Annotated in this window: 58 protein-coding genes and 1 pseudogene (1 of these 59 cut by a window edge); 32 read left to right on the top strand and 27 right to left on the bottom strand. The window is 60.3% G+C overall.

All coding sequences use genetic code 11. The annotated features are described in order from the left end of the window. Together AC1D35_RS16630 and AC1D35_RS16635 are read right to left on the bottom strand one after the other, a co-directional pair. Positions 1 to 315, bottom strand: a pseudogene (locus AC1D35_RS16630) (DNA alkylation repair protein); the annotation flags it as partial. 73 nt (positions 316 to 388) lie between these two features. Then, positions 389 to 706 (bottom strand): hypothetical protein, encoded by a 318-nt coding sequence (locus tag AC1D35_RS16635; protein ID WP_477939121.1) that lies wholly within the window; start codon positions 704 to 706, stop codon positions 389 to 391. Positions 707 to 1028: 322 nt separating this feature from the next. Between AC1D35_RS16635 and AC1D35_RS16640 the strand changes: the two genes are divergently transcribed. Continuing rightward, complete coding sequence (locus tag AC1D35_RS16640; protein WP_113308735.1) at positions 1029 to 4412, top strand: response regulator; 3384 nt, start codon at positions 1029 to 1031, stop codon at positions 4410 to 4412. On the opposite strand, the gene mnmC2 is transcribed toward AC1D35_RS16640, so the two are convergent. Further along, complete coding sequence (gene mnmC2 / locus AC1D35_RS16645) at positions 4409 to 5128, bottom strand: tRNA (5-methylaminomethyl-2-thiouridine)(34)-methyltransferase MnmC2 (protein WP_113308736.1); 720 nt, start codon at positions 5126 to 5128, stop codon at positions 4409 to 4411. The genes AC1D35_RS16640 and mnmC2 overlap by 4 nt on opposite strands. Between mnmC2 and AC1D35_RS16650 the strand changes: the two genes are divergently transcribed. The 10 genes from AC1D35_RS16650 (at position 5127) to AC1D35_RS16695 (ending at position 11985) form a co-directional block, all read left to right on the top strand. Next, a complete protein-coding gene (locus tag AC1D35_RS16650) occupies positions 5127 to 6305 on the top strand; it encodes an NAD(P)/FAD-dependent oxidoreductase (RefSeq protein WP_113308737.1) in 1179 nt (392 codons plus the stop codon). The genes mnmC2 and AC1D35_RS16650 overlap by 2 nt on opposite strands. A 116-nt stretch (positions 6306 to 6421) precedes the next feature. Continuing rightward, complete coding sequence (locus tag AC1D35_RS16655; protein ID WP_113308738.1) at positions 6422 to 7129, top strand: DUF1045 domain-containing protein; 708 nt, start codon at positions 6422 to 6424, stop codon at positions 7127 to 7129. Between the two features lie 100 nt (positions 7130 to 7229). Then, positions 7230 to 8153, top strand: coding sequence for an allantoinase PuuE (gene puuE, locus AC1D35_RS16660; protein ID WP_113308739.1), 924 nt, complete (start codon positions 7230 to 7232; stop codon positions 8151 to 8153). Continuing rightward, positions 8153 to 8650 (top strand): 2-oxo-4-hydroxy-4-carboxy-5-ureidoimidazoline decarboxylase, encoded by a 498-nt coding sequence (gene uraD / locus AC1D35_RS16665; RefSeq protein WP_113297460.1) that lies wholly within the window; start codon positions 8153 to 8155, stop codon positions 8648 to 8650. Before puuE ends, uraD begins: the two co-directional genes overlap by 1 nt. Then, on the top strand, positions 8651 to 9673 hold the full coding sequence (gene alc / locus AC1D35_RS16670; protein ID WP_477939126.1) for an allantoicase: 1023 nt from the start codon (positions 8651 to 8653) through the stop codon (positions 9671 to 9673). Positions 9674 to 9730: 57 nt separating this feature from the next. Then, positions 9731 to 10024 carry a nucleotidyltransferase family protein gene (locus AC1D35_RS16675; protein WP_113308740.1) on the top strand — a complete coding sequence of 98 codons (294 nt, stop codon included), beginning with the start codon at positions 9731 to 9733 and terminating at the stop codon, positions 10022 to 10024. A 32-nt stretch (positions 10025 to 10056) separates the two neighbouring features. Further along, positions 10057 to 10383 (top strand): HepT-like ribonuclease domain-containing protein, encoded by a 327-nt coding sequence (locus AC1D35_RS16680; protein ID WP_477852553.1) that lies wholly within the window; start codon positions 10057 to 10059, stop codon positions 10381 to 10383. Positions 10384 to 10389: 6 nt separating this feature from the next. Then, a complete protein-coding gene (locus AC1D35_RS16685) occupies positions 10390 to 10890 on the top strand; it encodes an ureidoglycolate lyase (RefSeq protein ID WP_113308741.1) in 501 nt (166 codons plus the stop codon). Next, positions 10887 to 11243: a hydroxyisourate hydrolase gene (uraH, locus tag AC1D35_RS16690; RefSeq protein WP_113297465.1), complete on the top strand. Its 357-nt coding sequence runs from the start codon at positions 10887 to 10889 to the stop codon at positions 11241 to 11243. Before AC1D35_RS16685 ends, uraH begins: the two co-directional genes overlap by 4 nt. A 1-nt stretch (position 11244) precedes the next feature. Next, positions 11245 to 11985 (top strand): metallophosphoesterase family protein, encoded by a 741-nt coding sequence (locus tag AC1D35_RS16695; RefSeq protein ID WP_113308742.1) that lies wholly within the window; start codon positions 11245 to 11247, stop codon positions 11983 to 11985. A gap of 104 nt (positions 11986 to 12089) precedes the next feature. Here the strand turns inward: AC1D35_RS16695 and AC1D35_RS16700 are convergent, their stop codons facing one another. From AC1D35_RS16700 to puuD, 3 genes are all read right to left on the bottom strand, one after another. Then, positions 12090 to 13232 carry an alpha-hydroxy acid oxidase gene (locus tag AC1D35_RS16700; protein WP_113308848.1) on the bottom strand — a complete coding sequence of 381 codons (1143 nt, stop codon included), beginning with the start codon at positions 13230 to 13232 and terminating at the stop codon, positions 12090 to 12092. A gap of 84 nt (positions 13233 to 13316) precedes the next feature. Further along, a complete protein-coding gene (gene guaD, locus AC1D35_RS16705; protein ID WP_477939129.1) occupies positions 13317 to 14639 on the bottom strand; it encodes a guanine deaminase in 1323 nt (440 codons plus the stop codon). After that, complete coding sequence (gene puuD / locus AC1D35_RS16710; protein ID WP_113308744.1) at positions 14636 to 15874, bottom strand: urate hydroxylase PuuD; 1239 nt, start codon at positions 15872 to 15874, stop codon at positions 14636 to 14638. The genes guaD and puuD overlap by 4 nt, the downstream gene beginning before the upstream one ends. 168 nt (positions 15875 to 16042) lie before the next feature. On the opposite strand from puuD, the gene AC1D35_RS16715 reads away from it, so the two are divergent. Beyond that, positions 16043 to 16237 (top strand): hypothetical protein, encoded by a 195-nt coding sequence (locus AC1D35_RS16715; protein WP_113297469.1) that lies wholly within the window; start codon positions 16043 to 16045, stop codon positions 16235 to 16237. Between the two features lie 8 nt (positions 16238 to 16245). Here AC1D35_RS16715 and AC1D35_RS16720 read toward each other — a convergent pair whose 3' ends face one another. After that, complete coding sequence (locus AC1D35_RS16720) at positions 16246 to 16434, bottom strand: hypothetical protein (RefSeq protein WP_477852493.1); 189 nt, start codon at positions 16432 to 16434, stop codon at positions 16246 to 16248. A 432-nt stretch (positions 16435 to 16866) separates the two neighbouring features. On the opposite strand from AC1D35_RS16720, the gene AC1D35_RS16725 reads away from it, so the two are divergent. Next, complete coding sequence (locus AC1D35_RS16725; RefSeq protein WP_113297641.1) at positions 16867 to 17199, top strand: hypothetical protein; 333 nt, start codon at positions 16867 to 16869, stop codon at positions 17197 to 17199. A 34-nt stretch (positions 17200 to 17233) separates the two neighbouring features. Here the strand turns inward: AC1D35_RS16725 and AC1D35_RS16730 are convergent, their stop codons facing one another. After that, positions 17234 to 18130, bottom strand: coding sequence for a LysR substrate-binding domain-containing protein (locus AC1D35_RS16730; protein ID WP_113308745.1), 897 nt, complete (start codon positions 18128 to 18130; stop codon positions 17234 to 17236). Positions 18131 to 18230: 100 nt separating this feature from the next. Between AC1D35_RS16730 and AC1D35_RS16735 the strand changes: the two genes are divergently transcribed. Further along, the gene (locus AC1D35_RS16735) at positions 18231 to 18425 is read left to right on the top strand and encodes a hypothetical protein (protein WP_113297642.1); all 195 of its coding nucleotides are present in this window, start codon (positions 18231 to 18233) and stop codon (positions 18423 to 18425) included. Here the strand turns inward: AC1D35_RS16735 and xdhC are convergent. The 4 genes from xdhC to AC1D35_RS16755 all read right to left on the bottom strand — a co-directional run bounded on the left by xdhC (position 18401) and on the right by AC1D35_RS16755 (position 24045). Then, positions 18401 to 19252 (bottom strand): xanthine dehydrogenase accessory protein XdhC, encoded by an 852-nt coding sequence (xdhC, locus tag AC1D35_RS16740; RefSeq protein WP_113308746.1) that lies wholly within the window; start codon positions 19250 to 19252, stop codon positions 18401 to 18403. The two genes, AC1D35_RS16735 and xdhC, sit on opposite strands and share 25 nt — an antisense overlap. Before the next feature lie 2 nt (positions 19253 to 19254). Continuing rightward, positions 19255 to 21591: a xanthine dehydrogenase molybdopterin binding subunit gene (gene xdhB, locus AC1D35_RS16745; protein WP_113308747.1), complete on the bottom strand. Its 2337-nt coding sequence runs from the start codon at positions 21589 to 21591 to the stop codon at positions 19255 to 19257. 178 nt (positions 21592 to 21769) lie between these two features. After that, a complete protein-coding gene (xdhA, locus tag AC1D35_RS16750; protein ID WP_113308748.1) occupies positions 21770 to 23239 on the bottom strand; it encodes a xanthine dehydrogenase small subunit in 1470 nt (489 codons plus the stop codon). A gap of 29 nt (positions 23240 to 23268) precedes the next feature. Further along, positions 23269 to 24045 (bottom strand): 3-hydroxybutyrate dehydrogenase, encoded by a 777-nt coding sequence (locus AC1D35_RS16755; RefSeq protein ID WP_113297474.1) that lies wholly within the window; start codon positions 24043 to 24045, stop codon positions 23269 to 23271. On the opposite strand from AC1D35_RS16755, the gene AC1D35_RS16760 reads away from it, so the two are divergent. Together AC1D35_RS16760 and glpK are read left to right on the top strand one after the other, a co-directional pair. Continuing rightward, positions 24044 to 24190, top strand: a complete 147-nt coding sequence (locus tag AC1D35_RS16760) for a hypothetical protein (RefSeq protein ID WP_162747107.1) — start codon at positions 24044 to 24046, stop codon at positions 24188 to 24190. The genes AC1D35_RS16755 and AC1D35_RS16760 overlap by 2 nt on opposite strands. Before the next feature lie 36 nt (positions 24191 to 24226). Then, the gene (glpK, locus tag AC1D35_RS16765; RefSeq protein WP_477939134.1) at positions 24227 to 25720 is read left to right on the top strand and encodes a glycerol kinase GlpK; all 1494 of its coding nucleotides are present in this window, start codon (positions 24227 to 24229) and stop codon (positions 25718 to 25720) included. Between the two features lie 59 nt (positions 25721 to 25779). Here the strand turns inward: glpK and AC1D35_RS16770 are convergent, their stop codons facing one another. Further along, complete coding sequence (locus AC1D35_RS16770) at positions 25780 to 26751, bottom strand: helix-turn-helix domain-containing protein (protein WP_113308750.1); 972 nt, start codon at positions 26749 to 26751, stop codon at positions 25780 to 25782. 117 nt (positions 26752 to 26868) lie between these two features. On the opposite strand from AC1D35_RS16770, the gene AC1D35_RS16775 reads away from it, so the two are divergent. Further along, positions 26869 to 27510: an HD domain-containing protein gene (locus tag AC1D35_RS16775; RefSeq protein WP_113308751.1), complete on the top strand. Its 642-nt coding sequence runs from the start codon at positions 26869 to 26871 to the stop codon at positions 27508 to 27510. A 51-nt stretch (positions 27511 to 27561) separates the two neighbouring features. Here the strand turns inward: AC1D35_RS16775 and AC1D35_RS16780 are convergent, their stop codons facing one another. Further along, on the bottom strand, positions 27562 to 28524 hold the full coding sequence (locus AC1D35_RS16780; protein ID WP_477939137.1) for a hypothetical protein: 963 nt from the start codon (positions 28522 to 28524) through the stop codon (positions 27562 to 27564). A 205-nt stretch (positions 28525 to 28729) separates the two neighbouring features. Between AC1D35_RS16780 and AC1D35_RS16785 the strand changes: the two genes are divergently transcribed. The 6 genes from AC1D35_RS16785 (at position 28730) to greA (ending at position 33468) form a co-directional block, all read left to right on the top strand. Then, positions 28730 to 29104 carry a YciI family protein gene (locus AC1D35_RS16785; protein ID WP_113308753.1) on the top strand — a complete coding sequence of 125 codons (375 nt, stop codon included), beginning with the start codon at positions 28730 to 28732 and terminating at the stop codon, positions 29102 to 29104. Next, positions 29101 to 30363: an RNA polymerase sigma factor gene (locus tag AC1D35_RS16790; protein WP_113308754.1), complete on the top strand. Its 1263-nt coding sequence runs from the start codon at positions 29101 to 29103 to the stop codon at positions 30361 to 30363. The genes AC1D35_RS16785 and AC1D35_RS16790 overlap by 4 nt, the downstream gene beginning before the upstream one ends. 124 nt (positions 30364 to 30487) lie before the next feature. Next, positions 30488 to 30994 (top strand): GNAT family N-acetyltransferase, encoded by a 507-nt coding sequence (locus AC1D35_RS16795; protein WP_113509419.1) that lies wholly within the window; start codon positions 30488 to 30490, stop codon positions 30992 to 30994. 108 nt (positions 30995 to 31102) lie between these two features. Beyond that, a complete protein-coding gene (locus AC1D35_RS16800) occupies positions 31103 to 32164 on the top strand; it encodes an LLM class flavin-dependent oxidoreductase (protein ID WP_113308849.1) in 1062 nt (353 codons plus the stop codon). Between the two features lie 40 nt (positions 32165 to 32204). Then, complete coding sequence (map, locus tag AC1D35_RS16805) at positions 32205 to 32954, top strand: type I methionyl aminopeptidase (RefSeq protein WP_113297483.1); 750 nt, start codon at positions 32205 to 32207, stop codon at positions 32952 to 32954. 31 nt (positions 32955 to 32985) lie between these two features. Continuing rightward, a complete protein-coding gene (gene greA, locus AC1D35_RS16810; protein WP_113308756.1) occupies positions 32986 to 33468 on the top strand; it encodes a transcription elongation factor GreA in 483 nt (160 codons plus the stop codon). A 48-nt stretch (positions 33469 to 33516) separates the two neighbouring features. Here the strand turns inward: greA and AC1D35_RS16815 are convergent, their stop codons facing one another. Beyond that, positions 33517 to 33918 carry a RidA family protein gene (locus AC1D35_RS16815; RefSeq protein ID WP_113308757.1) on the bottom strand — a complete coding sequence of 134 codons (402 nt, stop codon included), beginning with the start codon at positions 33916 to 33918 and terminating at the stop codon, positions 33517 to 33519. A 189-nt stretch (positions 33919 to 34107) separates the two neighbouring features. On the opposite strand from AC1D35_RS16815, the gene AC1D35_RS16820 reads away from it, so the two are divergent. After that, complete coding sequence (locus AC1D35_RS16820) at positions 34108 to 34698, top strand: TetR/AcrR family transcriptional regulator (protein ID WP_113308758.1); 591 nt, start codon at positions 34108 to 34110, stop codon at positions 34696 to 34698. A 44-nt stretch (positions 34699 to 34742) separates the two neighbouring features. Here the strand turns inward: AC1D35_RS16820 and AC1D35_RS16825 are convergent, their stop codons facing one another. After that, complete coding sequence (locus tag AC1D35_RS16825; protein ID WP_113297487.1) at positions 34743 to 35348, bottom strand: PadR family transcriptional regulator; 606 nt, start codon at positions 35346 to 35348, stop codon at positions 34743 to 34745. A 160-nt stretch (positions 35349 to 35508) separates the two neighbouring features. On the opposite strand from AC1D35_RS16825, the gene AC1D35_RS16830 reads away from it, so the two are divergent. After that, the gene (locus AC1D35_RS16830) at positions 35509 to 36690 is read left to right on the top strand and encodes a YbfB/YjiJ family MFS transporter (RefSeq protein WP_113308850.1); all 1182 of its coding nucleotides are present in this window, start codon (positions 35509 to 35511) and stop codon (positions 36688 to 36690) included. Between the two features lie 123 nt (positions 36691 to 36813). Then, positions 36814 to 38079, top strand: a complete 1266-nt coding sequence (gene sbmA / locus AC1D35_RS16835; RefSeq protein WP_113297488.1) for a peptide antibiotic transporter SbmA — start codon at positions 36814 to 36816, stop codon at positions 38077 to 38079. 58 nt (positions 38080 to 38137) lie between these two features. Here the strand turns inward: sbmA and AC1D35_RS16840 are convergent, their stop codons facing one another. Then, positions 38138 to 38668: a PAS domain-containing protein gene (locus AC1D35_RS16840; RefSeq protein ID WP_162748479.1), complete on the bottom strand. Its 531-nt coding sequence runs from the start codon at positions 38666 to 38668 to the stop codon at positions 38138 to 38140. 120 nt (positions 38669 to 38788) lie between these two features. After that, positions 38789 to 39778, bottom strand: a complete 990-nt coding sequence (locus AC1D35_RS16845) for a polysaccharide deacetylase family protein (protein ID WP_113308851.1) — start codon at positions 39776 to 39778, stop codon at positions 38789 to 38791. 128 nt (positions 39779 to 39906) lie between these two features. On the opposite strand from AC1D35_RS16845, the gene AC1D35_RS16850 reads away from it, so the two are divergent. The 3 genes from AC1D35_RS16850 to der all read left to right on the top strand — a co-directional run bounded on the left by AC1D35_RS16850 (position 39907) and on the right by der (position 42729). Next, complete coding sequence (locus tag AC1D35_RS16850; protein WP_113308760.1) at positions 39907 to 40503, top strand: NnrU family protein; 597 nt, start codon at positions 39907 to 39909, stop codon at positions 40501 to 40503. A 101-nt stretch (positions 40504 to 40604) separates the two neighbouring features. Next, on the top strand, positions 40605 to 41288 hold the full coding sequence (locus AC1D35_RS16855; protein ID WP_113297492.1) for a tetratricopeptide repeat protein: 684 nt from the start codon (positions 40605 to 40607) through the stop codon (positions 41286 to 41288). Positions 41289 to 41304: 16 nt separating this feature from the next. Then, positions 41305 to 42729, top strand: a complete 1425-nt coding sequence (gene der, locus AC1D35_RS16860; protein ID WP_113308761.1) for a ribosome biogenesis GTPase Der — start codon at positions 41305 to 41307, stop codon at positions 42727 to 42729. 75 nt (positions 42730 to 42804) lie between these two features. Here der and AC1D35_RS16865 read toward each other — a convergent pair whose 3' ends face one another. After that, a complete protein-coding gene (locus AC1D35_RS16865; protein WP_113297494.1) occupies positions 42805 to 43242 on the bottom strand; it encodes a MarR family transcriptional regulator in 438 nt (145 codons plus the stop codon). Positions 43243 to 43406: 164 nt separating this feature from the next. On the opposite strand from AC1D35_RS16865, the gene AC1D35_RS16870 reads away from it, so the two are divergent. Further along, the gene (locus tag AC1D35_RS16870; RefSeq protein WP_113308762.1) at positions 43407 to 44420 is read left to right on the top strand and encodes an alpha/beta hydrolase; all 1014 of its coding nucleotides are present in this window, start codon (positions 43407 to 43409) and stop codon (positions 44418 to 44420) included. Positions 44421 to 44423: 3 nt separating this feature from the next. Here AC1D35_RS16870 and AC1D35_RS16875 read toward each other — a convergent pair whose 3' ends face one another. Continuing rightward, complete coding sequence (locus AC1D35_RS16875; protein ID WP_113297496.1) at positions 44424 to 45599, bottom strand: glycosyltransferase family 4 protein; 1176 nt, start codon at positions 45597 to 45599, stop codon at positions 44424 to 44426. Between the two features lie 244 nt (positions 45600 to 45843). After that, the gene (locus AC1D35_RS16880) at positions 45844 to 46884 is read right to left on the bottom strand and encodes a glutamine synthetase beta-grasp domain-containing protein (RefSeq protein WP_113308763.1); all 1041 of its coding nucleotides are present in this window, start codon (positions 46882 to 46884) and stop codon (positions 45844 to 45846) included. A gap of 423 nt (positions 46885 to 47307) precedes the next feature. On the opposite strand from AC1D35_RS16880, the gene AC1D35_RS16885 reads away from it, so the two are divergent. Further along, entirely contained in the window at positions 47308 to 47496 is a 189-nt protein-coding gene (locus AC1D35_RS16885) for a DUF2735 domain-containing protein (protein WP_113297498.1), read from the top strand. 90 nt (positions 47497 to 47586) lie between these two features. On the opposite strand, the gene AC1D35_RS16890 is transcribed toward AC1D35_RS16885, so the two are convergent. The 6 genes from AC1D35_RS16890 to AC1D35_RS16915 all read right to left on the bottom strand — a co-directional run bounded on the left by AC1D35_RS16890 (position 47587) and on the right by AC1D35_RS16915 (position 54067). Then, positions 47587 to 48498, bottom strand: a complete 912-nt coding sequence (locus AC1D35_RS16890) for a sugar kinase (protein ID WP_113308764.1) — start codon at positions 48496 to 48498, stop codon at positions 47587 to 47589. Between the two features lie 114 nt (positions 48499 to 48612). Further along, the gene (locus AC1D35_RS16895) at positions 48613 to 49599 is read right to left on the bottom strand and encodes an oligopeptide/dipeptide ABC transporter ATP-binding protein (RefSeq protein WP_113308765.1); all 987 of its coding nucleotides are present in this window, start codon (positions 49597 to 49599) and stop codon (positions 48613 to 48615) included. Then, a complete protein-coding gene (locus AC1D35_RS16900; RefSeq protein WP_113297501.1) occupies positions 49592 to 50599 on the bottom strand; it encodes an ABC transporter ATP-binding protein in 1008 nt (335 codons plus the stop codon). The genes AC1D35_RS16895 and AC1D35_RS16900 overlap by 8 nt, the downstream gene beginning before the upstream one ends. Before the next feature lies 1 nt (position 50600). Continuing rightward, positions 50601 to 51518, bottom strand: a complete 918-nt coding sequence (locus AC1D35_RS16905) for an ABC transporter permease subunit (protein ID WP_113297502.1) — start codon at positions 51516 to 51518, stop codon at positions 50601 to 50603. Continuing rightward, a complete protein-coding gene (locus tag AC1D35_RS16910) occupies positions 51515 to 52438 on the bottom strand; it encodes an ABC transporter permease subunit (RefSeq protein WP_113308766.1) in 924 nt (307 codons plus the stop codon). The genes AC1D35_RS16905 and AC1D35_RS16910 overlap by 4 nt, the downstream gene beginning before the upstream one ends. A 48-nt stretch (positions 52439 to 52486) precedes the next feature. Beyond that, on the bottom strand, positions 52487 to 54067 hold the full coding sequence (locus AC1D35_RS16915) for a peptide ABC transporter substrate-binding protein (protein WP_113297504.1): 1581 nt from the start codon (positions 54065 to 54067) through the stop codon (positions 52487 to 52489). A gap of 274 nt (positions 54068 to 54341) precedes the next feature. Here AC1D35_RS16915 and bglA point away from each other — a divergent pair, with 274 nt between their 5' ends. Continuing rightward, positions 54342 to 55570: the 5' portion of a beta-galactosidase BglA gene (gene bglA / locus AC1D35_RS16920; RefSeq protein ID WP_113308767.1), read on the top strand. It continues 421 nt past the right edge of the window; 1229 of the gene's 1650 nt are visible here — the first part of the coding sequence; its start codon is at positions 54342 to 54344; its stop codon lies beyond the right edge, outside the window.

Raw genomic sequence — 55570 nt, forward strand, 5'->3', positions numbered from 1 at the left:
ATCGAAATGCTGCAGACCCCGCACAGCGATGAACTGGCTGACGGGCAGCAGCATCCAGCCCGTCAGCCCCGCCTTGCCGGGGGACGGCAGGCTTGGGTCAAGGATTGCGGCAGCCTCGGGAAAGCTTTCGGGAAGGGTCGCAAAGAGCGCGTCACGGATCAGTGCTGCGCGCTCCATGAGTTCCAGCGATTCGATGCCATCGGTTGCGAGCGCCGYGAACCGGCCGCTCTCGAAAGACGGCGCGTTGGCGGCGATGATATCTGCCATCCCACGCACGAGCGCCGGATGCAGAAGGTTCTTGAGTGGTTCCGGCATCGCATAATCTCCCTCTGACCATGCGATGCATGGCCCGGCGTCGGCTGGAGGTCAAGCGTCGCCGGAAAGACCCTCAGCGCCTGCAGACTTCGATGCGATAGGGTTGACCCCAACGGTCGTAGCGCCATTCCGGATGGCAGAAGCGCGGGCCATAATATTCAGGGTATGCAGGATAGTAAGCGTAGGAGCGCGGATAGTAGGCATAGGGTGCCGGATAAGCGGGACCCGAAGCGATCRCTCCGCCCACGAGGCCGCCGACGACGCCACCGGCTACACCGCCCCAGAAGGCATCGCGCGGCCTAGCGTTTGCGGTATCGGCTGATGCCAGCGAGGCGCCGGCAAATGTCAGTGCAATCAGGCCCGCCGCCATTGTCTTATGAAGAACGGACATGTCGATTCCTTTCATTGTAGGCTCGTCATTCAAGCCACGATCAGACTCTGCTCCGATCTCGGCGCGTTGATGGTCCCGCAAGCCGTGCGGGAATTAAATTTTCTCCATACTTGCCGCACCTGAATTGGGCTGTCGGCGTTTTCCCCGTGATCTTCTGACCATTTCAGCTTCGTGCAAGCCTTTGTTGTCACTCTGATTCATCAACTTCATGAGCCGGCTTGGAATTATTGCCTGTGGAATTTTATGGTTAACAGCTTGTTAAAGGCCTTGGCCTTATAGTTGTTCTAAGGGATATTTCATTCATTGCGGGAGTGAAGACTTTTTGATTTCTACCGGGGAACTCTTGGAGCTGGCCTGCCGCCGGATCGCTGATCTGGATACCCCGGCCTATGTCAAAAACAGCGAACTCCGCTATGTCGCCGTCAACGAGGCCTATGCCCGCTTCTTCGGCCGCGAAATCTCCGATTTCATCGGGCAGCGCAGCCGCGAGCTCTTCGAGCGCCCCGAAGAAGAGGAGCGCGAGGACCGCGAGCGTCGTGCGCTGGTTTTCGGCACGGAAGAGAGTGCCATCTCCTTCGACGCTGCCGGTCTTAGCCATGAACGGGTACTGATCGAGAGCTTTTCGCCCTCGCAGGACCGGGCCTATGTGCTCGGTATCTTCGAACCGCGCGAACCCCACCGCGCCATTCCTGAAGTTGCCGATACGATCGCTACCGATCTCGGCCGCATCCGCGAGACGCTCGAAAATCTCGATCATCCGATCGGCATCTTTGCGGAGGATGGCCGCCCGCTGATCGTCAATGCCGCCTATCGCAATGGCAGCAAACCTGCGCCAGCCGGCAGCACGCCTGCGCCGGCCAGCGAGACTGCCTGGCATGAAAGCGTGCGGGAGCGCGACCTGCTGCGTACCATCATGGAGGATCTTCCGGTCGCCGCTTTCGTGCGCGACGAGGATCACCGGCTGGTCTACGCCAACCAATATTACGAGACCTTTACCGGCCACGCCCGCTCCAGAGCGCTCGGCATGACCGAACACGACATGTTCGGGCAGGAGGCAGGCGAGGCGATTTACCGGGAGAACCTGCGGGCGCTGAGAAACGGCGTGCTGACCGAGGTCGAGAGCAATCTGCCGAATACCGACGGGGAAATCTTCCAGGTCATCTCCCGCGTCAACCGGGTCGTCACACCTGATGGCAAGCGCTATGTCGTCGGTTCCTTCTCCGACATCACGCCGCTGAAAGCGCGCGAGAAGGAATTGATCGAGGCGCGCGAACAGGAAGAAGTCCTGCATCAGGAAATCGAGAGCATCCTGCGCTCGCTGCCGGTCGGCGTGCTGATCCTCGATAACGATCACACGATTCTCTACGTCAATGACGAGTTCTACAGTATCTGGGAACTGCCGCTCGACGACCGTTTCGATGGGCGGCCGTTCATCGATGTCATCAAGCGCAATCACGAGCTCGGCCGCTACGGCGACACGCAGGCGCCGGAAGATATCTATACGTTTCGCAAGGGGCTTTTCGAGGCTACAAACCCGGAGCCGATCCAGCTCGACTGGGCTGCCGGCAAGTCGGTCATCTTCGACTCCAGGCGCATTTCCAGCAATCGCATCCTGCTGACCTATTCCGATATTTCCGCCGTGCGGGTGCGCGAACAGGAAATCCATGAGGCGCGCGAGGCACTCGAAAACCTCGGCGAGATGATGCGCGATGCGACGCATGCGATGCCGCAGGGGCTGGCGATCGTCCAGGACGGCGTGATCAAGCTTTCCAATGACGGGCTGGCCGACGTGCTGCACATTCCGGCCGAACTGACGGACGTTGGCCGGGAATGGATCGATCTCTTCCAGTTCTGCGCCAATCGCGGCGATTTCCACGACAAGGCGGTCGAAACGCTGGAGGAGTGGCGCGCCAATATCGCAGCGCGCCAGCCGATCTCCACCGTTTTCCATGTCGGCGGCGAGCGCTGGGTGAACATGGACGCCACCATCAGCGAACGGCAGCACTGGGTGGCGCTCTTCACCGACGTCACCGAGATGAAGCAGCGCGAGGAGGAGCTGACGGAGCTTCTGTCGCGCGCCGAGGCCGCCGATCGCGCCAAATCGGAATTCCTCGCCAATATGAGCCACGAGATCCGCACGCCGATGAACGGTGTGCTCGGCATGGCGGAACTGCTGGCCAAAACCAATCTCGATACGCGCCAGAAGACCTTCGTCGACATCATCGTCAAGTCGGGCAATGCGCTGCTGACGATCATCAACGACATCCTCGATTTCTCGAAGATCGATGCCGGGCAGATGAAGCTGCGCAAGGCGGCCTTCGATGTGATCGAGGCTGTCGAGGATGTGGCGACGCTGCTTTCCTCGCCCGCTGCCGAGAAGGATATCGAGCTTCTGGTGCGCGCGGCGCCCGATCTGCCTGCAGCCGTCATCGGCGATGCCGGGCGCTTCCGCCAGATCGTTACGAACCTCGTCGGCAATGCGGTGAAATTCACCGAGCGCGGCCATGTCTTCGTCGATATCGGCTCCGAGCCATCCGCCGGCGGCGAGATCATGGTCAGCATCCGCATCGAGGATACCGGCATCGGCATTCCGCCCGAGAAGGTGGACTCGGTCTTCGACAAATTCTCGCAGGTCGACGCCTCGTCGACCCGTCGGCATGAAGGCACGGGCCTGGGCTTGGCAATYACTGCCGGTCTCGTCGATCTCTTCGGCGGTTACATCGATGTCGAAAGCGAATGGGGCAAGGGCTCGATCTTCACCGTCAAGCTGCCTTTCGCCATTGCCGCCGCTCGCGTCGAGCCGAAGCCGCTGCCGATCAACGTGCAGGGTGCGCGCGTTCTTGTCGTCGACGATAACGAGGTCAATCGCCGTATCCTGACCGAACAGCTGAGTCTCTGGGGCTTCGACGGCGTTGCCGCAGAAGGTGGCGCGACCGCTTTTGCCATCCTTGAGGCCGCCGCCGACCTCGGCATCAAGGTAGATGCCGTCGTGCTCGACTACCATATGCCCGACATGAACGGCGCCGAAGTCGCCCGTCGCCTGCGGGCCGACAGCCGCTTCGGGGAATTGCCGATCATCTTCCTGACGTCGATGGATATTTCAGGGACGGAGAAAGAATTTGCGGCGCTGAACGGCCATGCGCATCTGATGAAGCCGGCGCGCGCCAATCTGCTCCGCAACACGGTTGTCGAAGTCGTGCGTGCAAACCGTGTCAAGCAGGCCTCCGAGGCCGAGATCACGCGGCTGCAGAAGGAAGTGGAGGTGGCGCCGCCGCCTGCGCCCGCTCCGAAGCGCGCTGCCGATTTCGTCGATGTCCTCGTGGCCGAAGACAACGAAGTCAACCAGATCGTCTTCACACAGATCCTGCAGGGAACCGGGCTTTCCTTCCTCGTGGTCAATAACGGGCAGGAAGCTGTCGAAGCCTGGGAGCAGCATACGCCGCGCCTGATCATGATGGATGTCTCGATGCCCGTCATGAACGGTCACCAGGCAACCAGAATGATCCGCCAGAAGGAGCAGGGGCAGGGGCACCGCGTGCCCGTGATCGGTGTGACGGCGCATGCGCTGGAAAGCGACCGGGAACTGTGCCTCGATGCGGGTATGGACGACTATATGTCCAAGCCGATCAGCCCGGAGCTGCTGGAAGACAAGATCCGTCAGTGGCTGGGCGGTGGCGAATTGCAGCCGGGCCGTTCGGGCTACTAAGGCTTGATCCCACAGAGCATTTCCCGCTTGCCGGCAAAGCCCTTGCGTCGCTCGACAGTAAAGCCTGCGGCGGCGAGATTGCGGCGCACGAAGCCTGCGGCTGCATAGGTGGCGAAGCTTCCGCCGGGAAATGTCTTTTCGCAGACGAGGCGCATCAGCTCTTCCGACCACATGTCGCCGTTGCGCGACGGGGCGAAGCCGTCGAGATACCAGGCATCGAAGACGGGAACAGCTTCGGCGACACCGTCGAGGGCGCGGCCACAGACGACGCTGAGTCTCGTCTGGTCGTCGAGATCAATCGAGACGATGCCTTCGGGCATATCCGGCCAGAGGGCCGCCAGCGCCTGCCGTTCGGTATCGATTTCGGGCCAGTGAGCCAGCGCCCGGTCGATTTCCTCCCGGCGCATCGGATAGAGCTCGAAGGACATGAAGTGCAGGTGCTGGCCGGGCTGGCGGTAAAGCTTCCATTGCCGCCATGTCTCGGAAAAATTCAGCCCGGTGCCGAAGCCGAGTTCGCCGATAAGAAAGGTCGGGCGATCGTTCCATCGTTCAGGCAGACCGTTTCCAGAGAGGAAGACGTGGCCGCATTCCAGCCGACCGTCGGTCTGGCAATAAAAATGGTCGCCAAAGGCGGTCGAATAGGGCATATCGCCGTCGCGCCATTCGAGGGGCTGCGGCTTGCCCGCGTCGATCTGATCGGGATTAATGTCTGTCATGGAAAAAGCCGATAGTCCGGCCCTGGCCTCGGGTCAATCATCCATCGATCTCCTGATCATCGGCGGCGGCATCATGGGGCTGTGGGCGGCCGTCCATGCGGAGCGGCGTGGCATTGAAACGCTGCTCGTCGATGCGGGCCAGCTCGGAGGCGGCGCAAGCGGCGGACTGCTTGGCGCCCTGATGCCGCATATGCCGGACCGCTGGTCGGAAAAAAAGCAGTTCCAGTTCGATGCGCTTGTTTCTCTCGAAGCAGAGATTGCCGCCATCGAAGAGGCGACCGGTCTTTCTGCCGGTTATCGGCGCTCCGGCCGGCTCATTCCGCTGCCGAAGCCACATCTGCGCAAGATTGCGTCAGGCCATTCCGCAGATGCCGAGGCCCATTGGAAGGCGGGGGAACGGCGGTTCCATTGGCATGTGCTGGACCGACCGCCGGGTGACGGCTGGATCGATGCGGCGGCCGGCGAGAGCGGTTTCGTGCATGATACGCTTGCCGCCCGCGTTGCGCCTCGTTCGCTTGTCGCTGCCCTGGCAGCCTTTCTGCGCAAGGCGAGGCATGTCCGTGTGCTGCAAAATATGGACATCCTGGACCTTGATCCGGTACGGGGAACGGCGTCGACCGGAGCCGGGACGATCGCCTTCGGGCGCTGCATCCTTGCCGCGGGATATCGCTCATTTCCCCTTCTGGAGAAGCTGACGCCGGGCCTGCAAAAACCTCTCGGACAAGCCGTGAAAGGGCAGGCTGCGCTGTTTGCCGCCGATATCGATCCCGGCTTGCCGACGATCTTCCGGGATGGGCTTTATGTCGTCGCGCATGAGGGCAGTCATGTGGCTGTCGGCAGCACCAGCGAAAACAGCTTCGCCGACCCCTTTTCCACGGACGAGCAGCTCGACGTGCTGATCGAGGCGGCCCGAGACATGGTGCCGGCGCTGCGCGATGCGCCTGTCATCGAGCGCTGGGCCGGATTGCGCCCCAAGGCGGTCGACCGCGACCCGATGGTCGGAGCGCATCCGGCGAATCGCAACCTCATTGCCTTGACGGGTGGCTTTAAGGTCAGCTTCGGCCTGGCGCACCGGCTGGCGGAGGCGGCAATATGCATCGCAAGCGATGTACCTACGGAATTTTTATTGCCGGAAAGCTTTGGAATTTCAAACCACATCGCGGTCTCTTCACGTTAGACGTGAATTAGAAACCGCTCCGCTTCGTTATTCTGTCATGCAAATCACCTATCTGCTTGCGCATCAAGGGCGCGGGACGCGATCCCGCGCTCATTTCATCCGATGGAGGAAATCGCATGCGCTATGCCATTTGCTTCACGCCATCAGCGAGCGATCCGCTCTCGCATGTGGCGGCCAGTTGGCTTGGCCGCAACGTATTTTCAGGCGATATGGTCGAGCCCCCGGCAATCCGCGGGCTCGGTATCCATGAGATCGCCTTTCATACGGCAGTGCCGCGTCGCTACGGATTCCATGGCGTGTTGAAGGCTCCTTTCCACCTCTCTTCCGAGGTGTCCGAATCGCAACTCCTGCGCGACATGATGCGGTTTTGCGGGACGCTTTCGCCTTTCCAGATTCCGCGTCTGGAAGTTGCGCGTCTCGGCACATTCTACAGCCTGTCACCGATCCGGCCCTGCGATCAGGTTCACTACGTCGCTTCGGCGATCGTTCAGGAATTCGATCGTTTCCGGGCGCCGCTGACCGAGGCGGATATCGAGCGCAGCGATCCTGATGGTCTTTCGGCGGCGCAATTTGCGAACCTGCATCGCTGGGGCAATCCTTACGTGATGGATGAGTTCCGCTTCCATATGCCGGTCACAGGTCCGGTCAACGCGGTCGACATGCCACGCATCGAGCAGGCGCTGCGATCGCTCTTCGATCCGGTGCTTGTCGAGCCGGTGACGGTCTCGAATGTCGCGCTGATGATCGAAGAAGGTGCCGGCGGGCCGTTCCGGGTCCACTCGCTGCATCCGATGGGCAAGGTGAGCGCGCGCAAGATCGCCTGAGGCGCCGAGCCTCGGGCCAAAGGTCATCTACGCACTTTTACGCCTCGACATTCCGCCAGTGGATGTTACCGTTTCACCTGTCTTTTCAGAAGGTGATTTGATGGTATCCGAGACCTATCCGCGCAATCTCGTCGGTTACGGGCGCAAGACCCCCGATCCGAAGTGGCCCGGCGAGGCGCGCGTCGCAGTGCAGTTCGTCATCAACTACGAAGAGGGCGGCGAGAGCTCTATTCTCGACGGCGATCCGGCTTCGGAAAACCTGCTGTCGGAAATCGTCGGCGCGCAGCCCTGGCCGAACCAGCGCAATCTCAACATGGAGTCGATTTATGAATATGGCTCCCGTGCCGGTTTCTGGCGGCTCTGGCGTCTTTTCACCGATCTCAAGGTGCAGGCAACCGTCTATGGCGTGACGCTTGCCATGGCCCGCAATCCGGAAGCGGTCGCCGCCATGAAGGAAGCCGGCTGGGAGATTGCCAGCCACGGCTATCGCTGGCTGGAATACAAGGATTTCCCGGAAGATCTGGAGCGTAAGCACATCCTTGAGGCTGTGCGGCTGCACACCGAGCTGGCTGGGGAGCGGCCCTATGGCATGTACCAGGGCAAGCCCTCCGACAACACGCTGCGGCTGGTGCAGGAGGAGGGCGGTTTCCTGTATTCTTCGGACTCTTATGCCGACGATCTGCCCTATTGGGTGAAGGGCATCGACGACAATCCTTTCCTCATCATCCCCTATACGCTCGATACCAACGACATGCGGTTTGCCACGCCGCAGGGCTTCAATTCCGGCGACCAGTTCTTTGCCTATCTCAAGGATGCGTTCGATACGCTCTACGAGGAGGGCAAGGAGGGCAGCCCGAAGATGATGTCCGTCGGCCTGCATTGCCGTCTCGTCGGCCGGCCGGGGCGCATAGCCTCGCTGCGACGTTTCATCGAATATGTGCTGAAGCACGACAAGGTCTGGATTCCGCGCCGCGTCGAGATTGCGCAGCACTGGCATGCGAACCATAAGCCGGAAACGATCTGATGATCTCGCGCAACGAGTTTGTGTCCCGCTTCGGCGGCGTATTCGAGCATTCGCCGTTCATTGCCGAACGGGCCTATGACGACGGTTTTGTCAGCGAAAAGCTGACAGTGGACCGCGTGCATACGGAGCTTGTGGCCATATTCCGCGCCGCGAGCCGAGAGGAGCGTCTCGGTGTCTTGCGCGCTCATCCCGATCTTGCCGGGCGGCTGGCGATATCGGGCGAGCTGACTGAAGATAGCAAAAAGGAGCAGGCGGGCGCCGGGCTTGACCGCTTGAGCCCCGCCGAACATGCGCGCTTCACCGAACTCAATTCCGCCTATACGCAGAAATTCGGCTTTCCCTTCATCATCGCCGTGAAGGGGCTGAACAAGGATGACATCCTTGCCGCTTTCCAAAAGCGGATCGACAACAGCAGCGACGAGGAATTCGTGACTGCGGCAGCACAAGTCGAGAAGATCGCGCTGCTTCGCCTGACATCCATGCTTCCGGAGACTTGAATGACCGATACCCCAGATACCAGCCTGCCAGCCTTCGCCACCGGCGCCATCAATCTCGCCTCGGCCCGTCTCGGCGCCAAGGGACTTTCTGCCACCGACGAATTCTTCGCGCCGCTGGAGCGCATGCTGCAGGATGTGCCGGCAAGCTTCGATCCGGATCTCTACGACGATAACGGCAAGTACATGGACGGCTGGGAAAGCCGCCGCAAGCGCGTTCCCGGCCATGACTGGGCGATCGTCAAGCTTGCCATGCCGGGCCGCATCTTCGGCTTCGATGTCGATACCAGCTATTTCACCGGCAATTACCCGCCGCATTGCTCGATCGAGGCTGCCTTCGTGGAGAGCGGCGACCCGACCGATGCGACGCAGTGGAGCGAAATCCTGACGAAGTCGCCGCTCGGCTCCAGCGCGCACCACTTCTTCGAAAATGCCGACAAGCAAAAGATCTGGACGCATCTGCGCCTGCATATCTATCCGGATGGTGGCGTGGCGCGCCTGCGGGTCTATGGTTCGGCCTATTTCGACTGGTCGAAGGTCGGCGCCGGCGAGGAAGTCGATCTCGCCTATATCTTCAACGGCGCGAAGGCGCTTGCCTGGTCGGATGCGCATTACGGCCATCCCGACAAGCTGCTCGGCCCCGGACGTGGCCTCAATATGGGCGATGGATGGGAAACCAAGCGTCGCCGCGGCCCGGGCCATGACTGGGCAATCATCCGCCTCGGTCATCCCGGCACGATCAAGCGCGTCATCGTCGACACCGCCTTCTACAAGGGCAACTTCCCCGACACCTGCGAACTGTTTGGCGCCTACCTGCCTGATCTCGGCGACACGCTTTCGGAGGCCGATATCGCTGCCTCCGAAAGCTGGAAGCCGATCCTGCCTCGCAGCAAGCTGCAGATGGACCATATCCATGAATATGGCAGCRACGTCGTTGCCGATATCGGCCCGGTCACACATGTGCGCTATGCCATGCATCCGGATGGCGGAACGATGCGCCTTCGGCTTCATGGGGTGAAGGCTTGAGTTCTTTCCTCTTTCCAACGCGTCCCTTATATTCGCGGCATCAGGAGTGATGCCGCGATGAGACCGTCGGAAGTGCTGGAGAAGAACAGGCAGGCGATCCGCGAAGCGACCAAGCGCTTCAACGCGACAAACCCGCGAGTCTTCGGCTCCGTCGCCCGCGGCGAGGATCGGCCGGATAGCGATCTGGATATTCTGGTGGATGCTTTGCCGGGCGGCACATTGCTGACACTTGGCGGTTTGCAGGACGCGTTGGAGCAAATGATGCTTGGCACGCCGATCCACTTGCTGACCCCCGGCGACTTTCCCGAACCGATCCGCATCCGGGTTCTTTCCGAGGCGAAGTCCATATGAACGAAAGTCGTATCCCGTATCTTCTCGAGCGGATGCGATCCGCGGCGGCCGAGGCCAACGCAATGATCGCGGATGTCAGCAAGCAGCGGTTTCTTGAGGATATTATCCTGCAGCGCGCTGTCGGGATGAGTCTCTTGATGGCGTCGGAAACAGCTGCTCAGCTGATGAAGATTCATCCCGAATTTCCTGTCGAGCACCCGGAATTTCCATGGGGGGCGATGCGCGGTATGCGCAACCGCATCGCCGATGGTTATTTCGACATTGATCTTGAGACAGTCTGGGCCACAGCCAAGGACGATGTGCCTGATCTGCTCGACAGGCTCGATCTTGTCCGCAACTGGCGTGCGCAGGGCGAATAGTAGGCAATGTCCCGATATCTCGACATACAACCTCTCACAAAGTCCGCCTTCGCGCCGTTCGGCGAGGTGATCGAAGCCGATCCGGCAAACATGCGCTCTATCAACGGCGGCAATACCGAGCGCTTCCATGCGCTTGCGGCACCCGAAGCCGTGGGCGAGGGCGCGCGGATCATCATCAATCTCTTTCGCGGCCAGCCACGCGGCTTTCCCTATGACGTCGGCATGATGGAGCGGCATCCATTCGGCAGCCAGAGCTTCTCGCCGATATCGGGCCGTCCTTTCCTCGTCGTCGTCTCCGAAGATGAGGACGGGCGCCCGGGGCGACCTCGGGTCTTTCTCGCCCGCGGCGATCAGGGCGTGAACTATCGGCGCAATGTCTGGCACCATCCGCTGATGGCGCTCGGCGAGCCCTCCGATTTTCTGGTTGTCGATCGTGACGGGCCTGGCAACAATCTGGAAGAATTCTTCTTCGACATCCCCTTCATCATCAAAGAGCCAGAGCTATGACCGGACTGACCACCCATGTTCTCGATACTGCTCTCGGCAAGCCGGCGCAGGGGCTGAGGATCGATCTCTTCCATATCGAGGGTGAGGTTCGCCACCATCTCAAGTCCGTCGAAACCAATGCGGATGGGCGGGTCGATGGCGGGCCGATCCTGATCGGCGAGAGCTTTCGAACCGGCACTTACGAACTGCTCTTCCATGCCGGCGATTATCTCAGGGCAAACGGCACGCCGCTGCCGCATCCGGCCTTCCTCGATCTCGTGCCGATCCGCTTCGGCATCGCGGATACCTCGGCGCATTACCATGTGCCGCTGCTGATCTCGCCCTATGGCTATTCCACCTATCGGGGCAGCTGACATGCGCTTTGCCGCGATCGCAGATATTCATGGAAACCATGCGGCTCTGGAAGCGGTGCTTGCCGACATGGCAGCACTGGGCATTACCGATATCGTCAATCTCGGCGACTGCTTCAGCGGTCCGCTGGAGGCTGGCAAGGTGGCGGACCGGCTGCTGTCACTCGCCATTCCGACCGTGCGCGGCAATCACGACAGATATCTGATCGAGCAGCGGCCGGAGGATATGCACATCTCCGACTCCGCCGCCTATGCGCAGCTCGACGCCGCGCATCTCGATTGGCTGCGGTCGCTGCCGGTCGACCTGATCTACCGGGATGAAGTCTATCTCTGCCACGCAACGCCTGAGGATGATAATCTCTACTGGCTGGATATGGCCGCTGCCGATGGCAGCGTGGTGTTCAGGCCGCAGGCAGAGATCGAAGCGCTGGCGGAAGGTATCGAAAGCCCATTGATCCTATGTGGCCACACACATATTCCGCGCATGGCGGCGCTGTCCGGCGGCCGCCTGATCGTCAATCCCGGCAGCGTCGGTTGCCCGGCCTATGATGACGACAAGCCCTATCCGCACAAGGTCGAAACCGGCCACGCGATGGCGAGTTATGCGGTGCTGGAAAAATCGGCCAGTGGATGGACGGCACAATTCCGCAATATCCGATACGACAACATGGCTATGTCGGCGTTGGCAAAGGCCAACGGTCGCCCAGAATGGGCGTCTGCGCTCGCGAGCGGTCGCGTGCGCTGAGCCTCGAGAATCTTCGTTTTTCCTCGAAGCACGAAGATGCTCTGTCTCTCTGTTTTTGCGCAATTCCCGGCGGAAAACCGCTGTGCACTTTTGCTGGAATTGCTCTATTGCCGCCCTGCGATGATCGAGGAATCGACATCCTTGATGTCGCGCTTGCCGCAGAGCGCCATGGTGATGTCCATCTCCTTGCGAATGATCTCGAGCGCCAGCGTGACGCCCTCCTTGCCCATGGCGCCGAGGCCATAGAGGAAGGGGCGGCCGATATAAGTGCCGCGTGCGCCGAGCGCGACTGCCTTCAGAACATCCTGGCCGGAGCGGATACCACCATCGATATGCACTTCGAGACGGTCGCCGACGGCATCGACGATCCGCGGCAGCATGCTGATCGTAGAAGGGGCGCCATCGAGCTGGCGACCGCCATGATTGGAGACGATGATGGCGTCGGCGCCGGTGTCGGCTGCCTGCTTCGCATCCTCGATATCGAGAATGCCCTTGATGATCAGCGGACCACCCCATTGTTCCCTAATCCAGGCGACATCTTTCCACGATAGCTGCGGGTCGAATTGTTCGTTCGCGAAGGTGGTGATCGAGGGAAGGTCGTCGAGGCCCTTGGCGTGGCCGAGGATGTTGCCGAAGTTGCGACGCTTCGTCTTCATCATCTCCATGCACCAGAAAGGGCGCGTCGCCATCTGCCAGATATGTTTCGGCGTGAATTTCGGCGGGGCGGACAGGCCGTTGCGCAGATCCTTGTGGCGCTGGCCGATGATCTGCAGGTCGGCGGTCAGTACCAGCGCTGAGCATTTGGCGGCTTTGGCGCGGTTGATGAGATCGACCACGAAACCCCTGTCGCGCATGACGTAGAGCTGGAACCAGAATGGTTTCGTCGTGGCGGAGGCGACATCCTCGATCGAGCAGATGCTCATGGTCGAGAGCGTGAAGGGTACGCCGAATTCCTCGGCGGCGCGGGCCGCCAGCATTTCACCGTCGGCATGCTGCATGCCGGTCATGCCGGTCGGAGCAAGTGCCACCGGCATCGACACGTTCTGGCCGACCATCGTCGTCTTGAGCGTGCGGTTGGTCATGTCGACCAGCACGCGCTGGCGCAGCCTGATATCCCTGAAATCGGCTTCGTTCGCGGCGTAGGTCGATTCCGTCCAGGCGCCGGAATCCGCATAGTCGAAGAACATCTTCGGCACGCGGCGCTGAGCCATTTTCTTGAGATCGGCGATGGTAAGCGGCGTGGCCATGAAGCAAACCTTCACATCTGAACGATGCTCTCGCATACCATGCTTTTTCCGCCTTTGGTATTTGATTCCAGGTCGGTTTTCGTCTCAGCCGGCAGCTTGGGAAAGCCCGCTTTTCATCGCCACGCCGGCCACATATGTTTCCGCCACGGAGCGGTCGTCGCCCATCGTCTGCAGCAGGAACAACTCCTCGGGAAGCGTCTTCACCACTTCCATCTTCAGGGCCATGGCAGGTGTCGCGGCGGCATCGAGAACGACGAGGTCGGCATCCGTGCCGGGCTCCAGCGTGCCGATCCTGTCGGCCAGCGAGAGTGCCTCGGCATTGCCGAGCGTCATGTAATAATAGCTGTCGAGCGGGTTCAGCCGTTCGCCCAGAAGCTGCTGGATCTTGTAGGCCTCGTCCATGGTCCGCAGCATGGAATAGCTGGAACCGCCGCCGATATCGGTGGCGACGCCGATACGAACAGGCTTCTCGCGGCGCGAGAGCGCCTTCAGCGGAAAGAGGCCGGAGCCTAGAAACAAGTTCGAAGTCGGGCAATGGACGGCGACCGCGCCGGTCTCGCTCATGGCGTCGGCTTCGCGCTCCGAAAGATGGATGGCGTGGCCGAAGAGGCTCTTCGGTCCGAGCAGGCCATAGCGGGCGTAGATATCGGTGTAGTCGATCGCCTCCGGATAGAGCTCGCAGGTGAATTTGATCTCGTCGTGATTTTCCGACAGATGCGTCTGGATGTGCAGGTCGGGGAATTCGCGGGCGAGTGCTGCCGTTGCCTCCATTTGGGCGGGCGTCGAGGTGATCGCAAAGCGCGGCGTGATGGCGACGTGGTTGCGGCCCTTGCCATGCCAGTCGGCAATCACCTGCCGGGTCTCGTCGTAGCCCATCTCAGGCGTGTCGAGCAGCCCCTGCGGTGCGTTGCGGTCCATCATCACCTTGCCGCCGACCATGCGCATGTTGCGGCGCAGAGCTTCTGCGAAATAGGCATCGGCAGATGTCTTATGAACGGAGCAATAGGCAACCGCCGTCGTCGTGCCATGGCGGATCAGCTCGTCGTAGAAATGCGTGGCTATCCTCTGCGCATGGGCGCTTTCGACGAAGCGGCACTCCTCCGGGAAGGTGTAAGTGTTCAGCCATTCCAGAAGGTTTGYGGCATAGGAGGCAATGACCTGCATCTGCGGGAAATGCAGATGCGTGTCGATCAGGCCCGGCATGATGAGATGCGGGCGATGATCGATTTCGCTGACGTCTTCGGGCGCCTTCGCCTTGATGTCGTCATAGGCGCCGACAGCTGCGATGATGCCATCCTCGATCAGCAGACCGCCATCCGTCTCATAAATATAGCTCTCGCTATCGGCGAGGCTGAGCGGGGCGCGGCGGAAGGAGAGCAGACGCCCGCGCAGGAGTGTTGTGGTCATTCTCGTTTGCCTTCGACTGCGCTTTCGAACCAGGCGACGAGCAGCTTGCGCTCGTCGGGGGTGATGTCGGTCACGTTGCCCGGCGGCATGGCATGGCTGCGGCCGGCCTGTATATAGATTTCCCGCGCATGCGCGGCAATTTCCGCGTCATTTTCCAGAGCGACGCCTTTCGGTGGCCGGGCGATGCCTTCATAGACCGGCTCTGCGGCATGGCACATGGAACAGCGTGTGGAGACGAGCTGCTTCACGGCGGGAAAATGCGGATCGCCGGCAAACTGCTGGAAGGCGGGAGCGACCGACGCGTTTTCATCTTCGCCCGTCAGCAACTTGGGCACGGTCGATAGCCACATGATGAGGATGAAGAGCACGACGGTGACGATCCAGGTCCAGGTCGGTCGTCCCTTGCGGGCATGAGTGGTGTTGAACCAGTGGCGGATCGTGACGCCCATCAGGAAGACCAATGCGGCGATCACCCAGTTGAAGGCGGTGCCGAAAGCCAGCGGATAGTGGTTCGACAGCATGAAGAAGATGACGGGCAGCGTCAGGTAGTTGTTATGGAGAGAGCGCTGCTTGGCCATGTAGCCATATTTGGCGTCCGGCGTTCGGCCGGCGATCAGGTCGGCGACGACGATCTTCTGGTTGGGAATGATGATCATGAAGACGTTGGCCGACATGATGGTGGCGGTGAAGGCGCCGAGATGCAGGAAGGCGGCGCGGCCGGTGAAGACTTGCGTGTAACCCCAGCCCATGAAAACCAGCACGACATAGAGGACTGCCATCAGGCCCCAGGTGTTCCTGCCGAGCGGCGATTTGCAGAGCAGGTCGTAGATGATCCAGCCGCCGGCCAGTGATGCAAGCGAGATCAGGATCGCCACCGGTCTGCTGATATCGAGCACATGGCGGTCGATCAGGAAGAGGTCGGCGCCGCCATAATAGACGATGCAGAGCATCAGGAAGCCGGAGAGCCAGGTGAAATAGCTCTCGTACTTGAACCAGGTCAGATGTTCCGGCATCTGCGCCGGCGCCACCAGATATTTCTGGATATGGTAGAAGCCGCCGCCATGGACCTGCCATTCCTCGCCGTGAACACCGGCGGGCAGATGCGGCCGCTTCACCAGCCCCAGGTCGAGCGCGATGAAATAGAAGGACGATCCGATCCAGGCGATCGCGGTGATGACATGGAACCAGCGCGCCGCAAAGGCCAGCCACTCCCAGGCTATTGCATATTCATACATTCAGTTCCCCTGTTCTTCTTCCCGACTCGTGAGATTGCGAGAAATTCAAGCGCGAGGAAAGGGGGCACGTGGGGTTTCTTGCCGCAGTGGAGATCGCAGGAAGAGCTTGCCGGGTGCGGCATTTGTGCTAAGGCATCGCCGACGACGCTAATAAGGAGCCGCTGAAACATGCAGATCGAAGTCCCTTGCCCGAAGTGCCGCAACACGCGCATGAAATTTCCGCGCCCGCAGCCGATCGACAGCGACATCATCACCTGCTTCAACTGCAATTTCGAACTCGGCACCTATGGCTCGATCAAGACCAAGATGGTGGCGATGCTGAACCGCGTTGCGGCTGCCGAGGAGCAGCAGAAGAAGCACTAATTCACGGTTTAAGCCGGTGCAGTCGTGCCGGCCGCGGCAAGGGGCCGTGCACCGATGTCGGTAAGCCGAGCCCGGTTCCTGAGAAGGCGGTAGCCGAGGCGCGGCAGCGTCATGATCCATTCCTGGCCATCCGGCTGTTGTCCGAGTGCCTCGCGCAGATGGGTGATCTGTACAGAAAGATTACCCTCCTCGACCATCAGCCCGGGCCAGCCCGCCTCAATTAAGGTGTCTTTTCCAACCTGGCGACCGTCGGGTATCAAGCAGCGCCTTGAGCAGTGAAATCGCGCGCTGGCCGAGCGCAACTGGCTGGCCATCCCGCAGCAAGCCGCTGCCGGGGTCGAGCATGAAACCGCCGAAAGCATATCACTGCTCTTCCGTCGCAGTGCTTATATCCGCGCAATTTGAGGTGGCAATCTGGTTGTACGCTGTGCTGTGGAGCGGACGTCTCATTTGCACGCCTTAAAAAATGGCGGATTTCTGCGACATTTTATCCACCGCTAATGCTCCAAAGTGGAGCAAACGATTCCTTGAAATGTGAAGATCGGGTTACAGTTTTGAAATACAGGCCGCCGGGATGAGGTGGAAACCGCATGACACTGGCGGCGCATTCATCGACGGAGAAGATGCCCATGCGCAGCATTCTGACATGCGTGATGATTGCCTATGCGTCGTTCGCGACAGCCCACGACGCCGCTACGGGTTGGAGTTACGACCCCTACTGTTGCAATGGAAATGCCGAAAACGGCGATTGCCAGATGATCCCGTCCAAGACCGTGGCCATCACGCCGGATGGCTATCGCGTGACGCTGAGACCCGGCGATCACCGGCTGGTAACGCGAAGCCATGTCTTCCTGCTGCCGATGACCAGGGCGATGCATTCAGGCGATAGCGACTACCATATCTGCCTGTTCCCGAACGAAGATACGCCGCGATGTTTCTATGCGCCCGATATGGGCTACTGAGAGGATTTAAGCCCCGCCATTTTGCGTGACATGTTCAGTCCTGCTCCACATCGAATTTCTGCAGCAGCCATTTCCGGAAATTTTTGATTTTCGGCACGTTCCGCCTGTTTTCAGGATAGCCGAGCCAATAGTCGCGCCCGTCATTGCCGGTCAGTTCAAAGGGCTGATAAAGCCTGCCGGCGGCGACATCGTCCTGGAAATGGCCGGGATTGAGCATGGCGACCCCGCCGCCGGCAATGGCGATGCTGGCATCGAGGATCTGGGTGCCGAATTCGCTTTTCGGATAGCGGGAGAGATCGGCGTCCTTGACTCCGGCCGCCGTGAACCATTCTGCCCACCAGGAATCGCCGGCGCTGATCAGGAAAAGCTTCAGCAGGTCTGCCGGCTCGTGGATGCCACCGATTTCGGCCGCGAGCTTGGGGCTCAGCATGGGGGAGTAATCAAGTCTCATCAGCCGATGACTGATCAGGCCCGGCCAATCGCCGCGACCCCAACGGATCGCCACGTCGGCGGCCTCTTTCTGGAAATCGACGATTGTGCCCGATGTGATCAGCCTCACCGCAATATCAGGATATTGCAGCTGGAACGCGCCGATGTAGCGCGAGAGCCATTGCTGGGCAAAGGTCGCCGTCGAATGGATCGTCAGCGTTTCCCCGGTCGCCTTGCGCATCGAGGCCATGGCTTCGATCAGAATGTTGAATGCTTCGGAGACCCTGGGCGCGAGATGTTTGCCTGCTTCCGTCAACTCGATCTGGCGGGGCAAGCGCAGGAAGAGCGGCTCGCCGATATTCTCCTCCAGAAGCTTGATCTGATAGCTGACCGCCGTCTGCGTCATGCCGAGCTCGTCGCCGGCTTTGGTGAAACTGCTGAGCCGAGCCACGGCTTCGAAGACGCGCAGCGCATTCAGCGGGAACTGCTTCGACAGCTTCATGGATAAGTTCTCTTTATGGATGCAGACGGTTGTTCGATTGGAATTGCAGCATTTTTCCCGGCAAACTGCAATCATCTCATCAAACCATCAAGGTGATGTCATGGATTGCCAAACTATCGAAGAGCGTTCTCCCACAAGAGAAGGATTGCTCACCATCACGATCCGCCGGCTGGCCCGGGGGATCGGCAGCCGGATGCCGCAGCTGGATATGGATGTCACACCCGATCGCATCAAGCGTGATCTCGGCTTCCTGGACGGACGCGATCCGCGTTACGAGGATGACCGGTTGCGATAGGCGGCAAGTGCGGTCAAGATTTCGGCTGCAGTCATGGCAGCGATCACCTCGGGGCGTTTGTCCTTCACCGCCGATCCGCCGATCGGCAAAGTAAGGCGATCGAGCCAGGAGCGTTCGCCGCCTGCCTCACGGGAAAGCCAGCTTGCAAAGGTTGCGCGTTTGGTCGCCGAGCCGATCATGCCGATGTAGGCCAGATCGGTGCGGGCGAGCGCTTCATGAGCGATCAGGAAATCCAGCGCATGGTCGTGGGTGAGGATGACGAGTGCCGCACCAGCAGGAATATCTTTCACCAATGCCTCGGGCATCGGCACCAACAGGCATTTTGTCCGAGCTGGAAGATTGGCAAGCTCATCCTGCCGGGTCTCGATGACGGTGACCGAAAGCGGCAGCGGGGCGAGTGCGGTGGCAAGGGCGCGGCCGACATGCCCGGCGCCGAAGACGTAGACCTCGGGCAGGCGTTCTGCCTCGTCTTCCTGCTTCTTCTCCAATTCGCCTCTGACCGCATCTGTCACATGCCGAAAGCGCAGTTGCGTGCGGCCGCCGCAGCATTGGCCGATTTCCGGTCCGAGCGGAATATCCATCATGTCAGTGCCGCCGGTGCCCGCCAGCAATTCGCGGGCATTGCCGATGGCGATGAATTCAAAGTGACCGCCGCCGATCGTGCCCCACATGCTGCCAGCCGCGACCAGCATGAAGGTGCCGGCCTCGCGCGGCGTCGAGCCCTGTGTATCGGTGATTTCGACGAGGATCGCTTCGGGCTGCAGGACCAGAAAGGCGCGGAAGTCGCTGCCGGGCACAAAACCGGAAAGGATCTCGCGCCGCGTCATGGCTACACCCTCTTCATCCTCTCGACAGCCATCAGCACACGTTCGGGCGTTGCGGGCGCATCGAGATGGGGACAGACGCGGTAGTTCGCGACACTGGCAACGGCCATGGAGAGCGCTTCGAGGACCGATATTGCCAGCATGAAGGGCGGTTCGCCGACGGCCTTGGAACGGCCGATCGTGGCTTCCGCATTCTCGGACCATTCGGCGAGTTGCACATTGAAAATCTTCGGGCGGTCGGAAGCGAGCGGGATCTTGTAGGTGGAGGGCGCGTGCGTGCGCAGGCGGCCCTTGTCGTCCCACCACAGTTCTTCGGTCGTCAGCCAGCCCATGCCCTGAACGAAGGCGCCCTCGACCTGGCCTATGTCGATTGCCGGGTTCAGCGAACGGCCGACATCATGGAGGATATCGGTGCGGTCGATCAGATACTCGCCGGTCAGTGTGTCGATCGAGACTTCGGTGCAGGCGGCGCCATAGGCAAAATAGTAGAAGGGCGTGCCGCGGCCGGCCTTGCGGTCCCAGTGGATCTTCGGCGTCTTGTAGAAGCCGGCAGCGGAAAGCTGCACGCGGGCGAAATAGGCCTGCTTGATGAAATCGGGGAAGGGGATTTCGATCTCGCCGACCCGCACGCGGTTCGGCAGGAAGGTGATCTCCGAGACCGGAACCTCCCATTTCTCGGCCGCGAAGGCGACCAGTCGTTCCTTGAGCTGGCGCGCCGCGTCATAGGCGGCCATGCCGTTCAGGTCCGAGCCGGAAGACGCGGCCGTGGCCGACGTGTTCGGCACTTTGGCTGTCGTGGTCGCCGTGATCTTCACCCTGTCGATATCGACCTGGAAGCTGTCGGCCAGGACCTGCGCCACCTTGGTATAGAGGCCCTGGCCCATCTCGGTGCCGCCATGGTTCAGGTGGATCGAGCCGTCCTGATAGATATGGACGAGCGCGCCGGCCTGGTTGAAGGCGGTCATGGTGAAGGAAATGCCGAACTTGACCGGCGTCAGCGCGATGCCCTTGCGGATGTAGCGGCTGTCTCGATTGAAGGCGACGATGGCATTGCGCCGGACGCGGTAGTCGGCGCTGTCCTCCAGCTCCTCGACCACACGGGCGATGATGTTATCCTCGACTTCCTGATGATAAGGCGTCGTCGTGCGTCCCGAGCCCGGCTGACCGTAGAAATTCAGCTTGCGGATATCGAGCGGATCCTTGCCAACGGCATAGGCGATCTCCTCGATGAAGCGTTCGGCGCCGAGCATGCCCTGCGGGCCGCCGAAACCGCGGAAGGCGGTGTTGGAGACCGTATGCGTCTTCAGCGGCTGAGAGACCAGGTGCACATGCGGATAGAAATAGCTGGAATCGGCATGGAAGAGCGCGCGGTCGGTGACCGGGCCCGACAGATCCGAGGAGAAACCGCAGCGGGCCGAATAGGTGGCGTCGACCGCATGAATGCGGCCCTCGTCATCGAAGCCGAGTTCATAGTCGACACGAAAATCGTGGCGCTTGCCGGTGGCGCTCATATCCTCGTCGCGGTCGGGGCGGAACTTGATGGCGCGTTTCAGCTTCTTGGCGGCGACTGCGGCAAGGGCTGCGAACTGGTTGCCCTGTGTTTCCTTGCCGCCGAAGCCGCCGCCCATGCGGCGCACGTTCACAGTCACGGCATTCGATGGAATGTTCAGAACATGGCCGACGATATGCTGGATTTCGCTTGGATGCTGGGTCGAAGACCAGACGGTGACCTCATCGTCCTCGCCTGGGATCGCCATGGCGATATGGCTTTCGAGGTAGAAATGTTCCTGGCCGCCGATGCGCATGCGGCCTTTCAGCCGGCGCGGGGCGTTTGCCATTTCTGTTTCGGGCTCACCCCGCTTCAGCGTCATTGGCGTGATGACGAGCGGGCTGCCGTTCTCGATGGCGCCGTCGATATCGCTCCAGTGCGGCAGATCGCGATATTCGATCGTCGCCTTGCGGGCGGCGCGGCGGGCGATCTCGCGGGTTTCGGCAATCACCGCAAAGATCGGCTGGCCGTGGAATTGCACCAGGGTTTCGGCAAGCAGTGGTTCGTCATGGCTACCGTTCGAGCTGACGTCGTTGACACCCGGAATGTCCTTGCCGGTGAAGACCCAGACGACGCCGGGATAGGCCGCGACCTCCGACAGGTCCATCGAGACGATCTCGGCATGGGCGCGGTCGGACATGCCGAGCGCGCCGTGCAAGAGATCCGAGGGTTCGGGAATATCGTCGATATAATCGGCACTTCCGGTGACATGCTTATGCGCTGAATCATGACGCAGCGAGACATGCATCTGGCCGTTGATGAGCTTGCGATCCTCGAAGGTAGACTTGTCCATTAGATGCCTCCTTCAGGAGGAAATGTGGTGCCGCGTGGCCCCCTCATCCGCCCTTCGGGCACCTTCTCCCCGCTGGGGAGAAGGGGATGCCGGGTCGTGTCGTTTCCCCCTTCTCCCCTCGGGGAGAAGGTGCCCGAAGGGCGGATGAGGGGGCGGCTTGCGCCGATATGCGTCATCCTCATGATGCCACCTCCTCGAACCGCTTCAGTTCAGCGGGCGCACCGACCGTTTCGAGGTAAAACCGCGTCAGCAGGTTCTTAGCCGTCAACTGGCGATATTCAGCGGTCGCGCGCCAGTCCGTCAGCGGCTGGAAGTCGGTGTCGAAGGCCGGGCGTGCAGCCTCTATGGTTGCTTCCGTCCAGGGCTCGCCGATCAACTCGGCCTCGACGCTGCGGGCGCGCTTGGGCGTTGCCGCCATGCCACCGAGTGCAATGCGGATGTCAGTCACGCGGTCTGTCTCATCCAGCACCAGATAGAAGGCGCCGAGTACGGCGGTGATATCCTCGTCCCGGCGCTTGCTGATCTTGTAGACTGCGAATTTGGCGTCTGCGACCGGGTAGGGCACGAAGACGCTTTCGACGAATTCGCCTGGCTGGCGGTCCTGCTTGCCGTAGGCGATGAAGTAATCCTCCAGCGGGATCGTGCGGGCGCCTTCGGCCGAGCGCAGCGTCAATTGCGCGCCGAGTGCGATCAGGGGCGGCGGGCTGTCGCCGATCGGCGAGCCGTTGGCGATATTGCCGCCGATCGTGCCCATGTTGCGCACCTGATCGCCGCCGATACGGGTGATGAGGCGGGCAAAGGCGGGGATCTTCCGGGCGATGGTGTCGAGCGCGCGGGTGTAGGTGACGCCGGCGCCGATCGCGATGCCATATTCGCCCGCGGTAATCGTCTGAAGCTCCGTCAGGTGATTGATGAAGACGACGGGGTTCAGCTGACGCATCTGCTTCGTCACCCAGAGGCCGACATCGGTGGAGCCGGCAACGATGGTCGCCGTCGGCTCGGCCGCAAGCACCCGCGCAAGCGCGTCAACGGAGCGCGGCACAATGAGGCGGCCTTCTTCTGACACAATCGAGATCGTATCGGATGCCTGCATGGCCCAGAGGCGAGAGATGATTTCGGCACGGGTCTTTTCGAGTGGATCGAAGAGGGCGCTCGGTCGCTGCAGGCTCACCTGCTCGGCGGCCTTGACGATCGGCTCATAGCCTGTACAGCGACAGAGATTGCCTTGCAGCGCCTTTTCGATCTCGGCGCGGTCAGGTTTCTCGTTGGACAGCCAGAGGCCGTAAAGGGACATGATAAAGCCGGGCGTGCAGAAGCCGCATTGTGAACCGTGGCAATCGACCATGGCCTGCTGCACCGGATGCAGCGTGCCATCTCTGGCAGCCAGATGCTCGATCGTCACGACATGGGTCGCTTGCAGCGAGCCGGTGAAGCGGATGCAGGCATTGACGGATTCGTAGAAGAGCTTGCCGTCGATCAGCCGGCCGACCAGCACGGTGCAGGCGCCGCAATCGCCTTCGGCACAGCCTTCCTTGGTGCCCGTCAGCCGCCGCTTCAGCCGGAGAAAATCGAGAAGAGTCTCCGTCGGGCGGACGTTGCTCAAGGAAACGTCCTCGCCATTGAGGATGAAGCGGATGCTGTCGTTCATGATATTCCCGGTTGTTTTTCTTAAAATGGTTATGCCGCTGTCCAGCCCCCGTCAATCGAGATATGCGTGCCGGTCACCTGCCGGGCTTCCTCGCTTGCAAGGTAGAGGGCGAGCGCTCCGATCTCCTCGGCCTTGACGAATTCGTGGGTCGGCTGTGCCTTGAGGATAACCTCGGTCTTGACCTGCTCTTCGGTCATGCCGCGCGCTTTGGCGGTATCGGGGATCTGCTTTTCGACGAGCGGGGTCAGCACATAGCCGGGGCAGATGGCGTTTACCGTCACACCGAATTCGGCAAGCTCGAGTGCTGCCGTCTTCGTCAGGCCCAATATACCATGTTTTGCCGCCACATAGGCAGATTTGAAGGGCGAGGCGACCAGACCATGCGCCGAAGCGATGTTGATGATGCGGCCGGACTTTCTGGCCTTCATCAGCGGGATCGCGGCACGCATCGTATGAAAAGAGCTGGACAGATTGATCGCGATGATCTGATCCCATTTCTCGATCGGGAAATCCTCGATCTTTTCGACATGCTGGATGCCGGCATTGTTGACGAGCACATCGACCGTTCCGAAGGTCTTGCCGGCAGTCTCGATCAGATCGGCAATCTCTGATGGCTTCGTCATGTCGGCCGGGTGATAGAGTGCCTTCGCTTTCGACGATGATTCAAGGCGTTCGATTATCGCCTTGATTTCGTCGTCCTTTCCGAAACCGTTGATGACGACGTTGTCGCCCCTGGCGGCAAAGGCGGTGGCGATCGCAAGCCCGATACCGCTGGTGGAGCCGGTGACGACGACGGATCTGCTCATGCTTCTTCCTCCCTGGATGCGAGATGCTGCATTGCAGCGTCAGCGCGAGGTTATGCCCAAAGGCGGCGTGCTGGCAATCGGGAAGTGGCTGAGAGGCCAGACCGCCACTTACGCCCTTCCAAGCCAGGCGGACCTGCCCTATTGATTTGCCACGACAACAGCATGCAGCGGGAGGAATCGCATGGGTGGATATGTTCTGGCGGTCGATCAGGGAACGACCTCGACACGGGCGATCGTCTTCGACGGCGACATGAAGATCGCCGGCATGGGCCAGAAGGAATTCACGCAGATCTATCCGCGCTCCGGCTGGGTGGAGCATGATCCCGAGGAAATCTGGGATTCGGTCGTTTCCACAGTCCATATGGCGCTGCGCGAAGCCAAGGTAACGGCTGGGGATATTGCGGCACTTGGCATCACCAACCAGCGCGAGACCGTCGTCGTCTGGGAGCGCGAGACCGGCAAGCCGATCCAGAACGCCATCGTCTGGCAGGACCGGCGCACGGCAAGCTATTGCGACAATCTCAAGCGGCAGGATCTGGAGCGCACTTTCACGAAAAAGACCGGCCTTATCCTCGATCCCTATTTCTCGGGAACGAAGCTTTCCTGGATGCTTGCCAATGTGAAGGGCGCGCGGGCGAGGGCGGCGCGCGGCGATCTTTGTTTCGGCACGATCGACACGTTCCTTATCTGGCGGCTGACGGGCGGCAAGAGTTTTGTCACCRATGCGACCAATGCGTCGCGCACGCTGATGTTCAATATCTCGACCAACGAGTGGGACGAAGACCTGCTCGATATCCTGCGCGTGCCGGCCGCCATGCTGCCGGAAGTGAAGGATTGCGCCGATGATTTCGGCACGGTCGATCCCGAGCTTTTCGGCGCGGCCATCCCGATCCTCGGCGTTGCCGGCGACCAGCAGGCGGCGACGATCGGCCAGGCCTGCTTCGAGCCGGGGATGCTGAAATCGACCTATGGCACCGGCTGCTTTGCGCTTCTCAACACCGGCAGCGACATGGTGCGATCGAAGAACCGGCTGCTGACGACCATCGCCTATCGCCTTGATGGTCAGACGACCTATGCGCTTGAAGGCTCGATCTTCATTGCAGGGGCGGCTGTCCAGTGGCTGCGTGACGGGCTCGGTGTTATCGACAGGGCATCCGATACGAATGATCTGGCGGAGAAGGCCGATCCGACGCAGGAGGTCTATCTCGTGCCGGCCTTCACCGGCCTCGGCGCGCCGCATTGGGATGCCAAGGCGCGCGGCGCGATCTACGGCCTGACGCGCAATAGTGGGCCGGCGGAGCTTTCCCGTGCCGCACTTGAGGCCGTCTGCTACCAGACGCGCGACCTCCTGGAGGCGATGCAGAAGGACTGGAAGAACGGCACCGACGATACGGTGCTGCGCGTCGACGGGGGCATGGTTGCCTCTGACTGGACGATGCAACGGCTTGCGGATCTTCTGGAAGCACCTGTCGATCGCCCCGTGATCCTGGAGACGACGGCGCTTGGTGCTGCCTGGCTTGCCGGCAGCAGGGCCGGTGTCTGGCCGGATCGGCAGAAGTTTTCCGCGACCTGGAAGCGTGACCGACGCTTCGAGCCCTCGATGGACGAGAAGACCCGTGCCGCCAAGCTTAAGGGTTGGAAGAATGCGGTGAAGCGGACGCTGAGCGAGCTCTGACTCTTTGTATTTACGCAATTCCGGACGCAAAACCGCTGCAGACTTTTGCTGGAATTGCGCTAGGTCACCGGGTTCATATGAGCATATTGCTTGCGGTATTCCGCAGGTGTGACGCCCAGATGGCGCGTGAAGGCGCGGCGCAGGGTGTCGTCGTCGGCAAAGCCGCATTCGCTGGCCACCTGTTTCGGCGCATGGCCGCTTTCGAGCAACCGGCGGGCAGCCGTGATGCGACTGGATTCGACCCAGCTTGCCGGTGTCATCCCGACCTCTTCGCGGAAGAGGCGGGCGAAATGACGGGGGCTGAGTTCCATCCGGCGGGCGAGTTCCGCCACGCTATGGTCGACGGCCGGATTGGCGGCGATCCAACGCTGCACCTCCTGCAATGCCGAACGGCCCGCAGGGGCTGCTTCGCCCTTGCGGCTGAACTGCATCTGGCCGCCCGGACGCTTGAAGAACATGACGAGTTGGGCTGCCGTGCGCATCGCCACGTCACGGCCGAGATCTTCTTCGACGAGGGAGAGGGCGAGGTCCAAGCCGGCCGTAACTCCGGCCGCGGTCCTCAGTTCACCATCCGCTACGTGGATCGCATCTTCCTCCACGGCGACGGAAGGATAGGCTTCACGCAGCCTTTCCGCGACGGCCCAATGGGTCGTTACTCGTCGGCCGTCGAGCAGCCCGGCGGCCGCGAGCAGAAACGCGCCGCTGCAGACTGAGCCGTAACGCCGGGCCCTCGGTGCGGTCTTGCCGAGCCATGTCAGCAGTTTTGCATCGGGTTCGATCTCGGCCGCATTCGGGCAGCCGGCGACGAGCAGCGTATCCAGCGGACCGATCTCATCCTCGATCGTGTAGTCGGCGACCAGCCTCACGCCGGAGGAACTGCGGATATGGCCATGGGTGGTGGCGATAACGACGGGGCAATAGGCCTCCGTGCCGCTTTGAACATTAGCCTCGGCGAAGACGTCGAGCGGGCCGGAGACATCCAGAAGCTGGACGCCGGGAACGGCAAGGATGGCGATGTTCCTGGGTTTCATCTGACGGCCTCATGTCCGCGGCGGAATGGTTTTGGCAGAAAATGACGGATAGCGTCGATTGCCGCCATTGTGGGCCGCTTTTACTCTCCCTGACATCCACCATCAAGGAGAAAGACGATGACATTGACGATTGGCGATATCAGCATTCCAGACAGCAAGCTGGCACGCGACATCACCGCGCTGGTTCGGGACACGGAGTCGCCGCTGCTCTTTCACCATTCCAGCCGGGTCTACTATTTCGGCGCACTCTCGGGAAAGCGCCGTGGGCTGAAGTTCGACCCTGAACTGCTCTATGCCGGTGCCATGTTCCACGACATGGGACTGACGCATCAGCACAGTTCGGAGCATGAGCGTTTCGAGGTCGATGGCGCCAATGCCGCTCGTGATTTCCTCAGGAGTTACGGCATCTCGCAGGGTGATATCGACACGGTCTGGACGGCAATTGCGCTGCATACGACACCCGGCATTCCGCAGCACATGCATCCGGTCGTGGCGCTGGTGACGGCGGGCGTGGAGATGGACGTGCTCGGCATCGATTATCACGGTTTCCATGACACCGATCGCGAAGCTGTGGTGCATACGCATCCGCGCACGCCGCATTTTAAAGAGGATATCCTCCAGACCTTCTACGAAGGCATCAAGCACAAGCCGGAAACGACCTTCGGCAATGTGAAGGCGGATGTGCTGGCCGACAAGGATCCACATTTCCACAGAGGCAATTTCTGCAGTGTGATCCGCAACTCTGCCTGGGTCGGCTAGAGTATTCGAAAACTCCAGGCAGGCGGCTTCGATGCCGCCTGCCTGTTCTCGTTACTTCTTCAGCCAGGGTGTCGCCGTGCTCCAGAAGATCACGTTTGCGCCGAGGTAGTCCTGCGCGAAGGTGGTGAACTCCTCTTTGGTGAAGGGCTTCCTGGTCAGCGGGTTCTTGTAGGTCAGCGTCGGCTCCTGGACGGCGAGGCCGACATAGGAAAGCCTGCCCTTGTATTTGTTGAAGAAGGGATAGGAGTTCTTCATCTGCGCCTTGCGGTTCGGCACGATATCGGGACCGCCGAGGCCGACATTGTTCTTCTCCGCAAAATCGAAGAGCCGACCCATATAGTTGTGGTCGTTCTCCCATTCGCAGGGCCAGAAATTCACGTATTGCACGACCAGCGATTTTTCGAACGCCTTGCGGGCGAAGGCGAGGTTTTCCATCTCGGCCGAGAAATAGGCGTCACAGGAGAAACCTTTCGGCTCGTGCTTCGGATCGAGATCGATCGACGTTTCCGGCAAGTTGATGCCGTAGATCTGACCGTCGAACTTTTCGGCAAGTGCCTTCAGGAGCGCCTGATATCGCTCGCGAACGGCCGGGTTCCACTGCTGCGCGACCCAGCCGGAACCGACCGRCTTGTTTTCGCCGGGATTGTCGAATTGCGGGGTCAGGCCGCCGTCATATTCCGGCTCGGTCAGCATGTAGTCCGGAATGTTGCGCGCCTTCGGATTGAAGAAGCGGTCCTGCACCTGGATGAACATCTTTTTGTTCAGCCCCTTGGCAATGGCGAGATCCTGCTCGATTGCCGAAAAATCATACTGACCCTTCGCCGTCTCCAACCCCTTCCAATTATAGACGACCTGCACGCCACCGATATCGGGCCGAGCGAGCTTCGCCTTTGCGGCGGCGAGATCGCCGGAGCCCATATAGAGGAAGTTTTCGGGAGCGGAGGCGGCATGGGCAGCCTGCATCGGCAGGGCGAGGGTGGCGAGCGCGACGAGAAGTCTCTGAGATTTGTTCATGGGGTTCTCGAATAGAAAGGTGATGGAAAGCGCGCAAAGCTCTCGGGACCAAATCGGGCAACTCAATGGCGGCGATTGCCGAGCCCGTGCGCACAGTTAATCGGGCCGCTTCCATCAGAATTACTCGTTTTACCATCCGCAATTTTTTGATGCGCCCTGTCGGCCAAGCGGTTACTCATTCGTCATTCGGAAAGAGGAGCTACCGATGCTTTACGCAATCCTTTGCTACGCCAATGAAGAAACCGTCTTCGCCTGGACCGAGGAGGAAGAGGCTGCCGTTATGGGAAATCTCCATGCCGTGATCGAGCCGCTCGCCGCTGCCGGCAAGCTCGGCCCGACAGGCCGGCTGATGCCGACGACGACGGCAACGACCGTGCGCAAGGGCAAGGACGAGGCCTTTGTGGTCGATGGCCCGTTTGCGGAAACCAAGGAGGCGCTTCTCGGCTTCTACACGGTTGATTTCGAGACGCTTGATGACGCGATTGCCTTTTCCAAAGAGCTTTCGGCGGTCAATCCGGGTTCCACCTCTTACGAAATTCGGCCGTTCTACACCTTCAGGCCGGGAGAGACCGCATCATGACAGACATTGCCTGGATCGACCTCGCGCTTGCCTCGGCCCGGCCGAAGGCGCTCGGCGCGCTGCTACGCTATTTCCGCAATCTCGATACGGCGGAGGAGGCGTTTCAGGAGGCATGCCTGAGGGCGATCCGGACATGGCCGGAAAAGGGGCCGCCGCGTGACCCGACGGCCTGGCTGATCTTCGTCGGCCGCAACAGCGGCATCGATGCGGTGCGCAAGAGGGCGAAGATCCAGGCCCTGCCCGACGAGGACCAGATTTCCGATACGGAGGACGCCGAAAGCGATATCGCCGATCGGTTGGACGATTCCCATTATCGCGACGATATCCTCCGGCTGCTCTTCATCTGCTGCCATCCGGACCTGCCGGCCACCCAGCAGATCGCACTGGCGCTGCGCATCGTCTCGGGCCTGTCGGTCACGCAGATCGCGCGTGCCTTCCTCGTCTCCGAAAGCGCCATGGAGCAGCGTATCACTCGCGCCAAGGCGCGGGTGGCGAAAGCCGGGGTGCCTTTCGAAACGCCGAGCCCGCAGGAGAGGGCCGAGCGGCTGGTGATCGTCAGCACGATGATCTATCTGATCTTCAACGAAGGCTACAGCCAGGCCGATCCCAAGCAGGAGGCGGCCGCCTTCAGCGACGAGGCGATCCGGCTGGCACGGCTGATGCTGCACATCTTCCCCGCCGAGCCGGAACTGATGGGGCTGCTTTCTCTGATGCTGCTGCAGATTTCCCGCCGGCAGGCGCGCTTCAACACCGAGGACGAGATCGTGCTTCTGGAAGATCAGGACCGCTCGCTCTGGAACCGGCCGTTCATCAACGAGGCGCTGGCGCTGCTCGACAAGGCGCTGCGTCACCGCAAGCCCGGTCCCTATCAGCTGCAGGCGGCAATTGCTGCCGTCCATTCCCGCGCAAAACGCGCCGAGGATACCGACTGGGTGGAAATCGATCTGCTCTATCGTGCGCTCGAACGTGTCCAGCCTTCACCCGTGGTAACGCTCAACCGCGCGGTCGTGGTCTCAAAGCTGAATGGACCCCAGGAAGCGCTCGATCTCATCGAGCCACTCGGCGAGAAACTCGACGGCTATTTCTATTATCATGGCCTGCGCGGCAATTTGCTGAAGCAGCTCGGCCGCATTGCACCGGCGCGCATAGCCTTCGATCGCGCCATCGCGCTTGCGCACTCGGCGGCGGAAGCTGCGCATATCCGCCGGCAGATCGACAAGATGCAGGAAGAGGCGGCGCAGCCTGTCGCGAGAACGTAGTCTCGTTTCCTGTTCGATCGAAACGACAATTCATCACATTCGCTGCTGGTATCCGCAACCAGGTTGAATTGGTGCAGCCGCTCTTTTGCCCATAGGGTGGCGTCATTTCAGCAGGGAATTTCGGATGACCATCTCCATCGCGCCAATCACCGTCGATACTATCGACGAGTATCACCACGTTCTCGGTGCTGTTGCGCGGGAACGGAAATATCTGGCGCGCGAAGACGCGCCGCCGATCGAACGGAGCAGGGCCTTCGTGCTTGAGAATATGGAGCGGGGCAATCCGCACTTCGTTGCGCTCGATGGCGTTAGCGTCGTCGGCTGGTGTGATGTCAGGCGTAATACCGAGTTCAATGCGCTGCATGCCGGAATGCTCGGAATGGGAATGCTTGCCGATTACCGCGGGAAGGGCATCGGCAGCCGCCTGATGGAGGCGGCGCTTGCCGCGGCATGGTCCATCGGGCTGACCCGGATCGAGCTCAGCGTGAATGCCTCCAATCAGCGGGCCATTCGTCTCTACGAGAAATCCGGTTTCGAGTATGAGGGTGTATTGCGCAATGCAATCATGCTTGATGGCGACTATCAGGACGTGGTGATCATGGGTATTCTGGCCGAACCGCGGCTATGCTGACGAGGTGTTCCGGCTATCGATTTTCTCGAAGCTATCGTTCCAGAATTTCTGTTTGCTCTTCACTCGCGGCGTCCTTATCTCGAGGCTGAATTCAACAGGATGCCGACCATGGAACTGGGTCTTTATACATTCGCAGACGTCAACCCCAATCCGTCCCGCAGCAAGGGAGTGGAAGGGGCCGAGCGGATCAAGCATCTGATCGAGGAGATCGAGCTTGCCGATCAGGTCGGGCTCGATGTCTTCGGGCTCGGCGAACATCATCGGCCAGATTATGTGGCCTCGGCACCTGTGGTTGCGCTGGCTGCTGCTGCGGCGAAGACGAAGAATATTCGGCTCACCAGCGCCGTCACGGTTCTCTCCTCCGACGATCCTGTGCGGGTGTTCCAGCAGTTTGCGACGCTCGATCTGATCTCCAACGGCCGTGCGGAAATCATGGCGGGACGCGGCTCCTTTATCGAATCCTTCCCGCTCTTCGGCTACAATCTCGAAGATTACGACCAGCTTTTCGAGGAGAAGCTCGATCTTCTCCTCGCGCTSCGCGATGGCGAGATAGTCGACTGGAAGGGCGAGCTCCGCGCGCCGATCCAGGGACGCGGCGTCTATCCGCGGCCGCTGCAGGATCCGTTGCCACTGTGGATCGCGGTAGGCGGTACGCCGCAATCCGTTGCCCGCGCGGGTGCGCTCGGCTTGCCTGTGGCGATCGCCATCATCGGCGGCGAATATCCGCGCTTTGCGCCGCTGCTGGATCTCTATCGGGAGGCTGCTCGCCGGGCAGGGCAGGATGCGGCGAAGCTGAAGACCAGCATCAACGTGCACGGTTTCATAGCCGATACGACAGAGGCCGCTGCCGACCAGTTCTACGGCCCGCAGGCCGAAGTGATGAACCGCATCGGCCGCGAGCGCGGCTGGGGCCCGACGAGCCGGGCGCATTTCGACATGTCGCGCGGCCCGACCGGCAATCTCTTCCTCGGCGATCCGGAAGTGGTGGCCGAGAAGATCATTGCCGCCCACAAGGTTTTCCGCAACGACCGCTTCCTGCTGCAGATGGCGATCGGCCTGATGCCGCACGACCAGATCATGCGCGGCATCGAGCTCTACGGTACAAAAGTGGCGCCGATCGTCAGAAAGGCATTGACTGAGGCTGCCGAAGGCGCGAAAGCCACCGCTTGACGCAGAGCCTGTCGCTCTCGGGTAAAATCCGGAACGGTCTATGGTTATCGAGAACGACGAAGAACTTACCAAGCTCAAGGATATCGGCCGTATCTGTGCCAATGCCATACAGGTGATGGCGGCGGCGATGGAGCCGGGCATGACGACGCTGGAGCTCGACCAGATCGGCCGCAAGGTGCTGGAAGATGCCGGTGCGCGCTCGGCGCCTGAATTCTGCTATCAGTTTCCGGGCGCGACCTGCATCAGCGTCAATGAGGAAATCGCTCACGGCATTCCCGGCCCGCGGATCATTCGCCCGGGCGATCTAGTCAATATCGACGTGTCGGCGGAAAAGGACGGGTTCTTTGCCGATACCGGCGCTTCTTTCGCGGTGCCACCGTCTAAATCGAAGATCGAGAAGCTTTGCCGCGACGGAAAGCGGGCGCTCTGGATTGGCCTCAACCAGATCAAGGCCGGCGAGCCGCTGGCGAAGATCGGCAATGCCGTCGGCGCCTTCGCGCAGAAGAACCGCTATACACTTGTCGCCAATCTTGCCAGCCACGGCGTCGGCCGTTCGCTGCATGAGGAGCCGGCCGAGCTTTCCACCTGGCCCGATCCGTCGGAACGGCGCATGATGACGGAAGGTCTCGTCTTTACCGTCGAGCCTTTCCTGTCGCTCGGCGCAACATGGGCGGAAGGCGGGGATGACGCCTGGACGCTCTATGCCGATCCCAAGGCCCCGACGGTGCAGTATGAACATACCGTCGTTGCAACACGCAACGGGCCGATTATTCTGACATTGGCGGCTTAAGGGGGATCACCCCTCGCTTTTGGAGGTCGAGATGGCTGTTGCCTTTACCAAGGAAGAGAGTGCCGAAACCGCATCGGAAACGCTGCTGCCCGATCGCGCGATTTCGCCTCATCCCAATCTCGTCACAGAAACCGGACTGAAGGCGCTGGAACTGCAGGTGCACGAAGCGCGCCAGGCCTATGAGGCTGCGAGCACTATCGAGGACGTCAATGAGCGCCGACGCCAGACGTCTGGCCCGTTGCGCGATCTGCGTTACCTTGCCGAAAGAATTCGCACGGCCCAACTCGTCTCCAACCCGATCTCCACTGATACCGTTGCCTTCGGAAGCACGGTCACCTTCAGCCGCGATGATGGCCGGGTCCAGACATACCGCATCGTCGGAGAGGACGAGGCCGACCCGAAGGCGGGATCGATTTCCTACGTCGCTCCCGTGGCCCGCATTCTCATGGGCAAGGCCGTCGGCGATGTCGTCGCTGTCGGCGATCAGGAACTTGAGATTATCGAGATTTCCTAAAGCGCCGTGCGTGCTCGACGTACGGCGCTCGTGTTAACCGCCTTGAGATCAGGCGACTTGCGGCAAGCGGGCGATGACCTTGATCTCGAAATCGAAGCCGGCCAGCCAGTTCACGCCGACGGCCGTCCAGTTCGGGTAGGGCGCCTCGCCGATTTCCTTCATTCTGATACCAGAGATCGTCGGCCACTGCGCTTCGGGATCGGTGTGGAAGGAGGTGACATCGACGACATCGTCGAACGTGGCGCCCGCAGCTTTCAGCACTGCTTTCAGATTGTCGAAGGCAAGCTGTACCTGCTTTTCGAAGTCGGGCTCGGGAGAACCGTCTTCACGACTGCCGACCTGGCCGGAGACGAAGAGCAGATCGCCTGAACGGATCGCCGCAGAGTAGCGGTTGATCTCGTAAAGAGCCTGCCGGCCTGCGGGGAAGATTGCATCACGTTTTTTGGTCATTGTTTTACTCCTGTCTAGACAAACGGCACCGCCTCCGAACTCTCGTTCGTCGAAAGAGGTGAGCATTTATGGGAATGGGCTGCCCGCTATCCGGAGCGATTGATATACGCTCCGTATGCGGATATAATCAGACATACGTTGCGTATGTCAATACACATACGCAACGTATGTGTATTTTGGGAGATGGTGATGGCCGCAAAGACCCGGGCGCAGATGATGGAGGAGACGAGGGCGAAGCTTATACAGGCTGCCCGGAAGGCTTTCGCCGTCAAAGGCTATGCGGGAGCTTCGATGGATGATCTCACCGCCGATGTCGGGCTGACACGCGGGGCGCTCTACCATAATTTTGGTGACAAGAAGGGTTTGCTGCAGGCCGTGATCGACCAGATCGACGGCGAAATGGGGGAGCGGTTGCGCATCGAGCGCGACCGGGCCGAAACGATCTGGCTTGGCCTTCTGGCGGAATATACCGCCTATATCGAAATGGCTCTGGAGCCGGAAATCCAGCGCATCATGCTGCTCGACGGGCCGGCGGTGCTCGGCGATCCCTCGCAGTGGCCCAGTCAGAATGCCTGCCTTCGCACGACAACCCAGACCATCCAGGCGCTGATCGACGAAGGCACGGTCAAGCCTGTCGATGCTGAAGCTGCTGCCCGCCTGCTCAATGGAGCGTCGCTCAGTGCCGCGCTCTGGATCGCCGCCGCGGAGGATCCGCACAGCCTTCTTGCGAAGGTCGTCGAGGTTTTCCGCGGTCTCGCGAGTGGTCTGCTCAAGACCTGACATTGACGAGGCGGCGGTTCACGCCGCCAATCGTCGATGTGGCTTCAATCCCGTTGCGGGTCGGTCTTGCCGCCTTGCAGGATTTCCATGGCCGCACGCTCCAAAATCCCGGAAATCCTGATAGCTTCGCTTGCCGACCAGGGATGACGCATCCGCAGTGCAGAACGCAGCAGCTGGCGGGCAGCGCGGATGTTGCCGTCGTCGCGGCCGAAATCGTCATCCTCCTCGTCACGACGGTGTCGGCCGCCGCCTCCACCCTGATGCTGATCGGGGTCGAACATGCGATTGACGAAGGCCATGCCCTCGGCAATGCGCTCCAACTTGGCGAGCGCCTGGTCGATCATGGCGCGGTTTTCCTCCACCTTCTGACGGCCGGCCTCGGTGATCTTGTAGAGCTTCTTCGTTCCTTCGTTTTCCACTTCCGCCAGTCCGGTCTCTTCCAGATAGGTGAGGGCCGGATAGATGACGCCCGGGCTCGGCACGTAAAAGCCGCCGGAGCGCTCCTCCAGTGTCTTGATCAACTCGTAGCCGTGACGCGGACGCTCTTCCAGCAGCGCCAGAAGGATCACCTGCAATTCGCCCGCGGAAAACCTGCGGCCCATTCCCATGCGCATCGCTTCACCGACGAAACCGCCTCGAAAGCCTCTCATGACATACTCCTTCGTATCAGATGTATCGTTCACTATGTCGTAAATATATATCGTAAGATATGTCTTTCAAGAGAGAGTGCGGAAATCCTGTTCGCGAAATTGAAGCATCCATCAGAATTACTCACTTGTGGCGGTCATGCTGCAGCGCGATAAACGCGCCATGTTGGCTCCGAATAACGACCGCCCGGTCAATCTCCTCACCGCCGCGCTTGCAGGCGCCATTGCCATGGCGGCGGCCATGGGCTTCGGGCGATTTTCCTTCACGCCGATCCTGCCGGGCATGATGGTCGGCGTGCCGCTTTCGGCCGCAGACGCGGGTTTCATCGCTTCCGCCAATTTCGTTGGGTATCTCGTCGGCGCGGTTCTCGCCGCCTATGGGTGGGCTGCGGGGCGCGAGCGGCTGGTAGCGCTTCTGTCGCTGCTTGCGACTGCAATCCTGCTGGCCGCCATGGCGGCGACGGATTCCGTCTTGCTCTTTGCCGTCATCCGCTTCCTGGCGGGCATGGCGAGCGCCTTCACGCTGGTCTTCAGTTCGGCAATCGTGCTGAGCCATGGGGCGGCTGCGAATAATGATCACGTTCAGGCAATACATTTCGGTGGGCCAGGGGCGGGGATCGCGATTTCCTCCGTCATGGTGCTTGCGCTCGGCTATGTCTTCAACGATGCAGCCGGCGGCTGGCGCGCAGACTGGATCGGTGGAGCGCTCTTTTGCCTGGTCAGCCTTGTTATCGTCTGGGCACTGCTGCCGAAGTCGCCGGTGCATACGGGGCAGGCGAAGGAGCCAGCACTGATCTGGAGCCGGCCGATGGTGCTGCTGACGCTGTCCTACGGCTTGTTCGGCTTCGGCTATGTCATTACCGCCACCTTCCTTGTCGCCATCGCACGCGCGAGCGCGTCCGGGCCGATCGTCGAGTTCCTCTGCTGGTTCATTGCGGGGCTGACGGCCACGGTCGCGCTGTTCATCTGGAGGCCCTTCGTACGCTTGCTTGGGCTTGGCGGCGTCTATGTCGCGGCGCTCATCATCGAGGCGATCGGCGTGCTCGCAACCGTGGAACTGCCGCATTCGGTGGCGCCGCTGATCGGCGGCGCGCTGTTCGGCGCAACGTTTCTTGCCATCACTGCCTATGGATTGCAGATCGGCCGCAGACTGTCACCCGAAAGCCCGCGCCGCATCCTGGCGCTGATGACGGCGGCCTTCGGCGTCGGCCAGATCATCGGTCCTGTCGTTGCCGGCTGGATTGCGCAGACAACGGGAAATTTCGTGCTGCCGACCGTTATTGCAGCGATCGTGCTGGTTTTCTGCGCACTGCTGGTCATGCCGGTGATGAAGAAAATCCCATAAGTGGTTACAAGTGCGTAACAATGGGTTGAACCCATTGCCGCTTTCTTCGAACTGCCTTAATTTCCGGGCAATCAGTGGTTCGCCACTCTTCCGTGACTCCAGTTCAGGAAAGCAAAGCTCCCCGTGTTTCATTCCTTCTTTCCCCAGCCAAAGGCGTTCTTTACTTCGCTCACAATCTGGACGCTGGCTGCGATTTTAGGCTGGTATTTCTTCGCCGCCGATCTCGGTGCTTCGCTTGGATTTGCGCCGGTTCCTGAAGAGCAACAGCCGATCGATCTCTCGTTTTTCCTGTTGCCGGAGAACCTTTGGTTTTACGGCTACTTCCTGGCGAGCGCTTTGATCTTTTGCGGCGCTTGGCACATCAAGGCGATGAGCCACCCCTGGAAGATATGGTCGATTTGGGGGTCGGCGCTAATCATCTTCGTGACCTATTTTAGTGTGCAGATCTCGGTCGTGATCAACAATTGGCGGCGGCCATTTGGCGACCTGCTGCAGAACGCGCTGGCGAAGAAGCCGGGTATTACAGTCGAGAACTTTTACGACCTGTTTCTGGTTTTCGCGCAGATCGCCTTCCTCGCCATGTTCGTATCGATCATGACCGATTTCTTCACGAGCCATTATATCTTCCGCTGGCGGACGGCGATGAACAATTTCTACATGGCGAATTGGGAAAAGCTGCGTCACATCGAAGGCGCATCCCAGCGTGTACAGGAAGACACGATGCGCTTTTCCAGCACCCTGGAAGGTCTCGGCATCAACCTGATCAATTCGGTGATGACGCTGGTCGTCTTCCTGCCGATCATGCTGGCACTGTCACATTACGTGACGAGCCTGCCGATACTCGGCGAAGTGCCGAATTCCCTCTTCTGGCTGGCTATCTTCTGGTCGGCTTTCGGCACCGTCCTGCTCGCTTTCGCGGGTATCAAACTGCCTGGGCTGAATTTCAAGAACCAGCGCGTGGAAGCGGCCTACCGCAAGGAACTGGTCTACGGCGAGGACCATGCCGACCGGGCGCAACCGCCGACGGTCCAGGAACTGTTCTCAAGGGTACGGAGAAACTATTTCACGCTGTACTTCCACTACATGTACTTCAATGTTGCCCGCTCGTTTTACCTGCAGGCGGACAATCTTTTCGTCTATTTCTTCATGGCTCCGACCCTCGTCGCCGGCGCCATCACCTACGGTATCTTCCAACAGATCGCGACCGCTTTCGGGCAGGTCAGCAATTCCTTCCAGTATCTCGTCAATTCCTGGTCGACGATCATCGAACTGCTCTCCATCCACAAGCGTCTCAAGGCCTTCGAGGCTGCTATCGATGATGAGCCGCTGCCTGATATCGATCAGCGCTATCTGGAGCGCGAAGCCGGCGCTGTTCACGTCGACGGCTGACAAAACAGGAAGGGCCACCGAAGCGGTGGCCCTTCCTGTTTGAGAGTCTGGCGGATCGTCAGTTCGGACGGTTGGAGCCCGGATTTTTCCAGTCCAGATCCATCAATGCCTCCAGGATATGGTCGGCAGCGGCCGTGTTGCCCTCCCTGACTGCGATGTCGTAGGCGGCGAGGCAATGGTCGAGCAGCGGTGTCGCCACCGGCGCTTCCTCGGGGAGGGGAAAGACGATGCCGCCGTAGAGGGATGGTATGCCGGTCCTGTCGCGGAAGCATCGTCCGAACGCCATCACCTGATGGAAGGCACCGTCGGCGCGGCGGGTGCGGTAGCTCTGGTGCTCCGGCTCTTGCGTAAGGATCGTATCATGGATGATCCTGGCGGCGGCCGGCTGATCCTCCGGATGAATGCGGGAGACATAGACTTCGAGCGGCAGGCCGCGTGCCGTTTCCGCGGAGTCGAGCCCAAACATTTCGGCAACCGCTCCGTCGCCGTAAAGAAGATTGGCAACGATATCCCATATGAAAAAGCCGGTTTCACAATTGCGGAATTCGTCTTTGTCAGTCAGACACTCCAGGTCCACAACAGCTGTCACGACGCACCACCCACGTTTGCGCGCATTCATGATGCAATGCTTATCAAAGCGTAAGGTGGATGCAATCAATAGGTGCAGGCCGTAGTTGAATATCCAGTGTTTTTAACACATAGGAGTGCTTTACAACCCGGATGTCTGCTGCAGCGCCCCGCGCTTTTCTATGAGAGGGATCGCTTCGGAGTAGCTGACGCAGGCGACATCGGCCCTATGGCAGACGTCGCTCACCAGTCTGTCGAGCGCGCGCCAATATGCGCCGCCGTTCATTTCCACGAAATGGAAGCCGAGTTGCAGGGGAATGCGACTGCCGGCATATTGCTTGTCGAAAGCCTCTTTAAAGGCTGTATAGGCGCGCGCCTCGAAGGCGGCGCTGTCGGCGGAATCCTCTTCGCCCTTGGAGTGACGGACGAAGAGATTGTAATCCATGCCGATGATTGGCTTTTCAGCCGGGCCTTCCGGAATGAGCGGCAGGCCGAAGCGGATGATGCCGTCTTCTTCGACCGGCATGGCCGGTCCCTTGGTGACGAGGCTTGCATCATAGGCGAAGCCGGCCTTCTTCTCGGCCGCAATCATCTCGGCTCCACCGCCGGTCGACAGGTAGGGAGCACGGAAACCCTTGATGCCATGGTCGACGAGATCCCGCCAGCCGGCCGGTTCGTCCAGGCCGACGCTTTTCCAGGCATTCTTCAGTGTGGACTTGAAAGTCGCATATTCGGCCGACCAGTCCGCCTCGCTCCATTGTCTCCCGTCGAAATGGCCGCAGGCATGACTGGAAATATCGTGCCCTTCGAGATGAGCGTGCCAGATATTGCCGAGGCGTTCGCGGATCTCGTCGTCGCTCTGCGCGAAGCCGACATTGGATTTTGCACGTTTCTGATGAGGGGCTTGGTAGGCTTTCTTCGCTGCCTCATTCATCAGGAAGGTGCAGGAGAGGAAATAGGTGAAGTGCGCGCCATTCCGGGCTGCCATTTCGCGACTCTTCTGCCAGAGCGCATTATCGTGAGCACCGTCGAAAGAGACGATGACAAGCTGTTTCGGCTTGTCGGCGGCCTCAGCAACGGCGGGAAAAATCAGAGACAGGGCGAGGGAGGCCGGAACAATCGAACGAAACATGGGCACCGCGACAATTTGCATTGCGGTTTTCCTGTTACAGAATTGCGGCGAAGCTACGGTCTTGCTGGCAATTTCCCTCTTCTGCCGGTAATTCATGGCTGACCGTCAAACAGGAAAACCGGATCACCATGGTTCTGCTCGCCCTCAGCCTCATTCTCTTCCTCGGCCTCCACCTGATCCGCGTCGTTGCTCCGGGCTTCCGGCAGGCGATGATAGACGGGATCGGCAAGCCCGCCTGGGTCGCCGTCCATGCGATTGCGAGCATCCTGACGCTGATCTTCGTGATCTATGCCTTCGGCGCAGCGCGCAGCGAGCCGATCGGTTTGCTTTACAACCCGCCAGTTGGCATGGCGCATCTGACCGTCACGCTGATGCTGATTGCGATGATCTGTCTGGTCTCCGGTTTCCTGCCGGCCGGCCACATCAGGACGAAGACCAAGCACCCGATCGTGCTGTCGGTGAAGATCTGGGCGCTTGCCCATCTTCTGTCGAACGGCGAAGCTTATTCCGTGCTGCTGTTTGCCGCTTTTCTCGCCTGGGGTGTGGTGCTGCGCATTTCGTTGAAGCGGCGCCAGAGGCGGGGCGAGATCACGTTGCCGACCTTCGTATCGGCCAAATACGACCTCTACGCCGTCATCATCGGCGCGGTCGTCTGGGCGCTGATGATCTGGCGCGTTCATGAATGGCTGATCGGCGTTGCACCTCTGCCGATGCTTGCTTCGTGACGATTCTGCGATATCCCCCTTACAACGGCCGCAAAATGGAGTAGAAGGCCCGACAATGTGCGTTTTGCACTGTGTATGGGTATCCGCGGCCGGAGACGAGAATGGCATTCAACGACGACAGCTTCATTCGTGAAGTCAACGAGGAACTGCGTTCCGACCAGATGAAGGGCGCAGTGCGCCGGTTTGGCCGCTATATCATTGCCATTGCCATTCTCATCGTGCTCGGAACCATCGGCAAGGTCGCCTACGAATATTGGGACAATAACGCGTCCTCCGGCGCCGGCGACCAGTTCCTGGCGGCGATGAAGCTTGCCGACGAGAACAAGACGGATGAAGCGCTCGCCGCACTCGACAAGCTGGAAAAGGAAGGCCACGGCGCTTATCCGGTTCTGGCGCGCATGCGTGCAGCGACCGTCCTGTCGCAGAAAGGCGACAATGCCGGCGCGATCGCATCATTCCAGGCGATCGCCAAGGATAAGTCCGTTCCGGCTGCCGTGCAGGATGCTGCCAAGATGCGCGCCGGCTGGCTGCTGATCGAGAACGGCACCTATGAACAGGTTTCTGCCGCAGTCGAAGAAATGGCCGTACCGGGCAATGCCTTCCGTCATTCGGCGCGCGAAGCACTTGGTCTTGCTTCTTACAAGGCTGGCAACATGGCGCAGGCGCGCCAGTGGTTCCAGTCGATCGTCGACGATGTGGACAGTCCGCGCAATGTTTCCAATCGTGCCCATATGATGCTCGATCTCATCACCGCATCCGGCAAGGCGCCCGCCGCGCAGGGCTGAGGCTTAAGGGAAAATAATGAGTTTTACGGTCGCCATCGTCGGACGCCCGAATGTCGGCAAGTCGACGCTTTTCAACCGTTTGGTCGGGAAGAAGCTTGCGCTTGTCGATGACACGCCCGGCGTGACCCGTGACCGCCGTCCGGGTGACGCGCGGCTTATCGACCTGCGTTTTACGATTGTCGATACGGCAGGCCTCGAAGAGATGACGGACGAGAGCCTGCAGGGCCGCATGCGCCAGCAGACGGAAACGGCAATCGACGAGGCCGATCTCTCGCTCTTCGTCGTCGATGCCAAAACCGGGTTGACGCCAGTCGATACGGCGCTCGGCGAGATGCTGCGCCGTCGTGGCAAGCCGGTTGTGCTCGTTGCCAATAAGTCTGAGGCGCGCGGTTCCGACAGCGGTTTCTATGATGCCTATTCGCTAGGCCTTGGCGAGCCTGTGCCCATTTCCGCCGAACATGGGCAGGGCATGCTCGATCTGCGCGACGCGATCGTTGCTGCACTCGGCGAGGATGTCGTTTATCCTTCGAAGGAAGATGTCGCCGTCACCGATGTCGACGTGCCACAGCCGACCGGTGAAGAGAGCGAGGAAGACGAAGAGCCCGCCTATGACGAGACCAAGCCGCTTCGCGTGGCAATCGTCGGTCGTCCGAATGCCGGCAAGTCGACGCTCATCAATCGCTTCCTCGGCGAAGACCGGCTGCTGACGGGGCCGGAAGCCGGCATCACGCGCGATTCCATCTCTGTGGAATGGGACTGGCGCGGACGCACCATCAAGATGTTCGATACGGCCGGCATGCGCCGCAAGGCCAGGGTGATCGAGAAGCTGGAAAAGCTTTCGGTCGCTGATGCACTGCGCGCCATCCGCTTTGCCGAACTGGTCGTCATCGTCTTCGATGCGACGATCCCCTTCGAGAAGCAGGATCTGCACATCGTCGACCTCGTGCTGCGCGAAGGCCGCGCCGCCGTGCTCGCCTTCAACAAATGGGACATGATCGAGGATCGTCAGGCCGTGCTTGCCGACCTGCGCGAAAAGACCGACCGGCTGCTGCCGCAGGCGCGCGGCATCCGCGCCGTGCCGATCTCCGGCCAGACCGGCTGGGGCCTCGACAAGCTCATGCAGTCGATCATCGATACGGACCGCGTCTGGAACAAGCGTATCTCGACCGCCAAGCTCAATCGCTGGCTGGAGCAGCAGCAGGTCCAGCATCCGCCACCGGCCGTTTCCGGCCGCCGCATCAAGCTCAAGTACATGACGCAGGTAAAGGCCCGCCCGCCGGCCTTCATGGTGTCCTGCACCCGCTCGGACGCACTGCCGGAATCCTATACGCGCTACCTGATCAACGGGTTGCGGGCGGATTTCGATATGCCGAGCGTGCCGATCCGGATCCACTATCGGTCGTCGGACAATCCGTTTGAGGGCAAGAAGAGGCGGACTTAGTCCGCTTCTGACGCTTGCTGATATAGTGGAACAGTTAGCGCTCGGCGTAGGCCTTGCCGGGTAGGCCGATAGGCCTCAAGCCGCGCTCTTATTCAGTGCTTCCCGCAGAGCGATAATCTCCGCCTGCAACCGCCCAAGCTGATCCGCATCGCGGCCGCTTGCGTCGATGATGCAGCCCGGTACGGTCTCAGCCTTTTCCTTCAGTTGTCTACCTTCTTCCGTCAGGCGCAGCACGACGACGCGTTCGTCCTGTTTGCTGCGTTCGCGGCGGATGTAGCCTGCCGTTTCCAGGCGCTTCAGGAGAGGGGTCAGCGTGCTTGATTCCAGGAAGAGCTTTTCGCCGAGGCCGCCGACGGTCTGGCTGTCTTCTTCCCAGAGGCAGACCATGGCCAGATATTGCGGGTAGGTGAGGCCGAGTTCGTCGAGAAGCGGCTTGTAGACGCGGTTGAAGGCGTGGCTTGCCGTATAGACGGCAAAGCAGATGAACGTATCGAGTTTCAGCTGGTCCGACATGGCTCAATCTCCAGAATCTGGTGATATTATATCGTGCGATAAATAATCGTAGCCGCTTTTAATGCATGATAGCTATGCAATAATTTATATTGCACGATAATAAGTCGTGCGCGATATAAAAGTCGTGTTCAGAACGAACGCAACAAACCCAAGAGGGCACGACAATGTCGACGATCAAGACCGCAGTTTCCGCAGCAGCAATCCTGGCAGCTTCCGCCATTGGGGCGTTTGCCGATCCGGTACTGGAACCGACAACGCAGAAATTCATCGACAGCCTGGCCGGCTCCAAGCCGATCTACACTTTCTCGCCGACTGATGCCCGCAACATTCTCGCCGGCGCCCAGAAGGGCGACGTGAAGAAGCTGGCAGCCCAGGAAGAAGACAAGGTTATCAAGGTCGGCCCGACCGGCAGCGTCAAGCTGCGCATCGTTCGTCCGGAAGGCGCAAAGGGCACGCTGCCTGTCATCCTGTATTTCCACGGCGGCGGCTGGGTGCTCGGCGATGCCGATACGCATGACCGGCTGGTGCGCGAAATCGCCAACGGTGCCAAGGCTGCCGTCGTCTTCGTCGATTACGATCGTTCGCCGGAAGCCCGTTACCCGATCGCTATCGAACAGGCCTATGCCGCGACGAAGTACGTCGCCGATCATGCCAAGGAATTCCACGTGGATGCGAGCCGGCTTGCCGTTGCCGGCGATAGCGTCGGCGGCAATATGGCAGCCGTCGTGACGTTGCTTGCCAAGGAGCGCGGTGGTCCTGCTATCGACCAGCAGGTGCTGTTCTACCCTGTTACCGACGCCAATTTCGACACCGGTTCCTACAACCAGTTCGCCAATGGCCCGTGGCTGACCAAGGAAGCCATGAAGTGGTTCTGGAACGCCTACCTGCCTGACGAAGCCAAGCGCAAGGATCCTACCGCTTCACCGCTGCAGGCTTCGCTCGACCAGCTGAACGGCCTGCCGCCGGCACTTATCATCACCGACGAAAATGACGTGCTGCGCGATGAAGGCGAAGCCTATGGCCGCAAGCTCACCCAGGCAGGCGTGAGGGTTACCTCGATCCGCTACAACGGCACGATCCACGACTTCGTGCTCTTGAATGCGATTGCCGAGACGCCGGCCGTCCGCGGCGCCATCTCTGTCGCCAACGACACGCTGCGCGCTGTCCTTCACAAGTAAGGGTCAATCCGCGGATGGAAGAGGCCCGGCAGGTTCGCCGGGCTTTCTTCTTGGAAGGGATTTGGTGGCATATTGCCATGCCTTCTTCCATTTCGGCGTGATGATGCCGTTGGCGGCGCGGATATTGTTGATGAACTGCAGTGTCGCCGCTTCCCAGGAATATTGCATGGCAAGCTCGCGCGCTTTCTCCCGCGAAGCGGACAGGGCGGCAAGGCAGGCAGCCTGCAGATTGTCGTCCAGCGCGCCGACGAGGCTTTCCTCGCCGATAATATCCAGCGGCCCGGTGACGGGATAGGCGGCGACCGGGACGCCTGATGCCAGTGCTTCCAGAATGGTGTTGCCGAACGTATCCGTCAGCGACGGGAAGACGAAAACGTCGGCCTGCGCATAGGCCTTTGCCAGATCCTCACCGAATTTCACACCGGTAAAATGCACATCCGGATAACGCTCTTCCAGCTCTGCGCGCGCCGGGCCGTCGCCGATGACCACCTTCGAACCGGGCAGGTCGAGATCGAGGAACGCCGGCAGGTTCTTTTCCAGCGCCACGCGGCCCACCGTCATGAAGATCGGGCGGGCAAGACCGAAGGGCTTTTCCTCCAGCGGCATCGGGTGGAATTGGGTGGCATCGATACCGCGGCTCCATGGCATGAGGTTTTTGATGCCTTTTGCAGAGAGCTCGCGGGCAAGGCTCGGGGTCGCGACCATGCAGCCGGCGCCACCATTGTGGAACCAGCGCACGAAAGCATAGAGCCAGCTTTCGGGGATCGGCAGCCGGGCCGAGACATATTCAGGAAAACGGGTGTGATAGCTGGTGGAGAACGGCATGCGCTTCCGCAGGCACCAGCGGCGCGCCGTCAGCCCCAGCGGGCCTTCCGTGGCGATATGGACGTAGGAAGGTTTATGCTTTCCGATCTCGCGGGCAACGCGACTGTACCAGGCGACCGACAGGCGGATCTCGGGATAGGTGGGGCAGGGGATACTTGCGAAACGCTCGGGCGTCACCATCGAGACTTCGACGCCCATCCTGGCCAGTTCGCGATTGGTGTTCTCGATGGAGCGGACGACGCCATTGACCTGTGGGTGCCAGGCATCGGTAACGATCACCAGCCGTTCGGGCACGGCTCCAGCCGCACTAGCCCAGCTTTCGCCGCTATACGAATTAGACGGACGTTGCAGCATATCCCCATTTCCATCAGCGCCGCATAGTTCTGGCAACGCGCAACCCCTGGCGGGTTTCCGGAATGGCGATTCCCGCGGCTCTATTCTGGCGGAAGTGCATGATGGAAATATTACAGCCCTGTATGAGTATTTACAGGAGCTTACAGCCGTGGTGACCGGCAATTATGTCGGCAAGTGAAAGGCGGAAAGCGAGGCGCCTTAAAAAAGAACGGCGCCGGCGGGGAGGCCGGCGCCGCAATAAAACTTAGGCTGCTGCCGAAGCGGAGCCGGAAATCGGAACTTCCGATATCGTCTTCAGAACCTGCGACGCGATCTGGTAAGGGCAGCCCTGGGAGTTCGGGCGGCGGTCTTCCAGGTAGCCACGGTAATCGTTCTTGACGAAGGAGTGCGGAACGCGGATCGAGGCGCCACGGTCGGCAACGCCGTAGGAGAACTTGTTCCACGGAGCCGTTTCGTGCTTGCCGGTCAGGCGCTTGTCGTTGTCCGGGCCGTAGACATTGATGTGGTCCATCAGGTTCTTTTCGAACTGGGCCATCAGTGCCTCGAAATAGGCCTTGCCGCCGATTTCGCGCATATACTTGGTGGAGAAGTTGCAATGCATGCCCGAGCCGTTCCAGTCGGTGTCGCCGAGCGGCTTGCAGTGATACTCGATATCAATGCCATACTTCTCGGTCAGGCGCTGCAGGAGGTAGCGCGCCATCCAGATCTGGTCGGCGGCCTTCTTGGAGCCCTTGCCGAAAATCTGGAATTCCCACTGGCCCTTGGCCACTTCGGCATTGATGCCTTCGTGGTTGATGCCGGCAGCGAGGCAGAGGTCGAGATGCTCTTCGACGATTTCGCGGGCAACCGAGCCGACGTTCGAATAGCCGACGCCGGTATAGTACGGACCCTGCGGAGCCGGGTAGCCGCTCTCCGGGAAGCCGAGCGGACGGCCGTTTTCGTAGAAGAAATATTCCTGTTCGAAGCCGAACCAGGCATCTTCGTCATCAAGGATCGTTGCACGAGCGTTGCTTGCATGCGGCGTGACGCCGTCCGGCATCATGACTTCGCACATGACGAGCACGCCGTTGGTGCGGGCCGGATCGGGATAGATGGCAACCGGCTTCAGCACGCAATCCGAGCTGCGGCCTTCGGCCTGCATCGTCGACGAACCATCGAAGCCCCAAAGCGGGAGCTGTTCGAGTGTCGGGAAATTATCGAATTCCTTGACCTGTGTCTTGCCACGCAGGTTCGGTACCGGGGTGTAACCGTCGAGCCAAATATACTCGAGCTTATACTTTGTCATCTGCGACTCTCTCTGCTGCGAACTGAACCCTGCGGCGGTAGACGCAAGAGTGCGTCGTCCCGTCAGGGATTGCCTATGCAAATGCACGTAGCGTGCCAGTTCGGTGAGCCGACATAAAAAATTTACGAATCACGAGGCCGAGCCGGTTTTCGGTGCGACGCCGTACGAGGGAGGTCAAAGCCGGTTCATCTCTATTGGCCTTTCAGGCCGCCATTTTCGGCTTGGAACCAGAGCCGAAGTCGGGCGTTCGGAGAAATGGATGAAGTTTTAGACAATTCAGAGCCGGCTTTATCGGAAAATGCTGCATAAACGGTCCGCGACGGCAATGCTGCCGATATTTTGTGCAATTTGCATAAACTATGTGCATTGTGTTACTGTAGCGACCGTAAATGTTGATAGGCCGAGCTGAAGAAAGGCTATCTCATGGCAATCGGTTTCCATCGCGAATCCGCGACGATCTATCAGTTTCCCATCAGGGCCGTTCAAGCGCCGAACCGCTTCGAGCGTTTTCGGATGATGGAGCGTGAGGCTGCCGATGTGTGCGATGCGCTCGACAGCTGCTGGTATCACGATGAGGCCGTTCGGACCGACGACAAGAAGCCCAATTCTTGATCTGACAATCGACATGAATGACCGCTGAGGCGGGGGCGAGCCTGCGCGTGGCTGCTTGAGAAGCAACATGCGCAGGCTTCAATCGGATGATCAGAGGCCGAGCTTTTCCTTCGGCACCAGTGCACCATGCTCGCTCACAACGCGGGCGGCGATCTTCGCTCCAAAGCGGGCGGCTGCCGGGGCATCCCGGTTTTCCAGATAGTGCGCAAGAAAAGCGCCGTTGAAGCTGTCGCCGGCGCTGGTCGTGTCGACGACCGTGTCCACCTTTTCCGCAGGCACATAGGTTTGCTCGTTGGCGAAGCTCAGCGTTGCGCCTTCCGCACCATTCTTGACGACGACATGCGAGGCGCCGAGTCCGCGATAGCGTTCAATGGTGGCTTCGATGGAGGCATCGCCGAAATGGGCAGCCTCGTCGTCGAAGCTCGGCATAACGAGCGAAGAGGCACGCCCGCCTTCACTGATCGTCGCGTGCATTACGTCGTAGCTCGACCAGAGGCGAGGGCGGATGTTCGGGTCGAAGACAACGAACTTGCCGACTGCCTTGGCACGGCGGATTTCCGCAAGCAGCGTCTCGGCGTCGTCATGGGACAGGATAGCGAGCGTGATGCCGGAGAAGTAGACCACCTCGGCGCTTTCCACCGCCTCACGCAGCTGGTCCGGATCGGCGGCCAAGCTGCGCGCAGCCGAGTTGTCGCGCCAGTAGCTGAAGGAGCGTTCGCCGTTCCTCAGATTGATCATGTAGAGACCGGGCGTCTTGCCCTTGATGCGGCAGATGAGGTCCGTGCCTATGCTGGCCTTGTCCATGAAGGCGACCATTTCGTCCGACATCGGATCATCGCCGAGCGCGGTGAAATAATCGACCGACCAGGCGGGCGGCAGGCAGGCACGGGCATACCATGCGGTGTTGAAAGTATCGCCGGCAAAGCCTTTGCGCAGCAGGCCTTCACCCGCCTGCGAGAGCTCCACCATGCATTCGCCGATCGACAGAAACCGTCCGCTCAAGCTTTCCTCCCGGATTTTTTCTGCTCTTGCGGATACGCGAAGAGGCCGGAGGAGACAAGTCAAGGAGAGTTGAAAGTCCATCGCCCCGGTGCCGGGGCGATGGAGAATATCAGATCAGGACTCATCCATATGGTAGCAGGCGGCCGTCTGGCCGGGGCGGACGAGTTCCGTCGGCGGCATTTCCGTGCGACAGATATTCGTCGCCTTCCAGCAGCGCGGCGAGAAGACGCAGCCTTTTGGCGGATTGAGTGGCGAGGGTGGATCTCCCTGCAGGCGGATACGGCTACGCTGACGCGCAAGCTTCGGATCGGGGATCGGAGCCGCCGAGAAGAGTGCCTGCGTGTAGGGATGTGCCGGATGTTCGAAGACCGTGGCGCAATCGCCGGCTTCGACCACCTTGCCGAGATAAAGAACCAGCACGTCGTCCGAAATCAGGCGCACGACCGAGAGGTCGTGGCTGATGAAGATCAGCGTCAGCCCGAACTCCTTGCGCAGCTTGCGGAGCAGCGTGATGACCTGGCCCTGGATCGATACGTCGAGAGCCGAGACCGGCTCGTCGCAGATGATGAGTTTCGGCCGGGTGACGACAGCGCGGGCAATGCCGATACGCTGAGCCTGACCGCCCGAGAATTCGTGCGGGTAGCGATTGATCATCTCGGGCACGAGGCCGACGGCCGTCATGATCTCGCGCACGCGCTCAAGCCTCTGAGCCCTGTTCAGCTTCGGCTCGAAGACGGTGAGCGGTTCGGCAATGATATCGCCGACTGTCATACGCGGGTCGAGTGACGCGATCGGATCCTGGAAGATGATCTGCATGTCGCGGCGTGCGGCGCGCATTTCCTCATCCGAGAGATCGAGAAGGTTGCGGCCCTGCCAGAGGATCCGGCCTTTCTGTGCCTTCAGAAGACGCAGGATCGAGCGGCCGAGCGTGGATTTGCCGCAGCCGGATTCGCCGACAATGCCGAGCGTGCGGCCTTCGGCGAGATCGAAGCTGACATTGTTGACGGCGGTCAGCATCAGCGGCGGTTTGAAGAAGGATTTCGAGGGGATCTCGAACTGGGTCGTCAGGTTCTCGACCCTCAGAAGCGAGCGCTCAGCCATGGATCAGCAACTCCTCGCGGCGGGGGAAGGGATGGAAGCAGGCGGCGCAATGGTTTGCCCCTTGCTGCTGAAGCTGCGGCGGGCGGTCGATGCAATCGTCCTGAACCTGCGAACAGCGCGGCGAGAAATTGCAGCCCTTCGGCAGATGCTGCAGGTTCGGCGGACGGCCGGGAATGACGACGAGGTCGTCGACATCCTGGTCAGGGCGCGGGATCGAAGCGTGCAAGGCTGCTGTATAGGGGTGGGCCGGGTTCTCGAAGAGCTCGTCAACAGGAGCTTCCTCGACGATACGGCCGGCATACATGACGGCCACCCTGTCTGCGAGACCGGCGACGACGCCGAGGTCGTGGGTGATCATCAGGAGTGCGGTGTTCATCTCCGCCGTCAGATCGTTGAAGAGATCGAGGATCTGCGCCTGGATGGTGACGTCGAGCGCTGTTGTCGGCTCGTCGGCGATCAGCAGTTTCGGTTTGGTGAGCAGCGCCATGGCAATGACGATGCGCTGCCGCATGCCGCCCGAAAGTTCATGCGGATACAGGCCGAAACGGCGCGTGGGATCAGGAATGCCGACGCGCTTCAGCATGTCGAGTGCCTCTGCGGATGCCGCCCTGGCGGTAAAGCCGCGATGGATCTCAAGCTGTTCCGTCAGTTGCCGGGAAATCCGGAGCGACGGATTAAGCGCAGTCATCGGATCCTGGAAGACCATGGCCATGTCCTTGCCGCGAACACGGTCGAGTTCGCGCGGCTTCAGCGCCAGCACGTTCTTGCCTTCCAGCAAGGCCTGGCCGGTCGTTTTGCCGTTCTTGGCAAGCAGGCCCATGATGCCGAGGAAGGTCTGGCTCTTGCCGGAACCGGATTCGCCGACGATGGCGATGCGCTCGCCGCGGCGAACCGTCAGGTTCATGTTCGAGACCGCCTTCACCTGCCCTTCGGGCGTCTCGAAGGTGATCGAGTAGTCCTTCAGTTCGAGAAGGGTATCGTTCTGTTTTTCCTGAGACATCTTATCGATCCTTCGGGTCGAATGCATCGCGCAGCCCGTCGCCGATAAACAGCAGGCTGAGCAGCAGGGCCACGAGGAAGCTTGCCGGGAAAACCAGCAGCCAGGGCATGCTTTCCATGGCATCGGTGCCTTCGGCAATCAGGGTGCCGAGCGAGGTCAGCGGTTCCTGAACGCCAAAGCCGAGATAGGAGAGGAAACTCTCGGTCGCGATGATCTCAGGCACGGTCAACGCCGCGAAGATGACGACGGGGCCGACGAGGTTAGGGATGATGTGCTTGGTGATGATCTTGAAAGGCTTCTGACCCGAGGCGCGGGCAGCTTCCACGAATTCGCGGTGCTTGAGCGACAGGGTCTGACCGCGCACGATGCGGGCCATGGTCAGCCATTCGAGTGCGCCGATCGCTGCAAAGAGCAGGTAGACGTTGCGGCCGAAGATCACCATCAGCAGGATGACGAAGAGGATGTAGGGAAGTGCGTACATGATATCGACGAAGCGCATCATGATGGCATCCAGCCTGCCGCCGATATAACCGGATACCGCACCGTAGAGCACGCCGATGACCACGGAGACGAGGGTTGCCGTCAGCGCCACGGCAAGCGAAATGCGCGTGCCGTAGAGCACACGCGCAAGCAGGTCGCGGCCGTTCGGGTCGGTGCCGAAATAGTGGCCGTTTTCGAAGGAGGGTGGGGCGCGGAAGGCGGCCCAATCAGGGTCTTCATAGCTGAAGGGAATGAAGTTCGGGCCAAGGAAGGCGGCAAGGATCAGCACCACCAGAACGCCGATGGAGATGACTGCCGCCTTGTTGCGAGAGAGGCGGCGCAGCGCATCCTTAGTTAGAGAGCGGCCTTCCGGAGACAGACCTTCGGCCTCCAGCAGTTCGGCTGCGAGCAGCTCTCTTTTCGCGGGATTGAGGATCATCTGTTTCTCACTTTCGGGTCCAGCCAGGCATAGGCGATGTCGACCAGAAGGTTCAGGAACACGATCAGCACCATGTAGAAGATGACCGTACCGAGAACCATGCCGTAATCGCGGTTCAGCGCTGCGTTGACGAAATAGCGGCCGATGCCGGGCAATCCGAAGATGCTTTCGACAACCAGCGAGCCGGTGAGAAGGTAACTTGCCGCCGGTCCCAGATAGGAAACGACAGGCATCAGGGCGGGCTTCAGCGCGTGGCGCATGACCGTCAGGCGCGGGCCAATGCCCTTGGCCTTGGCGGTACGGATGAAGTTCTGGTTCATGACCTCGATCATCGAGCCGCGGGTGATACGCGAGATGCGGCCCGCATGCGGCAGGGCCAGAACGACGATGGGCAGGACGAGGTATTTGATCGAGCCGTCACCCCAGCCGCCGACCGGAAACCACGCGAGATGGATGCCGAAGACGAGTTGCATGATGGGCGCGATCAGGAAGTTCGGCAGGACGACGCCCACCAGAATGAGGGCACTCAGAATATAGTCCGGTGCCTTGTTCTGATAGAGCGCCCCAAGACAGCCGACAGCAATGCCAACAATGATGGCAATCAGGAACGCAGCCGTGCCGATGGTGAAAGTGTAGGGCAGGCCGATCATGATCTGCTGGGCGACGGTAAAGTCCTCGCTCGCGAAGGAGGGGCCGAGGTCGCCTTTCAGCAGGTCGCCAACGTAGATCAGGTACTGCTGAACAAGCGGCTTATCCAGATTGTAGTGGATCGCAAGGTTTTTCAGGATCACCGGCGGCAATGGCCTTTCGCCATCGAAGGGGCCGCCGGGAGCAAGGCGCAAAACGAAAAAGCAGGCTGTGACGGCGATCCACAGGACGGGGATCGTCGACAGCAATCGACGGAGTGCATATTTGATCATGGGCGTGGAACGGCTCTTTCCGGGCCTGCCGGAAAGAGCCTTTCATCCTTATTCTTTGATGGACAGCCAGCGCGTGCGGTGGATGTCCTGAACGTTGTCGACGAAGCCTTCGATCTTAGGCGAGACGACGTTCTTGGAGACGTAGTAATAGATCGGCAGCGCGGCGGTATCGTCCAGCGCGAGCTGTTCGGCCTTCTTGAAGATCTCGGCGCGCTTCGTCAGATCGGTCTGAGCGTTGCCCTCCTTGATCAACTTGTCGTAATCGGCATTCGACCAGCGACCGTAGTTCATCTGGACGCCCGTCACGAGAAGGTTGAGGAAGTTGTCCGGGTCATTGTAGTCGGCAAGCCAGCCGGCACGGCCGATCTGCACTTCACCGCGCTGCAACTGGTCGTAGTGGACCTTCGTTTCAGCGTTGACGAGTTCGACGTTCACGCCAAGCGGCTTCCACATGGAGGCGATCGCGACGGCGATGCGCTTATGGTTGTCGTTGGTGTTGTACTTGAGCTCGGTGGTCAGCGGATGATCCGGACCGAAACCGGCTTCCTTCAGCAGCTTCTTGGCTTCTTCGACCTTGTCCTTGTAAGGGAGATCCTTCCAGGAGACGTAGGCAGGTTCGCCGTAGTTTGCCGTGCCCGGCGGGACCCAGGAATAGGCCGGCAGTTCGCCGGTGCCGAGGATCTGTGGGCCGATGACTTCGCGGTTGATCGCCATGGACAGAGCCTGGCGCACGCGCTTGTCGCTGAAGGGGGGCTTTGTCGAGTTGATGACGTAGTAGTAGAGGCCGGAGAAGGGGGCAACATGCGCCTGGCCCGGCAGGTTCTTCTTCATCCATTCGTACTGGTCAGTCGGGAAGTCGGTGAGGATGTCGAATTCGCCCGCGCGGTAGCGCTTCAGCGCAGCTTCCTGGTCTTCAAGCACGAAGAACTTTGCGCCGTCGATCTTGATATCCTTGGCGCCGTAATACTGATCATTCCTGACGGTCGTGACGTGCGAACCGGGGACCCACTCGGTCGGCTTGTACGGACCGTTGGTGACGATATTGCCGATCTTGACCCAGTCCTGACCCTTGGCTTCGACGACATGTTTCGGCAGCGGATAGGCCGTGTAGTGCATCAGGGCGTTGATGAAATAGGGGGTCGGGTTTTCAAGGGTGATCTCAAGCGTCTTGTCGTCGATCGCCTTGACGCCGAGCTCGTTCAGATCGGTGATCTCGCCCTTGTTGATCTTTTCAGCATTCTTGATGGTGAACTGCAGATAGGCATAGTCGGCAGCATTCTTCGGGTCGATGAGGCGCTGGAGGGCGAAGACGAAGTCGCCGGCCGTTACCGGCTGGCCGTCGGACCACTTGATGCCATCACGCAGCTTGAAGGTGTAGACCTTGCCATCGGGGGAAATGGTCCAGCTTTCGGCCTGGCCAGGGATCGGATTATCCTTGGCATCTTCGGTGACGAGGCCTTCGAAGATATCGCCGGCAATGCGGTTTTCCCAGTCGCCGGAGAGCTTTTGCGGATCCAGCGAAGTGGGGTCGCCACCATTATGGATGTTCAGCGTGGCTGCGTGGGCCGAAAACGCGAGCAATGAGCCAACCATTGCAGACGCGAGAAATTTTTTCGTAAAAAAGGACATTATGGGTCCACCTTTCTAGGCTTTTCGCCTTTTCTTTAGTCATTTGTTCCCGGTTAGACCTGTTACGTGCAGGTCAACGGCACCTTAACGCAAAGGTTTGGCGTTGCAACCCCTAAACCGGTGGGTAGCATTAGGGTGTGGACAAGCCTATAAGCGTCTCCCTTTTGCCGGATCGCGACGGCCTGTATTCGTTGCCAAATAAGTCATCGCGCTGTTGTTTTTTGCCGCACCGTCTTTAGTGTTGCGGTCGAAATGAAGCAGGAGACGGCGGTCGATGGCATTGCAGACGGACGGGAATGCGGACTGGTGGCGCGGCGCGGTGATCTATCAGGTCTATCCGCGATCGTTTCAGGATACGAACGGCGACGGGCTCGGCGATCTCAAGGGGATAACCCGGCGCTTGCCACATATTGCCAGCCTCGGCGTTGACGCCATCTGGCTTTCTCCCTTCTTCAAATCGCCCATGGCAGACATGGGCTATGACGTCTCCGATTATTGCGACGTCGATCCGATTTTCGGCACGCTCGACGATTTCGACGCGATGATGGCAGAAGCCCACAGGCTCGGAATAAAGGTCATCATCGACCAGGTGATTTCCCATACATCCGACCGGCATCCATGGTTCGTGGAAAGCCGCTCCAGCCGCACGAACGACAAGGCCGACTGGTATGTCTGGGCCGATCCGAAGCCCGATGGGACGGCGCCGAACAACTGGCTGTCGATCTTCGGCGGACCGGGCTGGGAATGGGATGGCGTGCGCCGGCAATATTACCAGCATAACTTCCTGACCTCGCAGCCGGACCTGAACTTTCACAGCAAACAGGTTCAGGATGCCCTGCTGAAAACTGTGAAATTCTGGCTCGACCGTGGTGTGGACGGTTTCCGCCTTGACACCGTGAATTATTACTTCTGTGACAAACAGCTCCGGGACAATCCGCCGCATGAGCCAGACCCGGATCAGGCCGGCCTCGATGCGCCCGACAGCAACCCCTATGGCATGCAGAACCATCTTTACGACAAGACGCAGCCGGAGAACCTCGAATTCCTCAAGCGCTTCCGTGCATTGCTCGACCAGTACGAGGGGCGCACGACCGTCGGCGAAGTGGGCGACGGTGCGCGCTCGCTGAAGACCGTTGCGGCCTATACGACCGGCGGCGACAAGCTGCATATGTGCTACACCTTCGACCTGCTTGGTCCGGACTTCACGGCAGATCATATCCGCGGCTGTGTCGAGAGCTTCCAGCGCATGGTGAAGGACGGCTGGGTCTGCTGGGCCTTCTCCAACCATGACGTCAACCGCCATGTCAGCCGTTTCGCGCTGACGGAAGACGAACGTCCGGTTATCGCCAAGCTGGCAATTTCGGTGCTGGCAGCACTTCGCGGTTCGATTTGCCTCTATCAGGGCGAGGAGCTGGGGCTGCCGGAGGCGGAGCTTGCCTTCGAAGACCTGCGCGACCCCTATGGTATTCGCTTCTGGCCGGCCTTCAAGGGCCGCGACGGATG

It is taken from the genome of Rhizobium sp. P1_E6, from assembly GCF_056405875.1.

Bases quoted from the DNA above. Each gene is read 5' to 3' on its own strand.
- AC1D35_RS16650 (WP_113308737.1), top strand. From the start codon at position 5,127: ATGGAAAAAGCCGATAGTCCGGCCCTGGCCTCGGGTCAATCATCCATC.
- mnmC2 (WP_113308736.1), bottom strand. From the start codon at position 5,128: ATGACAGACATTAATCCCGATCAGATCGACGCGGGCAAGCCGCAGCCC.
- AC1D35_RS16655 (WP_113308738.1), top strand. From the start codon at position 6,422: ATGCGCTATGCCATTTGCTTCACGCCATCAGCGAGCGATCCGCTCTCG.
- puuE (WP_113308739.1), top strand. From the start codon at position 7,230: ATGGTATCCGAGACCTATCCGCGCAATCTCGTCGGTTACGGGCGCAAG.
- uraD (WP_113297460.1), top strand. From the start codon at position 8,153: ATGATCTCGCGCAACGAGTTTGTGTCCCGCTTCGGCGGCGTATTCGAG.
- AC1D35_RS16675 (WP_113308740.1), top strand. From the start codon at position 9,731: ATGAGACCGTCGGAAGTGCTGGAGAAGAACAGGCAGGCGATCCGCGAA.
- AC1D35_RS16680 (WP_477852553.1), top strand. From the start codon at position 10,057: ATGCGATCCGCGGCGGCCGAGGCCAACGCAATGATCGCGGATGTCAGC.
- AC1D35_RS16685 (WP_113308741.1), top strand. From the start codon at position 10,390: ATGTCCCGATATCTCGACATACAACCTCTCACAAAGTCCGCCTTCGCG.
- uraH (WP_113297465.1), top strand. From the start codon at position 10,887: ATGACCGGACTGACCACCCATGTTCTCGATACTGCTCTCGGCAAGCCG.
- AC1D35_RS16695 (WP_113308742.1), top strand. From the start codon at position 11,245: ATGCGCTTTGCCGCGATCGCAGATATTCATGGAAACCATGCGGCTCTG.
- AC1D35_RS16700 (WP_113308848.1), bottom strand. From the start codon at position 13,232: ATGGCCACGCCGCTTACCATCGCCGATCTCAAGAAAATGGCTCAGCGC.
- puuD (WP_113308744.1), bottom strand. From the start codon at position 15,874: ATGTATGAATATGCAATAGCCTGGGAGTGGCTGGCCTTTGCGGCGCGC.
- AC1D35_RS16715 (WP_113297469.1), top strand. From the start codon at position 16,043: ATGCAGATCGAAGTCCCTTGCCCGAAGTGCCGCAACACGCGCATGAAA.
- AC1D35_RS16720 (WP_477852493.1), bottom strand. From the start codon at position 16,434: ATGGTCGAGGAGGGTAATCTTTCTGTACAGATCACCCATCTGCGCGAG.
- AC1D35_RS16725 (WP_113297641.1), top strand. From the start codon at position 16,867: ATGCGCAGCATTCTGACATGCGTGATGATTGCCTATGCGTCGTTCGCG.
- AC1D35_RS16730 (WP_113308745.1), bottom strand. From the start codon at position 18,130: ATGAAGCTGTCGAAGCAGTTCCCGCTGAATGCGCTGCGCGTCTTCGAA.
- AC1D35_RS16735 (WP_113297642.1), top strand. From the start codon at position 18,231: ATGGATTGCCAAACTATCGAAGAGCGTTCTCCCACAAGAGAAGGATTG.
- xdhC (WP_113308746.1), bottom strand. From the start codon at position 19,252: ATGACGCGGCGCGAGATCCTTTCCGGTTTTGTGCCCGGCAGCGACTTC.
- xdhB (WP_113308747.1), bottom strand. From the start codon at position 21,591: ATGGACAAGTCTACCTTCGAGGATCGCAAGCTCATCAACGGCCAGATG.
- xdhA (WP_113308748.1), bottom strand. From the start codon at position 23,239: ATGAACGACAGCATCCGCTTCATCCTCAATGGCGAGGACGTTTCCTTG.
- AC1D35_RS16760 (WP_162747107.1), top strand. From the start codon at position 24,044: ATGCTTCTTCCTCCCTGGATGCGAGATGCTGCATTGCAGCGTCAGCGC.
- AC1D35_RS16755 (WP_113297474.1), bottom strand. From the start codon at position 24,045: ATGAGCAGATCCGTCGTCGTCACCGGCTCCACCAGCGGTATCGGGCTT.
- AC1D35_RS16770 (WP_113308750.1), bottom strand. From the start codon at position 26,751: ATGAAACCCAGGAACATCGCCATCCTTGCCGTTCCCGGCGTCCAGCTT.
- AC1D35_RS16775 (WP_113308751.1), top strand. From the start codon at position 26,869: ATGACATTGACGATTGGCGATATCAGCATTCCAGACAGCAAGCTGGCA.
- AC1D35_RS16785 (WP_113308753.1), top strand. From the start codon at position 28,730: ATGCTTTACGCAATCCTTTGCTACGCCAATGAAGAAACCGTCTTCGCC.
- AC1D35_RS16790 (WP_113308754.1), top strand. From the start codon at position 29,101: ATGACAGACATTGCCTGGATCGACCTCGCGCTTGCCTCGGCCCGGCCG.
- AC1D35_RS16795 (WP_113509419.1), top strand. From the start codon at position 30,488: ATGACCATCTCCATCGCGCCAATCACCGTCGATACTATCGACGAGTAT.
- map (WP_113297483.1), top strand. From the start codon at position 32,205: ATGGTTATCGAGAACGACGAAGAACTTACCAAGCTCAAGGATATCGGC.
- greA (WP_113308756.1), top strand. From the start codon at position 32,986: ATGGCTGTTGCCTTTACCAAGGAAGAGAGTGCCGAAACCGCATCGGAA.
- AC1D35_RS16815 (WP_113308757.1), bottom strand. From the start codon at position 33,918: ATGACCAAAAAACGTGATGCAATCTTCCCCGCAGGCCGGCAGGCTCTT.
- AC1D35_RS16820 (WP_113308758.1), top strand. From the start codon at position 34,108: ATGGCCGCAAAGACCCGGGCGCAGATGATGGAGGAGACGAGGGCGAAG.
- AC1D35_RS16825 (WP_113297487.1), bottom strand. From the start codon at position 35,348: ATGAGAGGCTTTCGAGGCGGTTTCGTCGGTGAAGCGATGCGCATGGGA.
- AC1D35_RS16830 (WP_113308850.1), top strand. From the start codon at position 35,509: ATGTTGGCTCCGAATAACGACCGCCCGGTCAATCTCCTCACCGCCGCG.
- AC1D35_RS16845 (WP_113308851.1), bottom strand. From the start codon at position 39,778: ATGTTTCGTTCGATTGTTCCGGCCTCCCTCGCCCTGTCTCTGATTTTT.
- AC1D35_RS16850 (WP_113308760.1), top strand. From the start codon at position 39,907: ATGGTTCTGCTCGCCCTCAGCCTCATTCTCTTCCTCGGCCTCCACCTG.
- AC1D35_RS16855 (WP_113297492.1), top strand. From the start codon at position 40,605: ATGGCATTCAACGACGACAGCTTCATTCGTGAAGTCAACGAGGAACTG.
- der (WP_113308761.1), top strand. From the start codon at position 41,305: ATGAGTTTTACGGTCGCCATCGTCGGACGCCCGAATGTCGGCAAGTCG.
- AC1D35_RS16865 (WP_113297494.1), bottom strand. From the start codon at position 43,242: ATGTCGGACCAGCTGAAACTCGATACGTTCATCTGCTTTGCCGTCTAT.
- AC1D35_RS16870 (WP_113308762.1), top strand. From the start codon at position 43,407: ATGTCGACGATCAAGACCGCAGTTTCCGCAGCAGCAATCCTGGCAGCT.
- AC1D35_RS16875 (WP_113297496.1), bottom strand. From the start codon at position 45,599: ATGCTGCAACGTCCGTCTAATTCGTATAGCGGCGAAAGCTGGGCTAGT.
- AC1D35_RS16880 (WP_113308763.1), bottom strand. From the start codon at position 46,884: ATGACAAAGTATAAGCTCGAGTATATTTGGCTCGACGGTTACACCCCG.
- AC1D35_RS16885 (WP_113297498.1), top strand. From the start codon at position 47,308: ATGGCAATCGGTTTCCATCGCGAATCCGCGACGATCTATCAGTTTCCC.
- AC1D35_RS16895 (WP_113308765.1), bottom strand. From the start codon at position 49,599: ATGGCTGAGCGCTCGCTTCTGAGGGTCGAGAACCTGACGACCCAGTTC.
- AC1D35_RS16900 (WP_113297501.1), bottom strand. From the start codon at position 50,599: ATGTCTCAGGAAAAACAGAACGATACCCTTCTCGAACTGAAGGACTAC.
- AC1D35_RS16905 (WP_113297502.1), bottom strand. From the start codon at position 51,518: ATGATCCTCAATCCCGCGAAAAGAGAGCTGCTCGCAGCCGAACTGCTG.
- AC1D35_RS16910 (WP_113308766.1), bottom strand. From the start codon at position 52,438: ATGATCAAATATGCACTCCGTCGATTGCTGTCGACGATCCCCGTCCTG.
- AC1D35_RS16915 (WP_113297504.1), bottom strand. From the start codon at position 54,067: ATGTCCTTTTTTACGAAAAAATTTCTCGCGTCTGCAATGGTTGGCTCA.